Source organism: Roseiconus nitratireducens (assembly GCF_008629675.1).
Classification (GTDB): Bacteria; Planctomycetota; Planctomycetia; order Pirellulales; family Pirellulaceae; genus Stieleria; species Stieleria nitratireducens.
This window is the reverse complement of sequence record NZ_VWOX01000018.1, coordinates 1-57,671: the sequence shown is the minus strand read 5'-3', so window position 1 is coordinate 57,671 and position 57,671 is coordinate 1. Positions and strand designations below refer to the sequence as shown.

30 protein-coding genes are annotated in these 57,671 nt (G+C 58.8%); 22 read left to right on the top strand and 8 right to left on the bottom strand.

The window, feature by feature from the left end; genetic code table 11:
* Positions 1-224: 224 nt before the first annotated feature.
* The 7 genes from FYK55_RS23760 (at position 225) to FYK55_RS23730 (ending at position 10,922) form a co-directional block, all read left to right on the top strand.
* Positions 225-824, top strand: coding sequence for a hypothetical protein (locus FYK55_RS23760; protein ID WP_235908936.1), 600 nt, complete (start codon positions 225-227; stop codon positions 822-824).
* A 420-nt stretch (positions 825-1,244) separates the two neighbouring features.
* On the top strand, positions 1,245-3,377 hold the full coding sequence (locus FYK55_RS23755; RefSeq protein WP_150079123.1) for a multiheme c-type cytochrome: 2,133 nt from the start codon (positions 1,245-1,247) through the stop codon (positions 3,375-3,377).
* A gap of 326 nt (positions 3,378-3,703) precedes the next feature.
* Positions 3,704-4,951, top strand: a complete 1,248-nt coding sequence (locus FYK55_RS23750; protein WP_150079122.1) for a DUF1559 domain-containing protein — start codon at positions 3,704-3,706, stop codon at positions 4,949-4,951.
* A gap of 256 nt (positions 4,952-5,207) precedes the next feature.
* Positions 5,208-5,393, top strand: a complete 186-nt coding sequence (locus FYK55_RS23745) for a hypothetical protein (protein ID WP_150079121.1) — start codon at positions 5,208-5,210, stop codon at positions 5,391-5,393.
* 202 nt (positions 5,394-5,595) lie between these two features.
* The gene (locus FYK55_RS23740) at positions 5,596-8,454 is read left to right on the top strand and encodes a CRTAC1 family protein (protein ID WP_161604711.1); all 2,859 of its coding nucleotides are present in this window, start codon (positions 5,596-5,598) and stop codon (positions 8,452-8,454) included.
* Between the two features lie 696 nt (positions 8,455-9,150).
* Positions 9,151-10,446, top strand: a complete 1,296-nt coding sequence (locus FYK55_RS23735) for a DUF1559 domain-containing protein (RefSeq protein ID WP_150079119.1) — start codon at positions 9,151-9,153, stop codon at positions 10,444-10,446.
* A gap of 293 nt (positions 10,447-10,739) precedes the next feature.
* Positions 10,740-10,922, top strand: a complete 183-nt coding sequence (locus FYK55_RS23730) for a hypothetical protein (protein ID WP_150079118.1) — start codon at positions 10,740-10,742, stop codon at positions 10,920-10,922.
* A gap of 120 nt (positions 10,923-11,042) precedes the next feature.
* Here FYK55_RS23730 and FYK55_RS23725 read toward each other — a convergent pair whose 3' ends face one another.
* Positions 11,043-11,330: a hypothetical protein gene (locus tag FYK55_RS23725; RefSeq protein ID WP_150079117.1), complete on the bottom strand. Its 288-nt coding sequence runs from the start codon at positions 11,328-11,330 to the stop codon at positions 11,043-11,045.
* Between the two features lie 1,567 nt (positions 11,331-12,897).
* Between FYK55_RS23725 and FYK55_RS23720 the strand changes: the two genes are divergently transcribed.
* The 10 genes from FYK55_RS23720 (at position 12,898) to FYK55_RS29250 (ending at position 29,842) form a co-directional block, all read left to right on the top strand.
* Positions 12,898-13,161, top strand: coding sequence for a hypothetical protein (locus FYK55_RS23720; protein ID WP_150079116.1), 264 nt, complete (start codon positions 12,898-12,900; stop codon positions 13,159-13,161).
* Positions 13,162-13,291: 130 nt separating this feature from the next.
* Complete coding sequence (locus tag FYK55_RS23715) at positions 13,292-15,808, top strand: DUF1592 domain-containing protein (protein WP_150079115.1); 2,517 nt, start codon at positions 13,292-13,294, stop codon at positions 15,806-15,808.
* A gap of 2 nt (positions 15,809-15,810) precedes the next feature.
* Positions 15,811-17,151 carry a DUF1552 domain-containing protein gene (locus FYK55_RS23710; protein WP_150079114.1) on the top strand — a complete coding sequence of 447 codons (1,341 nt, stop codon included), beginning with the start codon at positions 15,811-15,813 and terminating at the stop codon, positions 17,149-17,151.
* A 254-nt stretch (positions 17,152-17,405) separates the two neighbouring features.
* Complete coding sequence (locus FYK55_RS23705; protein WP_235908935.1) at positions 17,406-18,860, top strand: hypothetical protein; 1,455 nt, start codon at positions 17,406-17,408, stop codon at positions 18,858-18,860.
* Between the two features lie 100 nt (positions 18,861-18,960).
* On the top strand, positions 18,961-20,538 hold the full coding sequence (locus tag FYK55_RS23700; RefSeq protein WP_390621770.1) for a TolC family protein: 1,578 nt from the start codon (positions 18,961-18,963) through the stop codon (positions 20,536-20,538).
* Complete coding sequence (locus FYK55_RS23695; RefSeq protein ID WP_150079112.1) at positions 20,531-21,979, top strand: efflux RND transporter periplasmic adaptor subunit; 1,449 nt, start codon at positions 20,531-20,533, stop codon at positions 21,977-21,979. The genes FYK55_RS23700 and FYK55_RS23695 overlap by 8 nt, the downstream gene beginning before the upstream one ends.
* Positions 21,976-25,140: an efflux RND transporter permease subunit gene (locus FYK55_RS23690; protein ID WP_150079111.1), complete on the top strand. Its 3,165-nt coding sequence runs from the start codon at positions 21,976-21,978 to the stop codon at positions 25,138-25,140. The genes FYK55_RS23695 and FYK55_RS23690 overlap by 4 nt, the downstream gene beginning before the upstream one ends.
* A gap of 273 nt (positions 25,141-25,413) precedes the next feature.
* A complete protein-coding gene (locus FYK55_RS23685) occupies positions 25,414-28,647 on the top strand; it encodes a dockerin type I domain-containing protein (RefSeq protein ID WP_150079110.1) in 3,234 nt (1,077 codons plus the stop codon).
* Positions 28,648-28,795: 148 nt separating this feature from the next.
* Positions 28,796-29,437, top strand: a complete 642-nt coding sequence (locus FYK55_RS23680; RefSeq protein WP_150079109.1) for a 3-keto-disaccharide hydrolase — start codon at positions 28,796-28,798, stop codon at positions 29,435-29,437.
* Positions 29,438-29,671: 234 nt separating this feature from the next.
* Complete coding sequence (locus FYK55_RS29250; protein ID WP_161604710.1) at positions 29,672-29,842, top strand: hypothetical protein; 171 nt, start codon at positions 29,672-29,674, stop codon at positions 29,840-29,842.
* Positions 29,843-29,922: 80 nt separating this feature from the next.
* Here the strand turns inward: FYK55_RS29250 and FYK55_RS23675 are convergent, their stop codons facing one another.
* Both FYK55_RS23675 and FYK55_RS23670 read right to left on the bottom strand, forming a co-directional pair.
* Complete coding sequence (locus FYK55_RS23675) at positions 29,923-31,377, bottom strand: sulfatase family protein (protein ID WP_161604709.1); 1,455 nt, start codon at positions 31,375-31,377, stop codon at positions 29,923-29,925.
* Between the two features lie 62 nt (positions 31,378-31,439).
* Entirely contained in the window at positions 31,440-32,924 is a 1,485-nt protein-coding gene (locus tag FYK55_RS23670; RefSeq protein WP_150079107.1) for a sulfatase, read from the bottom strand.
* Positions 32,925-33,278: 354 nt separating this feature from the next.
* On the opposite strand from FYK55_RS23670, the gene FYK55_RS23665 reads away from it, so the two are divergent.
* The 5 genes from FYK55_RS23665 to FYK55_RS23650 all read left to right on the top strand — a co-directional run bounded on the left by FYK55_RS23665 (position 33,279) and on the right by FYK55_RS23650 (position 53,152).
* On the top strand, positions 33,279-40,583 hold the full coding sequence (locus FYK55_RS23665) for an FG-GAP-like repeat-containing protein (RefSeq protein WP_161604708.1): 7,305 nt from the start codon (positions 33,279-33,281) through the stop codon (positions 40,581-40,583).
* A 95-nt stretch (positions 40,584-40,678) separates the two neighbouring features.
* The gene (locus tag FYK55_RS29245; protein WP_161604707.1) at positions 40,679-40,849 is read left to right on the top strand and encodes a hypothetical protein; all 171 of its coding nucleotides are present in this window, start codon (positions 40,679-40,681) and stop codon (positions 40,847-40,849) included.
* Between the two features lie 112 nt (positions 40,850-40,961).
* Positions 40,962-41,267 (top strand): hypothetical protein, encoded by a 306-nt coding sequence (locus FYK55_RS23660; RefSeq protein ID WP_161604706.1) that lies wholly within the window; start codon positions 40,962-40,964, stop codon positions 41,265-41,267.
* Positions 41,268-41,676: 409 nt separating this feature from the next.
* Complete coding sequence (locus tag FYK55_RS23655; RefSeq protein WP_150079104.1) at positions 41,677-42,345, top strand: ester cyclase; 669 nt, start codon at positions 41,677-41,679, stop codon at positions 42,343-42,345.
* A 514-nt stretch (positions 42,346-42,859) separates the two neighbouring features.
* Positions 42,860-53,152, top strand: a complete 10,293-nt coding sequence (locus FYK55_RS23650) for a PKD domain-containing protein (protein ID WP_150079103.1) — start codon at positions 42,860-42,862, stop codon at positions 53,150-53,152.
* A gap of 1,086 nt (positions 53,153-54,238) precedes the next feature.
* On the opposite strand, the gene FYK55_RS23645 is transcribed toward FYK55_RS23650, so the two are convergent.
* From FYK55_RS23645 to FYK55_RS23625, 5 genes are all read right to left on the bottom strand, one after another.
* On the bottom strand, positions 54,239-54,817 hold the full coding sequence (locus tag FYK55_RS23645) for a hypothetical protein (protein ID WP_150079102.1): 579 nt from the start codon (positions 54,815-54,817) through the stop codon (positions 54,239-54,241).
* Between the two features lie 122 nt (positions 54,818-54,939).
* Complete coding sequence (locus FYK55_RS23640; protein ID WP_150079101.1) at positions 54,940-55,380, bottom strand: hypothetical protein; 441 nt, start codon at positions 55,378-55,380, stop codon at positions 54,940-54,942.
* 578 nt (positions 55,381-55,958) lie between these two features.
* A complete protein-coding gene (locus FYK55_RS23635; RefSeq protein WP_150079100.1) occupies positions 55,959-56,453 on the bottom strand; it encodes a hypothetical protein in 495 nt (164 codons plus the stop codon).
* A 116-nt stretch (positions 56,454-56,569) separates the two neighbouring features.
* Positions 56,570-57,055 (bottom strand): SMI1/KNR4 family protein, encoded by a 486-nt coding sequence (locus tag FYK55_RS23630; RefSeq protein ID WP_150079099.1) that lies wholly within the window; start codon positions 57,053-57,055, stop codon positions 56,570-56,572.
* Between the two features lie 128 nt (positions 57,056-57,183).
* Entirely contained in the window at positions 57,184-57,639 is a 456-nt protein-coding gene (locus FYK55_RS23625) for a hypothetical protein (RefSeq protein ID WP_150079098.1), read from the bottom strand.
* Positions 57,640-57,671: the final 32 nt, after the last annotated feature.

Below are 57,671 nucleotides of genomic sequence, written 5' to 3'. Positions count from 1 at the left end.
TCCGCCGGCCCACCCACAACTCGCCCAGAGCCGCGGCTGGCAGAGCCAGCCCAGCAGGGCGTTCCCGGGCGGAGCCCGGGAACGAGTGAGTGCCCCCTGGCCCCCTCAAAAACTTTTTTCAAAAAGCGTTCAGGGATTGGACAGCACTTCTCGCAGGTCTCTGGTGAAGGCCGAAGTCATCGGCCGCCCACGACCCCAGAAACAACTGTTCGAGGAACCTGACCATGTCCCGCCTGCACACCCTGCTTGCCGCTGTTGCCGTTTTGACCACCACCGCGATCTGCACCGACGCTCAAGCCCAAGTCTCCGCCTCAAGCTACTCGACCGGCGGCACGGCCATCTCAACGGCTCACGGACGTGGCAACACTCGGCTGAACTCCTCGGCCGTGGCGACCGGCGGCGGCTACGCCCGATCCAACATCACCGGACAGGGGATCAACGGCGGATTCGCCAGCGGCAACAGCCGAGCGGTCTCGCACGGCGGGGTCGCGATCAGCGATGCAAATTCCACCGCCAACGGCTGGGGCGCCCGATCGCGATCGAATTCGTACGCCCGCACCGTCGGTGGCTTCGCCCGCAGCGACAGCAACGCCATCGCCCGCGGAAACTGGGCCGATGCGTCGGCCGACGCGACGACCCGGACCTGGGGCACCTACGGCAGCTCGTCCTCGGAAGCAATCGACAATCGAGTCCCGAGCTACGGCAACCAACCGGTGTACCCGGCCGTCCAACCGACCTACTACAGCAACGGTGCGGGCACCACGTACAACAACGCCCCGAAGTCCAGCGGATTCAGCCGGCGAGTTTTCCGCCGCGGGTGGTAAGGTCCGACCTCGCACGACTGATCCGTTCGCCTCGCACCGAGATTTCGGTGCGAGGTTTTTTTGTTGCTTCGCCCTGGTTCCAAGGCTCCCGCCTTGGAACCCACTGCAACGCCGGCTCTGCCGGCCCACAGCCAACTCGCCGGCCACCGCGGCTGGCGGAGCCAGCCCGCAGGGCGTTCCCGGGCGGAGCCTGGGAACGAGTGATTGACCCTGGTGCCAAGGCTCCCGCCTTGGAACCCACTGCAACGCCGGCTCTGCCGGCCCACGGCCAACTCGCCGGCCACCGCGGCTGGCGGAGCCAGCCCGCAGGGCGTTCCCGGGCGGAGCCCGGGAACGAGTCAATGGTTGCACGACAAGTGCTATAACGGAAGCTTTCGCGATCCGCCGCCAAACCCGCGCCCGCCCCGGAAACCTTTCGTCTTGCCCACCACGAAGCCACCGTATTCGATCGTTGCCCGTGGTCGCGTGATCCGTCGCGTCATGCATCGCGCCGTCGCCTGCTGGACGGTCGCCATGTTGATCTTCGTTACCGCGTGTTCCCCAAACGAAACGGAACCGCCTGCCAACGATTCTCCGCCGCAAGAGATGTCGCACGGACGGCAATCGGATTCACCGGAGCCGACTCCCAAAAGTTCTCCCGCCACCCAGACAGCCTCCCGTCCCACTTGGTTACGCGATGCCGAACCGCCGTTCGTCGGTTCGCAAGCTTGTGGCGAATGCCACCGCGAGCGGGCTGACAACTTCAACAGGACCGCGCACGCGGAATCCTTGCGGCTGGCCAGTACCGCTGATGAAGTCACCGGAAAAGCCTTCTTCCACGAACCCAGCCGACAACAGTTTCAAGTCGCCCGCGAGGGTAAGCAGCTGCGACATCAAGGCTGGCAGTTGCTGCCCCCGGACGGCCAGCCGTTGCCGATCGGCGACGTGGCCATCGAATGTGTGATGGGCAGTGGCAACTTTGCGAAGTCGTATCTGTTCCGCGATCATGAAACCTGGTTGCAGGCGCCCCTGACCTATTACATGGAATCGTCCAACTATGAAATGTCCCCGGGTTACGACCGGCCTTTTCACAAAGGCTTCACCCGTGCCATTTCCGACCAGTGCATGTTCTGCCATGCGGGCCTGGTCAGCCGCGAAGGAGAGAATCAGCAACGATTCCAGATCCATGAATTGGCCATCGGTTGCGAGCGTTGCCACGGCGCCGGCGCGGAACACGTCCGCCAAGCGGAACGGAGCGGGCAGACGACCGGTGACAAACAGCAAGCGGACGAACAGCAACCGTGGCACATCCTCCGTCCTTCGGCCCTGAACCGCAGCCAACTGGAATCGCTGTGTGCCCAATGCCACCTGCAAGGCGACGTCACGCTGTTCACCGACCACAACGACTACTGGTCCTTCCGTCCCGGCGAAGACCTTGGTGAGCGGTTCATCATCTATCGGTTCAAGCCGCAACGTGACGCGAATGCCGGCGAAGACGACGAAGAGATCGCGTTCGTCGGACACTTCGACCAATTGCACCGCAGCGACTGTTACCTGGGAAGTGAAACGCTGACCTGCGTGACGTGTCACAACCCGCACGAGCCCGAACGCGCCGAAAGCGTGGAGCAAACGCGTCGCGACCATTGCCAGGCGTGTCATTCCGAACAGCAACCGCACCAGGAATGCACGCTTGACATTGCCGAACGAATTCAGCGGAACGACAACCAATGTTGGCGGTGTCACATGCCGCAACATTCGACCGAGGTTCCGCACGTGGCGATCACCAATCACCGCATCGCGATCCATCCGGAGCGGTCCACCGTTGCATCCGGGAAGCCATCGAATCAGGACGTGACGGCACCCGCGACGGCAACGAAACTTCCCGAAGCGATCGCCTTGTTGGATCAATCACCCGCCGGAAGTTGGCAACGCAAGCTGAACGCCAGCGCGGCCATGGCCGCTTGGTTGCAGGAGAAGGCTGACGCGTCGTACCGCACTCCAACGCTGTTGAATTCGGCAATCGACAACCTTCGCAACGCGATGAACGCCATTCCGGATGACGCGAACCCAAAGAACGATGCGTCCGATCGCGTGCCGGTGGTCTCAAAGAACCTCGCCGACGCCTACCTGATGGGCCTTTTGGACCTGCGTGTCTACAGCCAGGACATGCTTGCGGATTCCCAACAGGCATCCGAACTTCGATCCGAAATCCAAACCATCGCCACACGACTGCAAGCCAGCGAACCCGGCGCGACACCGGCCTACCAGAGCGCGGTGCAACAACTGGCCGCCGGTGCCAGCCGACGCGGCGACCACGAGGAAGCCTATCGTTGGTACAGCGAACTGGTGCAACTGCGCCGGTTTTCGGCGGACCACTACAACCTGGGCCTGGCCTGCATCCGGCTGAAGAAACTCGGCGAGGCGGAACAGCGGTTCTATGAGGCGATTCGAATTCAAGGCGACTACGCCAAGGCCTACGACTTGTTGGGGCGGATGTACCAGACGGTCGATCCGGCACAAGCGTCGCGATTCGGCCGGTTGGCGGAACAACTTCGCGCGGCACGGTCGCCCTGAAGGTGGACTCAAGTCACGAAGTGACGACAGCTTCCTGCCGTCGGCGTGAGCCGACGGAAACGGCTAGCTAACCAAACGTCCCCAGCCGCGAAGCGGCGACAGCAATTCGCTGCCGCAATACCTGCCGGGACCACACCACCCGACAGAGAGGGGTGGGTGGGGTTTTTTGTCTTCGAATTGTGTTTTTTTACTGCAAAACGATACCAATCCACGGTCCCGCTGGATAGATTCGTAGTGTGCCCAGTGGCGCGCAGCGCTACTCTTCTAGCTTGGTGCGGGGACGATTTGCCCTTTACCACCACCGTTCTTTTTCTAGGAGTTTCTGTATGAGTCTTAGATCATCGCGTAGGCAGGGCTTCACCCTTGTCGAGCTGCTGGTCGTCATTGCAATCATTGGAATTTTGGTTGGCTTGTTGCTTCCCGCCGTTCAGGCAGCTCGCGAAGCTGCTCGCCGGATGAGTTGCAGCAACAATTTCAAACAGCTCGGCTTGGCAATCCACAACTACCATTCGGCCTACAAACAAATCCCCACCCAGGGTACCGGGACAAAGATCTATGCCGCCAGCAACAACTGGTGGAGCCAACGAACCGACGAGAATGGGTGGCGATTGAGCGCCCACGTCGGCATGCTTCCCTTCATGGAGCAGCAGGGACTTTGGGAGGTCATCGCCAACCCGTTTGATGGTGACGGCGATGCAGTCTTCACGTACGCACCGACTGGTGCCGTCGATTACCCGCCGATGGGGCCGACGCCTGATGTGGCTGCCTACACCCCCTGGGCGACCGAACTCCCGATCTTCCGATGCCCCAGCGACCCCGGCCAAGGTCTTCCGGCTCTCGGACGGACCAACTATGCCGTCTGCATGGGTGACACCTACGATTACATGATCGAAGGCACCAAGCAGCAAGAGAATACGGACTCGGCAGGGAAAGGCACCGCGGAAGCTTGGGTGGGCCGTGCTTACGACTGTCAACGAGGGATGTTCATGGGCCGCACCCAAATGCGATTCCGGGACACCATCGACGGCCTGTCCAACACGATCATGATGGGTGAAATCATGACCGCCTTGGGTGACGACGACGTCCGGACCCAAACGATTTCGCCAAGTCAGTGGGGAGACGCCAGCGCCGTACGGAACAATCCCAAGTCTTACTGTGACCAATGGATCAACCCCGAAGAGCCGCGAAAGTGGCTGGAAACTGCGCCGGGTGTCAATTCGCGCACCTCGCGTCGCGGATACCGCTGGGCAGATGCTTATCCGTGGTCCACGGCAATCAATTGCATCTTGCCGCCCAACGGCGAGATGTGTACCGAGCGAAACGCTGGCAACAACTACATTGCCCCGCCGTCCAGCTATCACCAAGGCGGTTGCCACGTCTTGATGGGCGATGGTGCGGTGACCTTCGTGACCGATTCGATTGACGCCGGTGGCGACGTCGGAATGGTTTGGTCCAACTACTGGTCCAAGGGCGCGGGCCCGCAGCGTCCGGGCAAGAAAAGCCCGTTCGGTGTTTGGGGCGCTCTCGGCACCCGGGCAAGCAAAGAAGTGATCGAGGATTTCGATACCAACTAGTTGTCGCATTCCTTTTGCCGACAAATCTGTTGAAGAGCTCGGCCTGGTACACACCGGGCCGGGCTCTTTGCCTTCCGCTCAATCGTCCATCGTGGCTCTGCTGACCGCAGCAACCTATTTCGTCAACACGCACGTTCGCGAAACATGCGGCAAGCGACGAACCTGTCCGGTCCGACACGCTACAATGCGGCACTGAGGCCTTTTACTTTCATATCGCGAAACCGAACTTCGTTCAAATTTGGAGCATTGAAGAAACATGCGAAGCTTTCTACTGACCTGCGTTGCGTTGTTCTGTTGTGGCATTGTTGCCGGGTGTGGTGAACCACAAAACGAAGTGGTTACTGAGGGTGGTGAAATGTCCATCGAGGAATACAACGAACTCGTGAAGCAAGAGGCGGGCGGCATGGCCCCAGCGGAAGAACCGAACGCCAACAAGCAGTAGCCGTACCGGGCGATTCGCCTTACCCATGCATTGGTTTCGGGTAGATTCCGTCGACTCTTCTTCAAAGAAGACAAATCTCCATTGGGCCGCGCCTGTCATCGCAGTCGCGGCCCTTGTCGTGGGTGGCTGCAGCGATCCGAATCGATCGTCCAGCCAAAGCCCGAACGAACCCGAATCAGTTTCCATCGATCCACTCTCCGCGATGCGTGCGGCGCAAGCTCGCGGCGACTGGAATGCGGCTTGGGCTCATAGCTCTTCCGTCCTGTTGGAACACTCCGACGACGCGGAGGTGGTCGCCAGCGTGGCCCGCGTCGCCCATTCGGTGGGCAAGCCTGGGTTGGCGGCCGATCTGCTCGCGGATGCTTGCCGCGCCGAAAACTTTGCCAGTCCGCAACGCGTCGAACAGACCGTCATCGCGATGGTCGCCGTCGGGCGTTTCTACGACGCCCTGGCGTGGATGGAGGAGGTGCTGCAGGCGAAACCGGACCAGCACCACACCCGCCGCCTACTCTACGACTACTACGTCGGATCAGAAAACCGGCAAGCCGCTTTGCCACATGGCCGCTATCTGGTCCGACACCGACAGTTCGACCTGGATCTGCTGACCTCCTTTGGCTACATCGAAACGCGTCGTCTGGACCCCAAACCGCTGGAGCAGATGACGGAACGTTATCCGGCCGATCGCCGGCCCCTGCTGGCACTGGCCCGCAACCGATACGACTCCGGCAAGTTCGACCAGGCGATCGAGGTCCTCCGGTCGATCATCGACCAGCATCCCGAATGGGCCCCGGCCCATGTTTTACTGGGCAGAGCGTTGATCGCCGCCGGAAGCTTCGACGAACTTGCGGACTGGCATGCCCATCTGCCAGCGGACGCCCTCGACGACGCGCGTTACTGGATGACGTTGGGCGACTGGGCGGAATTCAACGGGCAGCCCTCGCAGGCCCTGCGCAGCTACTTTCAAGCTGCTCAACAGGATCCGGATTCCGTCGCCATCTGGTCTCGACTTGCCAGCGTCTTGACGAAGAACCCCTCCAGCGAAATCTCCGACGCGACTCGGCAGGCGGTGCGACGCCGCGTCGACCTGCTCAGCCAGCTGGGGCAGCATCGCAAACGGCTGGAAAAGTTGAAACAACCTTCGCGGGCGGTTGCCGCCGACATCGCCCGGACGCTGATGCAATTGGGCCGACTGTGGGAGGCGGAAGCTTGGGCGGCGGTGGCAATGACGTTTCCACAACAACAGAACGCGGCCCCAAACGTGGACGTCCAGCAGGTGCGGCAAACCATTCTGGCCAAATTGCGGCGCGACCTGCCTTGGCAACAGACCGAGGGTCATCCGGAGCTTGAATCCGGTGACGCAGTGGCTCCAAACGTTGCCGCCATCACCTCCGGCGACCATTCCCCCGCAACGGAAGGCTCACCGTCACGCGCCAGATCCTCCGGGCGGCTGCACCTGGTGGAGGAAGCCCAGCAGCGTGAATTGGACTTCTTCGGCTTCACCGCCGATGACCTGCACGAGCCGGGCATCATGCTGCACGAAACGCTGGGCTGCGGCGGTGCCGCGGTGGACTTTGACTTGGACGGATGGTGCGACCTGTACCTGGTCGCTGCCGGCGGAATGCCCGGACAACGTGATTCTGCCGCCAACGCTTTGCTGCGGAATTTGGACGGAACGTTCCGGCAATCCACCGAGCCATCGGGGACCGGGGATCGGGGGTTTGGCCAGGGCGTCGCTGTCGGCGACATCAACGAAGACGGTTTCCCCGATTTGCTGGTTTTGAACTACGGCCCCAATGCCGTGCTGATCAATCGCGGCGATGGAACCTTTCGTGACGCCAGCCGGGAATTCCTCCCGCAGCCGGATGCCATCCAGTGGTCGACCAGCGCGGCGGTCGCCGATATCGATCGTGATGGAATCAACGATGCCGTGGTGCTGAACTACTGCGCGGGAATGGAGCCGGTGACGGAGAAGTGCTTGATGACCGATTCGACCGTCTACCGATCCTGTTCCCCGATGGTGTTCCCGGCGGAGAACGACGTTTTCTACCAAGGAACGGGTGACGGCAAATTTGTCGATCGAACGCAACAGTGGAACGCGACTCCGGCGATCCCCGGTCGCGGGCTGGGCATCGTGATCGGATCGCTAACCGGAAACGGCGCTGCCGACATCTTTGTCGCCAATGACATGACCAACAATCACCTCTGGTCCGCGCGCGGCGAGGGCAAGGACTTTCAATTGTCCGAAGCCGGCGTTCTGGCGGGGCTTTCCGGTGACGGGCGTTCCATTGCGCAGGGATCGATGGGAATCGCTACCGGGGACCTGGACCGCGACGGCGACATCGACATGTACGTAACCAATTTCGAGAAGGAGTACAACACCCTTCACGAACAAACCGCACCGGGTCTGTGGACCGACGCGACCGCCGCACGCGACTTGCTGAATCCGACGATGCCGATGGTCGGCTTCGGGACCGAAGCCATCGACTTCGATAACAACGGCGACCTGGAACTGATCGTCACCAACGGTCATGTCGATCTGTTCGCCCGTGGCGATGAACGTTCGGTGTACCTGCAACCGCTGCAGATCTTTCGTCGCGATGGTGCCCCGCGGTACACGGTGGTAAATGATTCGGACTCAAAGTATCTGGCGGAACCGCACGTGGGTCGCGCGCTGTGGACCCTGGACGTCAATCGTGACGGATTGACCGATGTCGGCATCACGCATCAAACCGAAGCGGTGGCATTGCTGGTCAATCATTCTCAGTCGATCGGCCGGTGGATCGAGTTGGAATTGCGGGGGACCTCCAGCAGTCGCGATGCGATCGGCGCCGTCGTCTCGGTATCCGCGGGCGACCAGACCTGGACGGCCTCGCTGAATTCCGGAGACGGGTACCTGTGCAGCAATGAACGCGTGCTGCATTTCGGGCTTGGTGAGGTGGATTCGGACGTCGAGGTGTCCGTTCGCTGGCCTACCGGGCAGGTTCAACCATTCCCTGGGTTGGAAACGGGGAAGCGTTGGTTGTTGATCGAAGATCAACCGTCATTCGCGCTGGAACCTTGAACTGGGTCGGGCGGCCTGTGAGTGGAGGCGCTGGTTTGTCGCCCCTCCGGGGCTTGGGGAAGACGGGGCCAGAACCCGGCGGCCAAGGCCGCCGGCAAATGGCTATCGCCGCTTCGCGGCTTGTAGAGAGCCGGCCCCTACCGGAGGCAAATCTGATCGCGCCCAGCCGCAAAGCGGCGGCAGCTACCTAGTCAGTTCCCCAGCCGCGAAGCGGCGACAGCTCCCTGGTCAGTTCCCCAGCCGCGAAGCGGCGACAACTCCCTGGTCAGTTCACGCAGCCGCGAAGCGGCGACAGCTCCCTGCCGGCGGCGTGAGCCGCCGGACCGCGACGCCCCAATCAACCCAGCCCCGGAGGGGCGACAGCGGTCCCAACCGGCGCGCCGCCGCCGACGTTCCCATCCAACCACTCTTGGTTGTTCACCCCAACCGGCAACCAACTTCCATCTCCCTCAAAACGCCGCCGACCGGATGTGCTTCGTTCACCGGTCGTGACGCTATTAGGATGCATTCAAGTCCACAACTCGATCGCTTGGCGGCGGATCCCGCCCGTCGCCGACAAACGAGCTCAATGGATTAACCAGGATCTTCATTGGGGCCCTCTGAACGGCAACCTATTCTTCTCCGACTTCTGCGCCGCATCCGATCTTTAGGCGGTTTGCTTGCGGCGTCATCGTTCATTTTTTGTAAGGTCCTCGAATGAAACTTTCGCAGAGATCAACCAACGGTCGGCCCCGTGCCGGACAACGCGGATTTACGCTGGTCGAGCTGTTGGTTGTCATCGCCATCATTGGCATCCTGGTCGGCCTGCTGTTGCCGGCCGTGCAGGCGGCACGCGAAGCGGCGCGCCGGATGAGTTGCAGCAACAACTTCAAACAGATCGGACTGGCGGTTCATAATTACCACTCTGCCTTCAAACAGTTGCCCATCCAGGGCACCGGCACCGCACCGCCACCCGGCAACGGATCAGGGGTCAGTGTCGGAAGCCCGACGGCTGGCGGCGGAACCAATCACCGGGCCATCAGCTGGCTTGTCGGGTTGATGCCGTTCATGGAACAGCAAGGGCTGTGGGAACAGATCTCCAATCCCAGTGTGAAAGTCACCGCCTCGCCGGACCTCGTACCGCCCAACCGATGGAACCCGATGGGGCCGGTACCGTGGCAAGTGTTTTACCCGCCGTGGATGACCGAAATCCCCACGCTGCGTTGCCCCAGCGATCCGGGCTATGGTCTGCCCTCGCAAGGCCGCACCAACTACGCCGCCTGCATCGGAGACTCGATCCGTCGTCAGGACGTCGGACGCTACGACGGTGACTTTGCTTTCACCGGCAACCAGGAAGTCAACTGGGCGGTCATCGTGAACACCGAACACCGCGGCGTGTTCGTGATGCGTGAGAGCATGAAGTTCCGCGACATTCTGGATGGCTTGGCCAACACTGTGATGGCCGGTGAAATCGCGACCGACTTGGGCGACCGGTCGATCACGACCGGCGGCTCCATTGGCAACCCGTCCGGGCAATTGCACGCCAACCCCAGCTACTGCCAGGACAACAATCAGATCGATCCGGACCGGCCCCAATTCTGGTGCCCGCCCGGTGGAAACTGCACGACGCCCAATTTGCAGGATCCCTCGGTCAATCCGACCTTTGGCGGACGATTCCGAGGCTACCGTTGGAGCGACGCGCGGGCGATGTGGAGCGGTTTCACCACGATCCTTCCGCCGAACCGCGAGATCTGCCAGCAAGGCGGCGCGACGGCCCCGGCAAACGTCCCGGGCGTCTTCCCGCCCAGCAGCCGCCACCAGGGCGGTGTTCACGTGCTGATGTCCGACGGTGCGGTGACCTTCATCACCGACTCCATCGAAGCGGGGAACTCGCACGCACCGATGGTCCGTGGCGGAGCCGCCTACACACCGGTGGGAAGCAAAAGCCCGTACGGACTGTGGGGCGCCCTGGGCACGCGTGCTTCCAGCGAAGTCATCGACCAGTCGCTGTAGTCTGATCTCGAAGGCCCAGCCTGCTGGGAACGCGACTCATTCGGGATAATCTTCCTTGACTGCAGTCACGAAGTGACGACAGCTCCCTGCCGTCGGCGTGAGCCGACGGAAACGGCTGCCAAACACTCCCCAGCCGCGAAGCGGCGACAGCAATCCGCCGCAGCGAGAGGCGAGGCAATCCTCGCCTCGCTGACGCTCGCCCCCTCCTGAATAAGGAGGCTGAAATAGAACTTCACGACCTCCAAAGCGGGAGGGTGAAGCGATTCGTCAACACCCTCTCAATCTTCCATTCCATGAAACCTTTCTTAAAACTTGCTTTGCTGTGCGCTCTGGCAACCCCGTCCTTGCTCGGATGCAGCGATCCGGAACCCACGGTGGTCGAACCGACCGACGAGGAGCAACTGCAGTTGATGCGTGACATGGTCGCCGGCGAAACGCAGGCGGTCGATCAAGCCGACGAGCAGCGTCAACAATAGTCTCACTCGAAGGCGACTTGCGTCGGCGCGCGACTTGACGATCTCTCGACGCAGCTCCCACAGGTCACGGGTTCGCCCGCGACGAAACGGCGGGCTGCGTGGCGGTGAACGGTTCTCGCTTCAGCGGTCGAAGTTTCCCCGCGCGACGTCTCGGTCGGGCCGGTCGTCCGGCCGCGACCGATAGATGGCGATCGCCATGCAGATGACCGCTGCAAAGAGGGCGCTCGAGCGGATCACTTTTCCCGTCCCATCGGGAAACCAATCCGCCAGAAACAGCCCGGTCAGAAAGGTGACGGCACCGGCAGCGAACCAGGCACCGCCAAGCGACGGTTGGTCCGGCGACAATTTGGAAACGGCACCGTCCGGATCGTCGATCCGCGGTGGCTGGTAGGGATTCGGGTCGTTCATCTGACGGAACACATGCGCTCGGGGCCGGTCTGGCAACGCGTCATTGCCAACCGACAGTGGCCACACAAACAAACGCCAAGGCGTCTCGCCCCGGACGTGGCCTTTCCTGACATCATAACAGCGCTGCCGGCTTTGTCTGAGAACGAGTAGCTACGCTCGCCAGAGCGTGGTTTTCCGCCGCAATCGCGACGGCAGCTACCGGGCTTTGCGAGTTTTCGGACAGGGCCCAGGCGCCCCTTATGTTGGGAACTCTCCCCGCTGGTCCGCGCACGCCGGACAGTCCTCGGTGTGCTCCCAAAACCCCGGTGTCAGCGGATTCTGGCTGGGCGCCAGCTTGTGGGGATACCAGGAAAACTTTGCCGGAATGTATTTCACTTCGGACGACTCACAGCTGGGCACCGTTGCGATCGCGACGATCACCCCCACGCACGAGACCGAGGCAACCAGACGATCCAGCCCCCTGGCTCGCCGCCGTCGCCGGTTCGCTGGAGGATCGTCAATCACATCGATCGCCCGACTCTCTCCGCGGAACCACCGGCCCTTCGGTGTCGCCGGGCCCGCTGGAATTGGAGATCCCAACGGCTCCGCCCCGTCGCTTCGTTGCGCAACAACTCCCTTCCGAATCACATGCATCATTCGGCTCCATTGTCGACGGCCCGAATGTGAAAAGAGACAGACACCGCGCCCAGGCCGTGCGACGGGTGACTGAGACCGAACGGAAGGTTGGCCGATCGTTCCGGCGGCCGATTGACCAAGTCCATGGAGGACACTCTCGAACCGCACCGTTCAAGAGCCTCCTTCCCATCCAGACTCAGCAATCTCATTGAAAAGTTTTCCGCGATCCGCTTGTTCGGCGTTGGAGCGCAGAGACCAATCCCCGGGGTAAACGCGATGGCTCAGCCGGGGGTCGGCAACCCGGTTCTAACGGATCCGGTGGGCGGAAAGCAAATTTATCCGGCGGATTTCCCAGATTTCTCCGCCAAAGCTGTCGGGTTTTGGAAGTTGATGTCGCCTTAGGGCAGCTGGCGGAGCCAGCAAGGGCAGGGCGTTCCCAGGCGGGAGCCTGGGAACGAGGGGGCGATCAAAACTCAAAGTAGCCGCCGTCGCCAGACGGTGGACGCGCCCTTGCTCCCACACACTGGCGAGCAAGGCGACGGCCGGGAAAGGGTGTCCCGCCGGCTGCAAAGAAGAGCTGGCGGAGCCAGCAAACAGGGCGTTCCCAGGCGGGAGCCTGGGAACGAGGGAGGGCGATCAAATCTCACTTTCGCCACCGTCGCCAGACGGACACGTCCATTTCCCACGCTCCGTCGCGCAAGGACTCAGCAGAAAAGAAGATGCACCGGCGAGGCGGACCGCATTGGGGCAGAATGCGTATCCGCCACCGCCGGCACGCAGCATGGTAATCCCCCGTCAAGCTTCGCCCCGCGCCCGACTCCAGCCGGTCCCGGCGACGCGTTGATTCCCGCGTCCGAATCCCTTCGCCAACTCCCACCGGACGCGGTGACTGTGGCACAATGAACGGGTGCCGAATCCGCTTCGTTTCCCGCACCGAATGGCGGTTTGCCCGATGGATGACATCCAAGTCGAGACCGAACTTTCACCACTGATGCGACGGCTGGGGATCAACCCGACGATCGCCGGCAAAGCCACCAGCGACGGCAATCCGGAAAACCGGATCGACGTGCTGGAAATCTGTTTCGAGGGGATGGTCGCCAGCGGAAAGACGCAACCGATGCTGAACGTGTTCTCCAACGCTTCCGATCGTGACGAACTGGTACGCATGTTGACGGACCACCCCGAGATCCGTTTTGAACGCGAACGCCGTTCCTAGCCGGTTGATCTTCGATCGTCGCCTTTCACTCCGTGAAAGTTGCGTTCATTTTCGCGGCTGTTACCGAGCAAACCATGCGATCGCGACACAAAAACCGATCGCTGCTTTCGCTTCCCACCTGTGATCCGCCATGCCCACCCCAACTCCGCTGCGTCGATGCACGTTGATGCTCGCCGGATGTCTGATGCTTGCCGGCGACAAGTCCCCCTGCGCCCCGGCGGCTCCGCCACAGGCCGATGCGAGACAAGCCGATGCGAGACAAGCCACGGACGCTGAATCCCCGGCAACCCCCGTGGCCAATATCTACCGGCAAAAGTGCGAACGTTGCCACGGCGCCGACGGCGGAGGCACTCCGGACGGTTATTCCAAACCGTTCCAACCAGACCAATCGCTGGAAGAGCTCACGACGATCATCGTCGAGACGATGCCGGAAGAGGATCCGCAACTTTGTGTCGGGGAGGAAGCGCGCCAGCTGGCCCGGTACATTCGCCGGCAACTGATCTCCCGATCCGAGCCGGCTCCCGAGCCAAGGATCAGCCGGCTGACCGTCTCGCAGTACCGCAATGCGGTGGCGGATGTGATCGGACACTTTGCTCCTTCGGCGCGTCAGCGGAACGAAACATCGAACGGGTCGGCCCGGCGTGGAGGCGGGGCGGGTGGGGACAGCGAGGTCCCGGGACTTCGCGGCGACTACTACCAATCCGCCGGCATGAACAAGGCTCACCGCCTGGGCCATTATCGCAGTGACAACCGGATGGAATTCGACTTCGGCAGCGAGGCTCCGGTGCCAAGTCTGACGGCCGACCAATTCGCGATCATCTGGCAGGGAGCTCTGTCGGCCGATCACACCGGGAATTACGAATTCCGCTTGTCGACCGAAAACGGTGCACGGCTGTACCTGAACTTCGACCCCACGCCCGACCGCCGGGCGCTGCGTGACGACAGTTCGGTGGCCGGGCAGCAGGCCCTGATTGATGCCTGGGTCGGATCGGGTGAACATCGCCAACGGACCGCTCGCGTCTTCCTGCTCGGAGGCCGTTCCTATCCGATTCGCCTGGAGTTTTTCAAGTACTTGGAAGACGACGCATCGATCAAGTTGGAATGGAAGCCGCCCCACGGGACCTGGCAGGTATTGGATTACAACCACACCTCCACGTCACAGCCCGATCGAGTCTTTGTTTCTCAGGCCCCCTTTCCAGCCGACGACCGCAGCTTGGGATTTGAGCGCGGCGTCTCCGCATCGCCGCAGTGGCAAACCGCCACGATGCATGGTGCGGTCCAAGCCGCCTCGGAAGTCGTCGACCGCTTGCCCCTGCTGGCGGAACTGAACGAACTTCAGGGGCAGCAGCGCGTCGCCCGGACGCATCAATTCGTGCGTGACTTTGCAACGGTCGCCTTTCGAAGACCGCTCCGCGAGGACGAACAGCAACTCTTGCCGACCTTGGTGGGTGACGACGTGGCAAGTCTTGAAAGCGGTGTCCGTCGGGCGGTGATTCTGGTCTTGATGTCGCCCTCCTTTCTATACCCCGATCTGACGCCGGACGGCGAAGCTCCCACGCCTTGGACGGTCGCCTCCCGACTATCGTTCGCGCTCTGGGATTCAATCCCCGACGCCCAACTGACCCGTACGGCCGCCGATGGCAAGCTCCAGACACGCGATCAAATTCAATCGCAGGCTTCGCGAATGCTCCGCGACCCGAGGGCCAAAGCGAAGATGCAAGGCTTCTTTCGTCATTGGTTGGAGTTGGAACAACGGGATCTGGCCAAGGACGAAGAACTGTATCCGACATTTGACGAAGCCGTCGTCGCGGACCTGCGACGGTCGTTGGAGTTGTTCATTGATCGCGTCGTTTGGGACCAGGATTCTGACTACCGCGAGCTGTTGCGAGCAGACTATCTGATGCTGAACGACCGGCTGGCCGCGTTGTACGCCCCGGACGCGTCGGCGGACAACGCGAAGTTGGACGGTGAAGAAATCAAACGGCGTGCCCGCCGCCGCCAGTTCGCGTCCGAGTTCCAACCGGTCGATTTCCCGCCGGAGAAACGCTCGGGAATCCTGACCCACCCCTACCTGTTGAGCGCCTTCGCCTATCACAACAACACGTCGCCGATCCACCGCGGCGTGTTTTTGACGCGAAACATTGTCGGCCGCGCCCTGAGCCCACCACCGATGGCAATCGCGTTCAAGGATGACGAGTTTCCCAAAGAATTAACGATGCGGGAAAAGGTGACGCACCTGACACGCGATGCCGCCTGCATGTCGTGTCACAGCATCATCAACCCGCTCGGATTCACGCTGGAAAACTTTGACGCCGTCGGACGTTGGCGTGATTCAGACAACCAGCGCCCGGTTGATCCAACCAGCCAGTACACCACCGCGGCGGGAGCGACCTTGCAACTTGCCAGCGCCCGGGACGTGGCCAACTTCGCCGTCGAAAGTCCGTCGGCACACCGCGCCTTCGTGACGCACTTCTTTGAACATGTTGTCAAACGACGGCCCAGCGAATTCCGGCCCGGACTTGTCGATGAGCTGAGCGATCGGTTCGTCACGGAAGACTTCAACATCCAGAAACTGTGGACGCAGATTGCCGCCCTGGTTGCGGCGCAGGATTTCGATCCGCCCCCCAAACTGCCGAGTGAGAATTGACCATGAGCACTGCATTTGAAAGCCGCCGACGTTTCCTGCGAGACCTGGGCGTGGGCGCCGCCACCATGCCGTTCCTGGCCGGACTGACCAGCCTGCGGGCGGAGGAATCGATCGCCCCGCAACGACGCAAACGGTTGGTGGTCATGTTCTCGCCCAACGGCACCTTGCCCGATGAGTTCTGGCCGGACGAATTTGGCGATCAAACGCCATTAAAACTCAAGCCGATGCTGCAGGCGTTGGAACCGTTTCGCGAGCAAACGTTGATCCTGAAGGGGATCGACAACAAAGTTCGCGGTGACGGGGACAATCACATGCGTGGCATGTCCTGCCTGTTGACCGCAACGGAGCTGAACCCCGGCAACATTCAAGGCGGCGGCCACACGCCGGCGGGCTGGGCCGGCGGCATCTCGATCGATCAGGAAGTGCGGCGATTCTTTCAGTCGGACGATCGAACCAAGACCCGCTTCGGATCGTTGGAATTTGGCGTGGCGGTGCCCAACCGTGCCGACCCCTGGACCCGGATGTGCTACGCCGGCAGCGATCGTCCCATCGCACCGATCGATGACCCCGGTCAAATGTTTGAAAAGTTGTACGGTGGGGCGCAAGACCGACAAACGGTCGCCAGCGTGCTGGACCGGATCGGAGACGACCTGGCGCGCGTCTCCAGCAAGCTGAGTTCGGCCGATCGTTCGTTGCTGCAGGAACATCTGGAAAGCGTCCGCAAATTGGAAATCGATATCGCTGCGGCATCCGGTGAAACACAATTGCTGCATCCCGAACCGGAAATCGATCCCAACATCGAACTGGTCAACGACAACACGCCGGAAATCAGTCGCATGCAGATTGAGCTGCTGGTCAATGCGTTGGCAAATGACATGACACGCGTCGCCAGTCTGCAGTTCATGCGTTCGGTCGGCCAGGCTCGGATGCGCTGGCTGGACATCCAAGACGGCCACCATTCGCTCTCGCACGAACCGGACGGGAACGAACAGGCCCACGCAAAACTGATGCGAATCAACCAGTGGTTCGCCGGCGAACTGGCGTTCCTGGCCAAACGACTGGCGGAAACCCCCGAGCCAGGCCGTCCGGGCGAAAGCTTGCTGGACAACACCCAGATCGTGTGGCTCAATGAACTGGGCAAAGGCAATTCCCACACCTTGGACAACATCCCGTTCCTGTTGGTCGGTGGAGGCGCGGACTTCCGAACCGGCCGGGCGCTCGACTTCGACGGCGCCGCCCACAACCGCTTGTGGTTAGCACTTGCCCACGGATTGGGGCACCGGGACTTGCAAACGTTCGGGTCGGCAGCCTACTGCGAAGGCGGGGCAATTGATCTCGGCTGATCTTGCTCTTCGCGTAGCATCGGTGTGCACCGCGGGACCATCCAGATTCAGTCATGCACAGCATGACCTACCGGAGCTGATGCAATGCGTGTCCGTCAAACGTTGGTCACGTATTATCAAAACTAAGTTCACGCGCAAACAATCTTCACCCTCACGCTCGCGGGAGGGTGAATTGCCAAGCTGACACTCTCCATTTGCCGAACCGATAGATCACCCGCGTGCACCGCCTGCCTTCCCTTCTACTGGCTTCAGAAATGCGATCGATCCTACCCAGCGTTCTGCTTCTCGCCGGCACCTTTTGGATCACGACACCGGTTGTGGGAAAAGACCTCTTCCTGGCGATCGGGGGCGGATACGACCGCAGCGGCAACCAGGCGTCACTGGAAAAAAACACCCTGCTGTTTCAACGTCTGCTCAGTGAACGCGGTGAGTCCTGTGACATTTTTTTTGCCGACGGGCAGGACGAAGCAGCCGACCTGCAGGTGATCGATCGACAGACCGTTCCCCTGGCCAACCGGCTGATGGCGGAGTTCTTCGGAAGCGATGACGAGCTGGGTCTGTTCTATCGCAATCACTTGATCCCGAATGTTCGCGGTTCGGCCAGCCCCAAGAATCTTCAGCAGTGGTTCGACAGTCACGGCAAGACGATGCAGCCGGGTGATCGTTTGCTGATCTACGTCACCGCCCACGGCAACCCCAGTTCCGACCGCCGACGGCCCCATGAAACGTCGATCGCTCTGTGGGACAGAGAGTCCATCAAAATGACCGAGTTCGTCGCGATGCTGGACCAACTGCCCCAGGACATCGATGTGATTGCGGTGATGGTGCAATGTTACACGGGAGGTTTTGCGCGATCGATCTTTACCGGTGGCGATCCCGACAAGGGCTTGTCGCCACAGCGACGAATCGGATTCTTTGCGACCGTTCACGATCGGCCGGCCGCCGGTTGCACGCCCGAGGTCGATGAAACCAATTACGTCGAATACAGCACCTACTTCTGGGCGGCGCTCAGTGGGACCGACCGCTCAGGGCAACCGATCGAGCGTCCGGATTACGACGGCGACGGCAAGACGTCGTTTGCCGAAGCGCACGCCTACACGATTCTTTCGGCCGACACGATCGACCTTCCGCTGCGAAGCTCCGACGAGTTCCTGGCGGTCAACAGCCGATTCGGACGCGGCGAATCGGATTTGCTGACTGATGAAGAACCCTACGAGGTCGTCCTGGAGATCGCGGACCCGATCGCCAAGGCGTTGCTGGAAGGTTTGTCGCGCCAACTGGATTTGGACGGCCCCGACCGGTTGTCCGTCGCCCGCCGCGAAACGCAACGTCGCGGTCGCCGCGGCAGTTGGCGGGGACGTCAGGGCGGCAACGAGTCCGGGCGGCTCCGCCGTCGCATCGCCCGTGACGTGGAGCAGCGCTGGCCGGAACTGGCCAACACGCTCAATCCCACTGCGATCGATCTGTTGACCCACCGGAGCGACGAGTTCATTGACGCGATCGTCAAACATCCCGACTACGGACGCTATCGCCAGCAAGTCGATCAGGCCGACAAGGAACTCACCACCGAGCAGCGAAAGGTCAAGTACGAACGACTGCTGCAAGCGGCCGACGGCGTGGTCTTGCGAGAAAACCTCCGTCGGCTCAACGATCCGACGCTGGCGGAACAACTCGAATCCCTGCTGCGGGCCGAATCTCAATCCCTGTAGCAAGGATTTCCTCGCAAAAGTTGGCCGGGTCCGGGACTCCACGTCGAATCCACCTTGTCTTCGGCTCGACTTGATCCCTAGATCTGGGGACATGCTTACGATCCCCCGATTCCGCGCCCGCCCCCTGGGGTGGCTCACCGCCACACTGCTGCTCGCGGCGGTCGGCTGCGCTGGGGGCGACGTCGCCGGGACCTTTCGGACCACGACCCCGCCGCCGTTCTCCGCCAGTGGCGAAGCCTGGGTCCCGGATCGTTGGTGGATGACGTTTGAGGATCCACGGCTGGATGGCCACATCAACCGGGCGTTGGACGACAGTTTCACGTTGGCGGCCGCCCTGCAGCGGGTCGTCGCGGCTCGGGCGCTGGCGCGTCGCGAGGCGTCGGATTTGTTTCCCGATGTCAACGGCGTCGCCGATATCGCCGGCGACTACGGCCCCGGCCCGGACCTGACTCGCTACACGCTGGGGTTGGATGCGTCCTACCAGGTCGACCTGTGGGGGCAGATCGAATCCCGAGTCGATGCGGAACGTTTGCGTGCGTCCGCCACCGATGCGGACTACCACGTGGTCGCGTTGACATTGGCCGCCGAGATCACCCGCACGTATTTCTCGATGATCGAAGCCAACGCCCAATTGGCACTGTTGTCCGAACAGATCGAAACCAACCGGACCGGGCTGGCAGCCCAGGACGCCAGGTTTCGGGTGGGCCTGATTCGTTACGCCGACGTATTGCGACAGCAGCAGCTGGTCGAATCGACGCTGGAACAAGCCGCGGTGGTTGGATCTCGGATCGACGTCCTGGAGCACCAGATGGCCGTGCTGTTGGGACAGCTGCCGCAAGACGCTGAATACGACCCCGGGGATCAGTTGCCCGCGCTGCCCCCCCTGCCCGACACCGGGGTGCCATCGGAACTGCTGCGACGTCGCCCCGACGTCCGCCGCGACTACCTGGCATTCATGGCCGCCGATCGCGACCTGGCTTCCGCAATCACGGCCCAATACCCGCGGATCAGCCTGACCGGTTCGGTCCTGAACGTCGCCGATCGCCCGGAAAACCTGTTCCGCGACTGGTTCGTCGGAATCGGAGGCCAATTGATCGCTCCGCTGATTGACGGGGGCCAACGTCGCGCCCAGGTGGACCTGACCGCTGCCCTCGTTCGCCAGCGGTTCAACGAGTATGGTCAGACCATGTTGAATGCGTTCCGCGAGGTCGAGGACGCTTTAGCCCGCGAACGCTACCAGCTGGAGCGTCTGGAACACTTGGAGGCGCAATCCGAGCTGGCTCGTCAAGCCTCCGAACAATTGCGTGAACAATACTTGATCGGGGACGCCGACTACCTGGATGTCCTCAGCACGATCACGGCGGAACAGCGTCTGCAGCGCGAGACCCTGGCCGCTCGACTAGAATTACTGTTGATCCGCGTCTCGCTGTACCTGGCGTTGGCCGGTGATTTCGACCCCCGCCCTCAAGAGTTGTTGGAGATTTCAGGGATTTCGGTCCCCGAGCCGCTTCCCGCCGAGGCTGAAAGTGGCCTGCTGGAAATCGAGGAACTTCCGGCCCCCGAAGCGATCCCTGAAGCGGAATCCGACGAACTTCCTGTACCCGATGACGCAGCCACGGAGCTTGAGCAACTGCTCAAATCGGTGGAGCGTCTGCCCACAACCGATATTGATGACTGACGCCCCGCAATCACGATCGAGCCGCCGCTGGTTGCGTGTGATCGGTAATCTCGCTGCTTGCCTGGCCATTCTCGCCGCATCGGCCGGTGCGATCGTGTGGATCAATCGGACGGAACCCACCGCCCAGCAAATCAAAGCGACCCGACAGTCCTCCGCCCTGGTCGAAACGGTGACGGTGCGGCGGGGAACCTACTCGCCCCGTCTGGTGGTTCTGGGAACGGTGCAGGCCGCCCAGGACATCACGCTCAGCCCCCGGGTCAGCGGCCAGGTGATCGAGATGTCTCCCAAGCTGGTCCCCGGTGGCATGGTCAGTAAAGGGGACGTGCTGTTGCGGATCGATCCGGCCGATTTCGAGAACGCCCTTTCAATCAGCGAAAGTGAGTTGGAACAGGCCGAGGCATCGCTGAAGATCGAGCAGGGCCGTCAAAGCCTGGCGAAGAAAGAGTTGGCGCTGCTGGAAGGCGCCATCGATGAAACCAACCGGGCGTTGGTGTTGCGTCAGCCCCAGATCACTTCGATTCGGGCGGAGGTCAGTGCGGCCAAGGCGGCCGTCGAGCGCGCCAAACTGGACCTGGCACGGACCACCGTCGTCGCTCCGTTTGACGCCCAGATCCTGAGCCGATCCGTCAATGTCGGGTCCCAAGTTTCACCCGGCGACGACCTGGCTCAACTGGTCGGGATCGATGAGTATTGGATCTCGGCGGCGATTCCGGTCCGCAACCTGCAATGGCTGCAATTTGGGGAATCGGAAGACCAGCCGGGATCGACCGTGCGGCTGCGAAACCCCGACTCCTGGCCGCCGGGTGCGGTGCGGGAAGGACGCGTTGCCCGGATGATCGGCGCACTGGATCAGCAAACACGTCTGGCCCGCGTGCTGGTCACCGTGCCCGATCCTCTGGGCAGAACGTCCGACGCGCCGCCGCTGATCCTGGATACCCTGATCCAAACGGAAATCGAAGCCCGTCCGCTTAGAGACGTTGCCCGCATCGACCGGGACTTGGTGCGTGACTCCGACACGGTCTGGGTGATGAAAGATGACAAGCTGGAAATCCGTCAAGCCGACATCGTCTTTCGCGATGCCCAGCACGCTTACATCCGCGACGGTTTGCAGGACGGCGATGAGGTCGTGATCACCACCCTGGCAACGGTCACCGAAGGCGTTGGACTGCGGAAGGTCGATCCATCCTCCGACAAGGACTCGGCCGATTCCGGTGAAACGCTTCCGTCGAACACCCCGGCGGTGCCGGCCGGGATGGAGATCGATGATGTCGAGCAAGCCGATACCGGCGACGCGGATGTCGCCGACGCTGGCGAGGAGAACTCCGTTTCTGCTCAGTCCGACGCAGCTCAGTCCGATGGCGATGAACCGTCGGAAGCGGACGCATCGTCGGAGAGTCTGCGGAATGCCGACGACGCCGCGGAGCTGGAGCCGACCGAATGAGCGAAACCTCCGAACCCGAGTCCTTGTCGCAGGGACCCATCGCTTGGATGGCCCGCAACAGCATCGCGGCGAACTTGCTGATGTTCATTCTGCTCGGTGGCGGGCTGTGGTCGGCCGTCGCGATTCAGAAGGAAGTTTTTCCACAATTCGAATTGGACGTGGTGGAAGTCAGCGTCGATTACCCCGGCGCCGCACCGGCGGAAGTCGAACAGGGCATCCTGAGACCGATCGAAGGCGCCGTCCGAGGTGTGGAGGGGATTCGGGAGATCACCAGTGAGGCGCGGGAAGGACGTGGCCAGGTCTTGATCGAACTGGTCGCCGGTCAGCAGCGGATGAAGGCGTTTCAAGACATTGACCAGGCCGTCAGCCGAATCCGCACCTTCCCCGACCAGATCGAACAACCGGAAGTCCGCCTGCAGTCGGAACAACGCGAAGCCATGCAGGTTGCGATCTACGGACCGGTCGATATCTGGTCCCTGCGTCAACTGGCCGAGCAACTGCGGGATCAACTGCAGGCCAACGAGAATATCACTCAGGTCGAACTGCGACGCGTTCCCGGATACGTCACGCACATAGAAATCCCCCGCCAACGCTTGCGGGAATACGGGCTGACGCTGCCCGATGTGGCGGACATCATCCGCACGTCCAGCCAAGACGTCGCCGCGGGATCGGTTCAATCCAGCGCGGGGGAAGTCCTGTTGCGGGTCAAGGCTCGAAAGCAATGGGCCGATGACTTCGCGGCGATGGAAATCGTCAGCGGGCGTGGCGGTCCTTCGGTCACACTGGGCGACATCGCGACCATCCGCGACGGATTCGAAGAAGTCGGCTTCCACTCGCAGTTCAGCCAGACGCCTTCGGTCGAACTGGACATCTTTCGCATCGGATCTCAGTCCCCCACCGACATCGCCGAGGCGGTGGAGCAGACGATGCGGGACTTTGAAACGGCGTTGCCACCCGGGGTGAAGTGGCGCATCGACCGCAACAATGCCGAGGAGTTTCGCCGACGACTGAATCTGGTGTTGGAAAACGCCTTGATGGCGGTCGGGATCGTCCTGTTGATCTTGGCGCTTTTCCTGGAGTTTCGTCTGGCGTTCTGGGTGATGATGGGCATGGCCGTTTCGTTCATCGGCGGCCTTCTGTTGCTACCGATCGCCGGCGTCAGCGTGAACATGATTTCGCTGTTCGGCTTTCTGGTCGTGCTCGGAATCGTGGTCGATGACGCCGTTGTTGTCGGTGAAAACGTGTACGAGAAACGTCAGGAGATCAACGACCACGAGGAGGCCGCGATCGAGGGAACGCGCGAGGTCGCCGGACCGGTCACGTTCAGCGTGCTGACCAACATCGTGGCCTTCGTGCCGTTGATGTTCATTCCCGGCGAGACGGGTAAATTCTGGGGCCCGCTGCCGGTCGTGGTGATCCTGGTGCTCGCCCTCTCACTGGTCGAATCCCTGTTCATCCTGCCGGCCCACCTGGCCCACGCCCGCACCGCCGGCCGGCACCGTCGCGGCCTGGGAGCCACCCTGCACCGGGGACAACAGGCCTTCGGCAGGACGTTCAACCGCCTGGTGGAGATCCTGTTCCGCCCGGTTCTGATCTTGTGCTTGCGTTACCGTTACATCACCGCGTGCACGGCGCTGGCGATCTTTTTGGTCATCGCCGGCTACGCCACCAGTGCCCACATGGGCATGATCTTGATGCCGGAAGTTTCCGCCGACGAAATCGAAGCCGGCGTCCGCATGCCCGTCGGCACCACCCAGGCGCAGGCGGCCGAAATCGCCGAGGCCGTCACCGAAGCCAGCCTGCGGATGTTCGAAGAACACAATCTGTACGAAGTCGCCGAGGGGATCAAAACCAACGTCCGCGGGCAAAGCTTCATCGACGTCGAAATTGTGATGAAGCCGCCGGATGAACGAGACATGACCGCCAACGAGGTCATTGAACTGTGGCGAGACTCGATCGGGGATCTGCCCGGCGTCAATCAGGTGACCTTCGAAGCTGAAAGCGGACCGGGAGGATACCGCCGCGACATCAGCATCGATTTAAGCCACAGCGACATCGACGTCCTGGAGAAGGCTTCGCAAGCTTTGGTCCAACAGTGCGAACAATTTGCAACCGCCCGTGACGTCAGCGACAGCTACAACAAGGGCAAGGTGCAGTACGATTTCAAGCTTCGTCCCGAGGGCCGCGCACTGGGACTGACCGACGAAGAACTGGGCGAACAACTTCGCGGGGCCTTCTTCGGTTCGCTCGCCCTGCGTCTGCTGCGCGGGACCAACGAAATCGAAGTCCGTGTGAAGTTGCCCGAGGACCAGCGGGAAGACATGCACAGTCTGGAAGACCTGATCATTCGCACGCCGTCCGGCACCGAGGTGCCGTTGTTGGATGTTGCCGACGTCGAACAGACATTGGCGTTCCGCTCCATCGATCGGCGGGACGGCCGAAGAGTGATCAACGTCTCCATGGACGTCGAACCCAAGCGTGCGGTGACCCAGGTGATCCAAGCCCTGCGGGGCGAAACGCTTCCGAACTTGCGCAGCGACTACCCGGGCATCACGTGGACCTTTGAAGGAAGTGATGCCGAGATGCGGCAAGCCACCGCGTCCCTGTGGGGATCATTTGGCTTGGCCTTGGCCGTGATCTACTCGCTGTTGGCAATTGCGTTTCGCGGCTACGTCCAGCCCCTGATCGTGTTGGTCGCCATTCCTTTCGGAATCGTCGGTGCCGTGATCGGCCACATGCTGCTGGGCTATGACTTGTCCCTGGTCAGCCTGATGGGCGTGATCGCCCTGTCGGGTGTCGTGATCAACGATTCGCTGATCATGATCGACTACGCAAACCGGCGTCGTCGCGATCACTCCGCCTTCGACGCGATTTCCCAGGCAGGCACCCGACGATTCCGCCCGATCCTGCTGACCACGTTGACGACGTTCGGCGGGCTGATGCCCCTGATTTTCGAGACCTCGCTGCAAGCCCAGTACATCATCCCCATGGCGATCTCGTTGGGCTTCGGGATCTTGTTCGCCACGGCCATCATCCTGGTCCTGGTTCCCTGCCTGTACCTGATCCTGGATGACATCCAAGGCCTACTCTCGGCCCGAAATCACGGATCAGTGAGAATCGGGCAGTCACGAAGTGACGACAGCCCCCTGCCGTCGGCGTGAGCCGACGGAAACGGCTTTGCCAACCACCACCAGACGCGAAGCGGCGACAGCAATCCGCTGCAGCGAGAGACGGGACAATCCTCCCCTCGCTGACGCTCGGCCCTGCTTTGGAAAGGAGGGTAAATTGAAAAGTCATGACCTCTGGCGAGCGTGACGACGGCTCACACGCTCTGGCGAGCGTGGCTACGGCATGGTCGCCCACACGAGACTTGGTGTAGCGATTATCCTATCGGGTCCTCACCTTCTCCGCTCCGCTATCTTGTCTGAGATTCAATGTCCTTCCGATTCCGCCCGCAAGTCGAACGCCTGGAGGCGCGGCGGTTGCTGGCAACCCTGACGGTCACCGGCGCCGAAGATGTGGTCGCCGACGACGGCGTGTTGACCCTCCGCGAGGCCTTGCTGGCCGCGAATTCGAACACCAGCATCGACGACAGTCCCGCAGGCGACCCGGGAACCGACGAAATCCGCTTTGACGCCGCTCTGGCTGGCACCACAATCAAGCTCACTTCCGGGGAACTGCGCGTCAACGAGTCGGTCGAAATCCGAGGCCTGGGCGCCGACAAGCTCGTGATTGATGCGGAGCAAAACTCTCGCGTCTTTCGCTTCGGCGACGCCTTGGCGGCGCAATGGTTCATCGTCGCCGGACTGACGTTGCAAAACGGGGTCGCTCCACAAGAATCTGGTACCGACACCAACACGTTCGGCGGCGCCGTTCATTTCAACTCACTCAATCGTTCCCGGCTGCAGATCATCGACTGCGTGATCCAAGGCAGCCAGGCGACGGTGGGCGGAGGCATGCATTTGCGCAACACCGTCGCGCACATCGACGGCACCACGTTCACGGGGAATTCGGCAAGCTTTGGCGGAGGCATTTCGGTCCAGGAATCGAATCTCGCAATCACCAACTCGACCATCACCAACAATGTCGCCAGCACGGCGGGCGGCGGCATCGACCATTTCAAGCATGAGCCGGTGCAGGACTCGACGGTCGATTTGGTGCACGTGACTTTGATGGATAATGAAGCGCCGATGGGACGCAACGCGCGCAACGGTGCCAAAGCCGGGAAAGCCGTTTTCCGGTTTGCCAATTCCATCATCTTTGGCGGGCCTGGATCGGGGTCAGAAATGCTTCGAGACTCGGTCGGGGGAACCGCAGTGGCGACCTCGTTGGGAGGAAACCTGACCGACCACGGCGTTTCGACCGACGTGCTGACCACCGAAGACCGACGTGTCCTGAGCTTCGAAGGCAACGTGGCAACGCTGCAAGACAATGGCGGCCCCGTTCCCACGCGTGCTTTGCACCCGTTGGACTTTGCGGTGGATCTGGGTCGGCAAGAGGTGTCGATCGGCCCCGGAGAAGACTTGCTGATCGGCACGGCCGATGACCAAATCCTTCCGCATGACCAACGCGGCGCGGGTTTTGATCGACAGATCGACGGCGGTAGCGGCGAATCCACGCCGGATGCGGGGGCGTTTGAGATCCAAGACGGATTGGATATCCCCGAAACACTGGTGGTATCCAACACGGCCGACATTCTTTTCCGCGGCGATGGCCCCGACGTCAATGACTTGACGTTGCGCGAAGCGATCCACCTGAGCAATCTGAAGCTGGGTGCGAACACCATTGAGTTTGACGAATCATTGACCGGCCAGACGATCGTGTTGACCACCGGCCGAACGCTGTTCGTTTACGACGAATTGGATTTGATCGGCCCGGGTGCCGACAAGTTGACCATCGACGGGGACCAACAGAATCGCCAATTTGTTTTCCAAGCGAACGAAGACGTGGGGCTGACCTTCACAATCGATGGCCTGACGTTGACCGGCGGCAAAGCACCCTCCGGTGGCGGTGCCATCTTCGCGTGGCGCAATCATCTGGTCATCAAGAACACGCACTTCGAAAACAACGAATCGACGTTTGCAGGCGGAGCCATCTTCGCCCGCAACATGGTCCTCGATGTGGTGAACTCTTCGTTCGTCGGCAACGCCTCGCCAGGCAACGGTGGCGTCCTCAACAACCTGAATTCGGACGTGACCTTGACCGGCGTCACCGCGATCGGGAATTCGGCCGCCGAGTCGGCGGGCGCTGTGCACATGCGTGTCAGCAATCCCGACGTGGTTCGCACGACCCGGATCCAGAATTCCACGTTCTTCGATAATCAAGCCCCCGTCGGCGCCGACCTTCTGATCCGGCCGGATGCCGGCCTGGAAGGCAAGATCCAGTTTGTCAATTCGATCTTCGCTTCACAAATCAGTGGCGTGCAGACGATCGACAACGTGCTTCCCGATCCGACCATCACGCGTTTGGAATCGCTGGGATCCAATATCATCATCGATGACTCCGCGGCCGGACTTGACCGCTCCGACCTGAACAGCACGGACCCGCGATTCGGCGGAACCATTGTGGGAACCGGGGGCGTCGTGTCGATCGCGACCCTTGCCGACAGCCCCGCGTTGGATGCGGCCGATGAATCGGCCCTGCCGCTGGACACCTTTGACGTCGACGCCGACGGTGACATAGCCGAGAGACTGCCGCTGGACGGAATCGGTGGGCTTCGGAGCGTGGACCTTCCCGAAGTCGACTCATCCGCGGGCCCGTCAGACATCGGCGCATTTGAAATGCAACGGGACATCGTGCTCAGTTCTGCAAACGGCAAGCTGGGATTGCTGCTGGACCAAGACAACGTGGTGATCACCGCGGACAATGAAATCTTGCTGTCCTCCAACTCCGCGGACGTCGATAGCATCACGGTCCTGGGCACGCACGCTGACGAGGATCTGGTTGTCGCGGACTTCTCCGGATTCGATCCCTCGGGGACGCGCGATTCAATTCCCGTCACGGTCGACGGTGGTCCGGGAATCGATTCACTCACCTTTTCCAGCACCTACACGGACTTCCTCAGCTCACGGATTGTCACGGCAAACCTTAACGCCGCCAGCCTGGATACGGAGTTCGCCCATGGCACCCGATTGACGTCGGCGGTCGTGGCCGCTGCCTTAAATGCCCAGCCCCCGGTAATGGATTGGCATGTCGAACATCCGAACGGCCTTTCCGAATCGGATCCCTGGCTTTACGTCGGACACGTCTTGGAAGGCCAAACGCTGTATCGGAAAATCGAAGCCGATGGCGTGGAAGTGCGCATCGACCAGCCCGAATCATGGACCAACCCCCTCAACCCCGTCGACGTGAATCCGGACGGAATCGTAGGCGCGTTGGATGCATTGATCGTGATCAATGCCATCGCCCGGGGCGTCTATTATGATTCAGACACTCTAGAACTCGGCGACCCCGCCAGCTTTGGCTCAATCCCCGATCATTTTTACGACGTGAACCGGGACGGGCGTTTGACCCCGATCGACGCACTCAACGTGATCAATTACTTGGCTCGTCAGCCTTTGGAGAGTGAGGGCGAACCTGGAAACAATCTCGGAGCGATCCTTCACCGGGTCACGCCGGATGACGTGGATCACGTGTTTGCCGAATATGATCCGCCGTTGCTGTTTTAGTTTTGTCCCGGATACCATCCTGATTCAAGCCGATGTATCCCGCCCGCGCCGCTTGCCCGATCACTGCGGATCCGCACCGGTATCGACGCTTGACCGATCACTCCTATGGACCGAACCCCATCCCTTTCCCACGACGAGTTTTTGAGCAATGAATCGATTTGCCAACCCGCTGGCCCCCAGACTGCTGACCTTTGGACTGTTTCTGCTCGGCTTGATCGCTCTGTCCAACTCGTCCACGCGAGCCGAAGAATCTGACTGGACCCCGTTGTTCGACGGCAAGTCATTGGACAATTGGGAAGTACGGCCCAGTGCCTGCCGCGACGACTGGAAAGTGGAGCAAGGAGAAATCATTGCGGAGAATCCGCAGAAAGAAGGCTCGAATCTGTGGACGAAAAAGGAGTATCGCGATTACGAATTGGAACTCGAATACAAGACGACGTCCGAATACTACGACACCGGCGTGATGCTGCGTGGAGACGGACACCAGGTGCAAATCGGCATTTCTGGCAGCCTGCAAAAAGACATGACCGGATGCATCTACGCTCCGAAGGACAAGCGAGGAAGCTATCCGGGAGCGACGGACAAAATCGCCGAGTTCCACAAGGTGGGAGATTGGAACCATCTGCGGATCATCTTGACCGACAAGCGAATCCAAACGTTCCTCAACGGTGAACCCTTTGTGGACTACACCGGCATCGCGATCAATGAAAAGGGCCCGATCGGACTGCAACTTCACGGCGGACACCACATGAAGGTTCAATTTCGCAACGTCCGAATCAAAGCACAGTAGGCTCTTCCCTCACGACGCTCGCCCTTCTTGGAAGGGTGAAACAAAGGTGCACGGCCTTCGCGCTGGAGCTTGAAGGCGAGAACGTATGACATCGATCGATGGTCTACTCACTACCGCGCAAATAACATCTGTCGACCGACGCTCTCGCGAGCGTGTCGACAGAGTCTCGGACCAGGCCACGACGCGCCGCCGGTTTCATTTCAGGTTGCCGATCTTGACCGCGGAGCGTCGCCAATGAACCCTTACCAGCCGCCCCGTCCGCTGCAGTTCCAGAAGCATTCGAAGGGCGCTCTGCTGTTGATTACGGTTCTGTGCCTGATCCTGGCGTTCGCGGCGACGTACGCGTTATTCAAATCCTTTAAGCCCCCATCGCCGTCCGTCAGCGGAATCAGCCGGGCAACCTGACCTGATCCAACATCGCGGCGCCCTGCACCAGTTGGTGCCCCAACTGGCGATCAGACGAACACATCGCGAGCGTTCGCCATTCAAGGTTGTTTCGAAAAGAAATAGTCCGGATAGTTCAATTTCAGTCGGTCCTTGGCGGCGGCACCGTCAACGAAGCAGGCGTCGATTTCCGATTTCAATCGCTCCAGGTTGTTGGCGATCAGCAACGGATCGTTCGTCCGAGTTCGCCACTGAATCAGGTTTGTCTTCAATCTCTCCAGCGTCGCCGCGTGGTCTGCATCCCGGGCCAGGTTTTGAAACTCATGCGGGTCTGACTGCAGGTCATAAAGCTCAAACTCCGGCGGTGCCCTCATCCGCTCGTAGGCGTTCCGAACCGGATCGGGTGCTGAGTCGATCGTCGTTGGCAATCCGGCGAAGAACCGATTGGTCGTGAAGTCGTATCCGGGATTTACTTTCCCTGGCATCAGGTTTTGAATCAATTTGAATCGCTCATCGCGAATCGTGCGTTGCGGGTAGAAATTGTGCGCCGAATGCAGATGGTACTCGGTGAACAGATACTCGCGCCACGGCGTCTCTTCCCCCCGCAACAGCGGCAGCAACGACATTCCCGGCAAATTGACAACGGGTTCCGCGTTGGCCACCGAGAGCAACGTCGGCATCAAATCAAGTGTTGAAACGAGTTCGTTTCGGACTTGGTTCCTCTTGGCAATCTTCGGCCAACGTAGGATGAGCGGAATGCGAACGCCACCTTCGTACGAAGTGCGTTTGCTTCGCAACAGATCGGCCCCGTGATCTCCCAGGTAGACGACCAGCGTGTTGTCGGCTTTTCCCGACCGGCGGAGTGAATCGAGCAAGTCGCCGACCAGCGAGTCCAGTCGGTTGATGCAATTGTAGTAACCCGCCGTTTCCGAACGCAGCTGCGGTGTATCCAGTCCGAAGTAACCCAGCGGCTTGACGTCGTTGCCGGTCAACGGTTTTGGCGGAAGTTCCTGAACTTGCCGGATGAACGGACGATGCGCGTCTGGATAATTGACGCTCAGAAAAAACGGCTTGTCGCCAGCGTCGAAGAATGATTTGGCGTGCTTCGCGTAGGCCTCCAAATTCTTTCGACCAAAATTCGAGGACGAGAGCTCCTTCATGTCAAATGGAAAGGCGGAAGCCGGATTGACATGCAACTTGCCAAGGATGCCGGTGCGGTACCCGCTCTCTTGTAAGCTGCGGACCAGATTCGCGGTGTCTTCGCGGTACATTCGAAACTTCCACGTCGCCAAGCCAATCTGGCCGTTCTGATGCGGCCACAACCCCGTCAACAACGCCGCACGCGATTGGCTGCAACCGGCTTGGGGGACGTAAGCGTTTTGGAACCGAACACCGTCGGCGGCAAGCTGGTCCAGCACCGGAGTGTCAACGAATGGATCGCCGTAACAACCGAGCTCCGGTCCGTTGTCTTCCGAAACGATCAGCAAAATGTTGGGGCGATCGGCGGCGGCGGCGGCGCCGACGCAGATCCAACAAGCGGCCAGGAGTGTGATCATCCGAGATTTCATCGGGGGCTGATTCTCTTGGTTGGAGAAGGTGGGGATCTCGAGGGCTCCGGTCAACTTCCGTGCCCCGCGGCGGGCACGGCGGATCGCCAACCGCCTTCCAATACGCCGGCTAGTTCTTCCATCGCTTTTGAATATGTCGCCTGGCCGGCGACGTTCTTCGATTCGTGTGGATCGGCATCGTGGTCGTAAAGTTCGCGAGCCAGGACATCATCGGTTCCCCACCGACGCCACTCCACATACCGGTACCGGTCCGTTCGAACGGCATATCCCATGATGGCGCCGTGGCCTCGATGCCGGCTGCCGCTAACGGCGCGAGGAAACTGGCTGAACGCGGCACGCTTCCAGCGTCGGTCGGGATCGTTCAACAGAGCTTTGAAGCTGAGCCCTTCGACTCCGGACGGTGCTTCCAAGCCGCACACGTCTGCCAACGTCGGAAAGACATCGACGAACTCGACCAGAGCACCGGTCCGAGTGCCGACCCGAGCCTGCCCCGGAAGGGAGACGATCAACGGAACACGCGTGGAAAGTTCGTAATTATTCGCTTTCGTCCACAGACCCTGTTCCCCAAGATGATACCCATGATCTCCCCACAAGACGATGACCGTATCCTCCTCCAGTTCCAACTCAGTCAATTGGTTCAACAACTTTCCGACCAAGGCATCCACGTAGCTCACGCAGGCGTAGTATCCGTGTCGGAGTTCCCGAATCTTGTCGATTGAAAGCTTGCCGTCATCGGGAACGTCGGTGTAGCCTTCCAACTCCTGCCAGCTGCGTGTAGCCAGTTCGGGGGCATTGCGAGGATGCTTCTCGACAATCGGCAACGGGATGCGTTCGCGGTCGTACAGATCCCAATACTTTTTCGGCGCACAGAAAGGAAGATGCGGCTTCCGAAAACCCACGGCCAAGAAAAACGGCTGGTGTTGCTGTCCCAGCTTTTGCAGCGTTTCAACGGCTTCGTCGCAAACCATTCCGTCCAGATACGTCGCATCGGAAACCTCTGCGGCTTCGACCGCTGACCGTTTCAGTCCTTTCCCTTTCAAATTGCGGGGCAGTGCGTACCTGGTTTCCGGATCGCGAACGCGATCGAATCGGGCGGGGACGGACCATGACGGCGGGTCAAGTGAGGGCTTTCCGCTACCGTGATAGATCTTGCCCAAACTTTGCGTCCAATAGCCTTGGTTTTTGAAGTGCTGGGGCAGGGTCACAACATCGGGCAAAGATTCGCGAAAATGGGTGCTCAAGTCCCAAACGCGAATCGTGTCGGGGCGACGCCCGGTCAGGAGCGACAACCGCGATGGACTACAAACGGCCTGCTGGCAATACGCACGATCGAAGACCGTGCCGCGAGCAGCCAATCGATCGATGTTCGGTGTCACCGCGATGGAATCGCCGTAGCACCCCAGTGCCGGCCGCAAATCATCGAAGGCAATGAACAGCACGTTGGGTCGTTTGGACTCTTCGGCACGAACATTCGCGGCGAAGCCACAAAGGAGCGTCAACAGCGACGTGACGACGAGTACAAACGATTCTTTCATGACCTGCCTCTCCAAGCAATCTGCCGTCCGGATTGGAAATCCTTTTGCGGGAATGAAACCCCTAACCATACCGCGAAAAGCCGTACCTCGCGGCGACGTGAAGTGCGAACCGGCTTGCTGAACCGCACAGCATCCCGGGTGGGCTACAATCAGTAGCCCGGGAGGGATTCTTCTCGTGACCACCAGCAGACCGGCGACAAAGAGCATCGACCTTCGATGAAGACATCCTTCCATTGCGGTCGACGAATCGGTCGACCTTGGCATCGGCCTTTTTCGCTGTTTGCAGAGCGACCCAGCCCACTCGTAGATCGCCCCACCGCGAAGCGTCCCCAACGTCGCGGGCGGAAAGTGCGCATGGAGAAACTCGAAGCCCGACTGGTGCTCGCTCAACTGATCGATCTTGGTGGACTGAGATTCTCGGCGGATTCTTTCTCCACGACTCAAGACGGATACGAGACCAGCGGAGGGCAAGTGCTGATTGGGTTCACGCCATCCAGCCAAGCGGAAGACTTTCGCGGTTTGATGGTGGTCGACTTGGACGCGGTGGGAGGCGACGGTGAGTTGCAGCTTCACACCAGCGACCTGACCTTTTCGATTGACGGTGGCGCGATCGACCTGATTTCACAAAGGAACAACCGGCGGGTCTGGGAAAGCGCACTCTTTGAGAGCTTTCCCATCCTCAGCCTGACGACCACGGACGGCGTGCCGCTCGCCGACGGTGATGCCCAACCGATCAACGTCGCCAGCTTTGACTTTACTGCCAACAACCTGCAACTCATCAACCCGGATGGCGGTGATACGAACGATTCGGAGTCCCACCTCCGCGGCGTATTTGACTTCAACGCCGTGTTGGGAGATCTCACCACGGAACTCCCGAAGGTCACTGTAGCCGGGAAGGATTATGTCTCCATCAGTCCGGATATTTCGCCCACGCTTAGCGGGGCGGAGTTCGATGTGTCTCTTTACAGCGGAAATGTGAAAAGCCTGCCTGTGAACGGATCCCTCATCGTTACCTACGAGACGGATGCACAGCAAAACGACCTTTGGAAGTTCGAGGGCAGTATTAGCGTTTCCAGCCAGCCTCAAGACAACAGCAACCAACGGGGCCTCGCATCAGTAGCCGCCGACGTGGGCATCGCACTGAAGAACACCGACTTTGACGGAATCACGTTCGGCATTTCTGGATCATTCAATCTGTTCGCCGCAACGCTAAAAACGTCGGACACCAATCCCCTGACGTTTGAATACAACTTTTCCGAAGAGAGGTACGAGTTGACCGGTGGGTTAACGCTGTTGGTTGATGGAAACACCGTTGATATGAATTTGGGCTACGAGACCGAGCCCGACTTACCCGGGATCGTGATCGAGCAGGGCGTCGTCCAAACAATCAACGCCATCGTCACGACAGATTTCGAATTTTTTGGAGTGGAATTCACGACAACGCCGGGGGGCATCACCTTTCAATACGACCGCGATTCAGAACAGTATGTGATGTTTGGCGGGATGCAACTGGTCGATCATTCCACCAAGAACCCGGTCTTTGCACTTCAGATGGGTACCAGTTCGTCTGACGCCGGACTGCGGATTCAAGACGGCAGCCTGAAACAAATCGAGGCAGCGATCACCAGCAATGCGTTCAAGGCGGGACCGCTGACCTGGCGAGTCGCCGACGCGGGATTCAAATGGACCAAAGACACGGACAATAGCGATGTCTTCATCGTGTCCGGGTCCTTGTTTCTGCAAGAGATTTGGCAGGTCGCGGTAACGCTTGGCGATGGCGTCACCGGCGACAATTCTGGATTGAAGTACTCGTCCGGGGGCTTCGAACTGGATGGTTTTGAAGTGGTTCTCAAAAATGTCAACGTCGGCTTTCTGACGTTTGAAGAATTGCTGGTCGGCTATCAGAAGGACATCAATACGGGCGATTTTGATGTCGACCTTGCCGGCGACCTGTTCTTTCCGGAAACCGGCAAATCATTTGCTGCGGCGATGGTTTTTGACACCGACAAAGAAGCGATCACGTCCGTTTCCATCGGAATGGACTTTGGAAACCAGCCGGTCGCTTTGGGATCCAGCGGGATGTTTTTGACCGCATTCGATGTCGCCGTACAGAATCCGAATTCGCCCTCTTCGTTTCAGATCACCGGTGATGTCGCCGTCATCTACGGAGAACAGCTGAAACTTGCGGGTCAGGACGTCACGATCATTGCCGGGGTTGGCACCGTCACGGTGACCCGAGACGAATTCGTCCTGGGCGCCGATATCTATTGGGGCGCTCAGCAAGATGGAACGACCTCCGATCAGTTCCCGGAGTACAAGGGCGTGCTCGGCTCAGGCAGCGGCACGCTGACACTTGACTGGGGAAACAAAGACTACGAATTGGACGTCAACGTCAAAATGTACAAGGGGGCGTTCGATGTCTCCGGCTCGTTCCAGTTCGACGGAACCGGTTCGAATTACTTCATCTACTTTCGCGCCGATGCGAAGGTGAGTGTACCGAGCGGGATCCCGTTCATCGGCGGAAAAGAACTCGCGGATTTTCATTTTGTCTTTGACTACCACAGCAAGGATCAGGTCACCGGAGAACCGGTGGGATATGTTGCCGCCTGGACAAAACTGAATTTCCTCGTGACCAAGAAGGATGTCGGATTCCTGTTCGACATCAACGATTCCGGCGCTTCGAATCCCAAGTCGATTGGCAAACACGCCATCAAAGAAATCAAGGATGGCGATTACGGACCGGACACGAAGCTCTACACCTATTCCAAATCATTCCAGGTACCCACGGGCGCCTCGGTCACGGAATTTCAAGTCCAATGGCCAGAAGCCAAAGGAACACAGTATGTCGCCTACGAGTTTGTGGCGACGGGTGACGGGCATGACGACAAGAACATCGTCCAGCAATCCGACTTTGGCAAAGGCAATAACGCAACCTTGGTCACAAACAGCACCGACGCACCAACCTCAACGCTGCTGACACAAATCACTGACCCCCAATTGGAAAGTGCTGGGACCTATTACTACTACCTGTACAGCACTGAAAAGTTCAGCGACCCAGACACTCAGCTCGATTGGCAGTTCACTTATTCCATTCCCAGCCCCGTCGCCAGCCTTGCCAGCGAGCTTCCGTCCGGCTACTTCACCGACCCCAGCATCGGCGTCGACATCTACCATGAAGTTGGTCCGGGATTGGCCAGCCAAACGACCGTGACGCTGTACGCCGACACGGACAACCAGGGCTACGACGGGTTCAAGGTCAACTCGTTTATCCCCAGCAGTGACAAGGCAACCTACGATGGACTGCCGTGGAACCTGACGAATTTGCCGCTTGGAAAATACTACCTGTACGTCAGCATCCATGACGGCGAGAACCCGACAACCTATTCGGACTATTCCACCCAGGCCAGTTTCCAGCCCACGGGGCCGATCAGCGGGTTTGTACAAGATGCGATCAACGGCAACGTCGGCGTCCCGGGTGTCAAGCTGTACTTGGATGTCGACTCTGACGGTTCCTTCGATCCATCCACCGAGGCTTCCTGGACCACCAACGGTGATGGCTATTACCGCTTCGACTACGCCGATGCCGCTCGTTCGGTGGCGTTGCAAAACGGCGACGAATATCCGATCGGACTGGTCACCAGCGAAGGCATTGCACTGAAAGATGCGAGCCAGTCCAACCCCAGATCGATCCTGTCACCCGACTTGTTCGGGGATGACACCACTTTCGGATTGCAAATCAACTCCTCGATCGCCGGAACGGTGTTCAACGACGCGAACCAGAATGGAGTCCTCGATCCGGAAGAAAAAGGAGCTCAAGGCTGGACGGTTTACGTCGACCTGAACCAAAACGGAGAGCTGGACGTCACGGATCCTTCGGCGGTCAGTGCCAGCGATGGCGCCTATCGAATCTTTGACCTCGAACCGAACACAACCTATTCGCTCCGGCTTTTTCAGGATTCCGACAGCCAAGCTGACTTTCTGACAACTTCTCCCACCTCCCAAACTCTGATGACACCGGCGGGGAATTTCAAACTCGTTTCGGATCAAGATTTTGGTGTACTTCAATTCGCCAGCGTCAGTGGGACGGTCGACAACTACGATTTGAAGTCGGACGGAAGCCTGAACACGGATACATCACCGCCGCCAGCCAACTGGGAAGTTCGATTGCTAGCCGCCGACGGGTCCCAAGTGGCGACCACGTACGCCAGTACCGACGACGGCAGTTTTCATTTCGACAATGTCACGCCTGGAACTTACTCCATCAATCAAGCGGGCCAGGCCGATTGGCTTCAGGTCTCGCCCGTCACGGCAAATACCCCCGCATTCACACACACTTTCTACGCCGCCGGCGACTCGCCCACCACAATCGCTCAGGCCGACTTTGACCAGGACGGCGATCTGGATCTCGCGACGGTCGCTCCCGAAAAAGAGGCGGGAACGGTCAGTTTTTTCTTGAATGACGGTGCAGGCAAATTCACCAAGTCAAGCCAAACCGCGAGTGTCAAATTCAATGACGGCCAAGCCTGGAACCTGCAGGTGATCCATGGTCTACCCGGTGCCACCGGGCCGAGTCTGGCGGTCATCAGCGGCAAGGGATGGGTCAGCCTTCTGAAGAACACGACGGCGAAAGGAGGGGGATTGAGCTTTGCCGCGACGAACAGTTACGTGCACTTCATCCATGCCGACACGATGCACGGCGTCACGGCGGGCGACTTTGACGAAGACGGCATCACCGATCTCGCGGGGTCTCATTCGGGAACCAGCGGAAACCCCAATCGTTTCGATGTGTTGCTCCTCAAGGACGGCACCCGCGTGGACGGCAAGCACTACGACGTTCCTGGCCAGCTTGTCGCCGCCGACATGAATGGCGACGGGCATCAGGATTTGGTCCTCAATTCCGATAACAGCGAGCACAATTTCAATGTCGCCTATGGCGACGGAACCGGAGCCTTTTCCAACATCACCACCTGGGCGCTCAACGGCGGGGCCAACAATTTCAGCCTCTCAAGCGATCACGGACCCGTGGCGGTATCCGATTTCAATGCCGACGGACTGCTGGACATTGCCTTCGGCACCGGGGGAGATTTTGGAATGGCCTTCTTCACCCAGACACCCGAAGCCGGCTTCTTCTTTTTGGAAGCGATTGCGATTGAGACTGTCGGCCTATCGGTTGATCGGATCCAGGGCCAACTGTATCCCAATCCGGTGGTGCTGACCGGTGATCCAGATCTGGAAATATTCGAATTCGTGGATGATGCAACCGAGGTCCCGGCACCGATCTCGACGTTCGCGGATGCTGAGTCGCCCGCTGCATTGAACGTGGTTGACGTCAACAACGACGGACTACCCGACTTGCTGGTCGTCGACCAATCGAAGGGAGGCGTTTGGGTCTATCTCAACACGACCCCGCGGACCGAAGCCATCTCCCTGACAGCCGGCGCCGGCCAGAACCTTGGCAATCTGACCTTCACCAATTACCAGACGGCGCAGGTTACCGGTGTCACTTACGACGACACGGACTTCAGTGGTACCCGCCAAGGCTTCGAGTCAGGCTTGAAAGACATCCGGGTCTACGTGGACGACAACGGCAACGGAACATTCGACACTGGCGAACCATTCACCTGGTCAAATGCAACCGGCGCGTATGCGTTCAACAATCTGCCCGATGGTCGACACCAAATCCGCGTCGAACGTCCCGATGGATTCCTGGTCACCTCGCCTTCGAGCAGCAGCCACGAGATTGTGATCGAGAATGGAGTCGTCGTGGATGTTGCCGATGCGACATTCGACTTCGGAATGACCGCCGGCATTCATTTGTCCCGATACACCGATTCGGTTGACGAGGGAAACGAATGGACGTTGCGGCGGAACGGTGCGTACTTGGAATTGATCGACAATCAGACGGGGGGCCTGCTCTCCCAGCACCGACTTGAACGCATGCATCAGGCCACCATCTACACGTCGAATTTCGCCCCTGATTCTCTGACGATTGACTTTCAATTCGGCGGCGAGTTTGCGTTGCCACGGGGAATCCTGGTCGACGGGGGGCGTGACGGTCTGGCCGGCCAGAGCGTCCTGCGATTCCTCGGATCCGACGAAGATGACATCGTTCAGATCTCCGAGACGCAAGCGACGATCAATGATGATTTAGTCATCAGCTGGACGGACAACCTTGGCAGCGTGATCTTCAAAACGGGGGGAGGGAACGACGTCTTCAACGTTTCGGGGACGCCGCTGTCGGTGAATCACATCGAGTTGGACGGCGGCTCAGGGGATGACGTTTACCATCTGGCCGTCGAGAACGTGCTCCTGCGGATCACCGATCAATCCGGTGACAACCTTCTGGACTTTAGCGAAGCGATTGCACCGGTGTCGATCGATCTGGCTTTGCAGACTGGGCAGGTTCAGGCGGTCGGCGCTGGGAACAATCAACTCAGCTTTTATGGCAAAGTTTCCTCGCTGATCGGAACCCCTTTCGCGGACACCCTTCGCGGCAGTGATTTGGACGATTACATCCAGGGCCTGGCGGGCAACGATTTCGTCAATGGTCGTGAAGGAGACGACCTGCTCTTCGGCGGGACCGGTCGCGACATCCTTTTGGGCGGAGAGGGACACGACGGCTTGCAAGGTGACGACGACGCAGACGTGCTGGTCGGCGGCGAGGGGCAAGATTCGCTCAATGGAGGCAGCGACCAGGATGTCTTGATGGGTGGAGACGGCGACGATCAACTTCGCGGCGGCAGCGGCGACGACTGGCTTGACGGCGGCCGGGGTAATGACCAGCTAACGGGCGTCGATCCCGATTCACTTCACCCCGGACGCGGTGAACGCGATTCCTTCCTTGGCGGTCCTGGAATGGACCTGTTCGTGCTTGGCGATGCTCAGGGAGCGTACTACGTCAGCTCCCAGGAAGGCTTTTTGCAAGGCGCGACGGATTTCGCACGATTGCTGGATTTCCATGCCCCCGATGCGATCCAACTTGTTGGTGATCAAAGCCAGTACGACTTGGAACCCCTGCTTCGATTCAGTTGGGAAACCGGACTGTATTTCCAGGCATCGAACGATTGGGAATTGATCGCCACCGTCCTCGGTGTGCGCTGGCAGGATCCCCAGTTGCGATCCAATCGGTTTCGATATGTCCCGTCCGAACTTCCCCCGTTAAGCACGCGTCACCTGGATACCAATGATGACGGAGTGGTATCGACTCGCGATGCGTTGGTAGTCATCAATGCGATCGCCCGCAGCGATGGTTCGTTGGCCGATTTTCCTCAAGGCGACTCAACACGCAACGATGTCAATGGCGACGGCACGACCACCCCGCGAGACGCGTTGATCATTTTGAATCATCTTGCCAAATCTCAGCTCGGCATCGGACTCCTGTCCCTGCCGCTGCTACCGGCAGGTTTGACGCCAATGGCCAGCCAGTCGATGGCGACCAAAGAGGTCCTCCTGGAAAGCGTTGAATTGCTAGAGGAAGTGATCGACGAGTTCGACTTCGCCCCCCAGCCAAATCGTCTGGCAGTGCACGGCGAATTTGCCGATGGCGAACCACCGGGTCACGAATTGGTTTTCCGGTTGTGGGAGTTGGGTCGGCCCGCCCCGCACGCTCCCTTGCTCGCCGATGAATTGCTGGGACTACTCGCTGAAGAGCGAGGCTAACTCCTCGCCGCAAGACACGGCGACAGATCAAAGGACCGGCGAGTTCAACGAGCCGCATGGCCGCACGAGAAACTCATCCATCAAGGCGAAGACGCATGAATCCCTACACGCCGCCAAGCTCCAGCAATCTGGATCGCGAAGACGTCGGCAGCGCTGACCGACGTCATCGTCTGAAGCCGACGCCAATGGAATGGATCGTGGTCCTGGTGATTGCAGGCATGGTTGCGGGAGCGACGAATCAGCTCCTCAGCGGCATCCGATTCTGACGAAACATTCGCCGGTGCGGATGGAGCAGCCGTTGCAAGCTTTCATCGCGATGAATTGTTCGAGCAGCGTGCCAAGAAATCCACCGATCCGGCGACAATCGGGCCGCAGTTCATGGCAGTCGCCTTGGCAACGTATTTCAGCAGCAGCCAACTTGCCGGAACGGTCGCGACCAGTAGCGGATTCAACGTGAGCACCACCGGTATCGGAACGCGAGTGGTGAATGCTGGCTCATGCGGAGCCGCGTTTGATGTGGAGGACGACGCGGAGCTGAGCGTTGTGCAATTGGTGCAAGCCACAAACGCGATGACGGATGAAATGGACGCAACCGATGGCTTCGCCTATATTTATAATTTCGACGGAAATAGTGGCTTGAAAGACATTGCGATTGAGTTGCGTTTCCTGGCCGACAAGTTGTAGAGTCTGATCCATGGAGAAGGGGCGCTCCAGTTCGGGATTGGTCGTTCCGTGGAACCGCAAGGTGAGATGTCAATGGAGAAAGGCCGGGCCTTGGCGGGACACAATCGCGTTCGCCAATGCGATTACAGTTATTGTTTTCGACGCAACAGGGGAGATGCGGCTATGCAGGAAAAACAGAGCGTCGCGTCGTGTTCGTTGGGGATACGTACTCCACATCGCGACGGACGTTGGTTCGCGTACACGGGAGCAAGTTCGATGCCTAGTGCCCGGTCCATCGCCCGGCAGGAATCTTTTGGGAAACGAACGCAGGACTGATTTAGAAGCGATTTGCGCATCCGCCCTCGTTGTGTTGGTGTTTGGGAAAGATCATTGGCAGGATATTGCAGCACACGTTAGATAGAGCCACGCCATGGATATGAAAGCGTCTGATAGTAGCCGAGGATTACCGGTAGACGGTAAGGCTTTGAAGAACCGCAGGATGCGACTGGGGCTTACACAGGAAGCGGCTGCGAAACTTGCCGGATACAGTGACCGGGTGATCCGAAAGCTGGAGCGGGGAGGGCCGGTCCTGATGGAAACGCTTGACAACGTGGTCGAAGCCTATAACGGCAAAGATCCGGTGGTCGCTCTTCCGGCTTCGGCTTACCTGTTCGTTCAACCTGACACCGATCTCGAGGCGTTTTGCCGTCGCTGGTTTGACGGTGTCTACAATCAGCGCGACCTGGCGATCATTGACGAGATGATGGCCGAGGATGTTCAGATCGATTCCGAAGGCGAGGTTCGCCACGGTCGTGACACCATTCGCAACCGCGTGTCCCATGTGCTCTCGGCGTTCAATCCACTGACAATCACGGTGGAGAGCATAATCACTCAGGGGAATACGTTTGCGGTGAATTGGAGTGTCCGCAAAAAGCACGTCGGTGAGTTTTTGGGGCTGGCCGCGACGGGGCGCTGGATAGAGGTCAAGGGAACCTCTCAGGCGACGGTGCAAAACGGTCAAATTGTTTCGGTTCGAGATCACTGGGACATTGATAACTGCCTTCGGCAAATCAGCGGCGACAGTTCGCGGCCCGTCTAGCCAACTGGATCGACGGAAAGCCCCAATCGAGTGAACTCGCATCATCGCGGACCTTCCTTTTCACTCCCGGCCGTCTTTCTCTTTCTACCGTCTGAACGTTTCAGCTAACGACCGGAAGCGCCCCGGGGGAAAGTGCGGCGAGCGTCTTGCGTGTCGTTAGGCATCTGCGGCGATCTCCTGGCGAAAACCAGTGACTTTAGCCATTGCGTCATCGCAGAGTGCCATGCGTTCGGAGGGTTGCCACGCCAATATTTGTGCGGCGGGCACGACTCCAAAATCCGGCGGGAGCGGCAAGGAGCCAAGTGGGTTCGGCCGTGATCTGGAGGACGGAATCAACTCGCTTTTCTCATCTGCGTTCCGGTTGCGTTCCTGGACAACCGAATGCCATCTGGATAGGGTTGCCAGATGTCCCTCTATGGAAGGGTGCCGATTTTGGCATTCACTCAAAGTTGGGGGGCCTGAGGAGTGGAATTCTCCTGCCTGTATCGCAGTTCCCAACATCTAAAGCCGATTCATGTCCAGATTTCGCCGCAAGAAGCGTCCCGCCAAGCCCACCGCCCGCCGCCAAACCCCTAACCGCCGCCGAGCCCTACGAACGGAACTGCTGGAAGATCGACGTTTGTTGGCTGGAAATATCTATGCCTATATGGTGGGCGGTAATGGCGGACCAAAGCCGTTGGGCGATTACGGTGGGGCCGTTACCGACTTTCTATATCAGAAAGCGGTCGAGTTAGGCGTTGGATACAAGCGAGAGATAAGCGACTGGAATGACTTCGACAGAGTGGGAAATAAACCCGGACCTGGTTGGGGTATCGGCAATACCTTTGAGACTGCGCTTGGCGTGCCTGATACAGACTTTTATCTGCGCCATGACCTCCTTGCGGACATGCAAGACAAACGGATCAAAGATGAAGATTTTGTCGTTCTTTTTGGTTATAGCCTCGGCGGCGAAGCCGTCTTGAAGGCTGCCAGGCAGGCACACGGACTCGGTATCGAAATCGACGTGCTTGGAACGATTGATCCGGTGTCGGGAGGGGCGGGATACGATCAAAGCATACGAGCTACGGAAGTTGGACGCCGCTGGCCGATCCGATCGTACAATCCACTCGACAACGTGCTGTACTTCTTCAATCGCTGGCAAACGGTTTATCCCTATCCGTTAGATGTTGCAAATGGGCAGGTCGACGTTGCTGATCCCAGTGCGACGATCAGCGATCAGGGTGAACGCAACCGACTGATGAATGGCGATCTCTCTGGTCGCAAGCGGAGTTGTCAAGGCTTTGATTATTTGGCAAACAACTGCACCACCTACCTGCTCGAGCAAGACACCACTCGGGCGATGACGCATCTCGAGATCCGAACCGATCCCGGGATCAACACAGAAGCGCTGAACGCGGTGCGTGCCATGTTTGAATCGCAAACGGCGGTCCCCGAACTGGACGTGCGCCTGGACGGGCAAAGTGTTTCTGGGCACGTGATACAGTCTGACGGTCAGTCACAGGTGATTTCATGGTCGGCTCAGGGATCTGGACTCAAAAATGTCACGTACTCCTTGCGGAAAGTCGGCGTCGCAACACCCATCGCCAGCAATTCCTCCTCCGGAAGCGGTTCCATATCGTTCGATGATCTGGGCGTGGGAACTTATCAATTCGAAATCACTGGCCATGCATTCAACTCCGTAACGCGGTCGCTGACCGTGCAAGTGCAAGACGATGACGTTGCCAACCCAACCGTAACTCTTGGTGGATCGAGAGGGACGATCGATGACCAAACCGTTCGCGAGTTCACCTGGTCGGTTTCTGATTCATCCGGCGTCATTAACTCGGCAACGACTGTTTCGGGGCCTTCAGGTAACTTATTGAACTCATCTGATCTCGCCGGCGAATTCTCGCTCAATCAATACGGTCCCGGGTATTATCAAATTCGTGTGACGGCTACCGACGCGGATTCGGACTGGAATGGCGACCGGCGCACCACGGCGCTGACGACGCGTTCCGTGCGAGTGATCGATGACGATGTCGTCCCTCCCCGGATTACATTTTTCGATCGCTTGGGCGAGCCACTGCTGGGGACCTCCACCAGCGAAAGCCACGGATTGGACAACACCATTGCCTGGTCCGTCACCGATGCGTCTGGACTTAGTTCCGTTCATGCAACCTTACGGCGAGACGGTGACATCGTGAAGTCACTTGCGGTTGCCGGCGCCGGTTCGATCAGCCTCGACGAGTTCGGCATCGGTCAATTCGAGCTCACCCTCTCAGCCGCCGACGGCGATGCCGATGGCTGGCTGGGAGACACTCTGACGGCAAGTTCTCAAGCGTATCTGTCCGTCACCAACGAAGCTCCCGAGGTCTTTGTTGGTGGACCTTACGCGATTGACGAAGGTGGGTTACTTGGCCTGAACGCCGTCGGGACGGATGCGGATCTGGGCGACACCGAAACGTTAACTTACAGTTGGGACCTGGATAACGACGGCTTATTCGGGGAAGCCGTCGCTGCGGCTCCGGTGTTGACCTGGGAATCACTCAAGCAGTTTGGCATGACGGATGACGGCAGCTATCCGGTCGTCGTTCGAGTGGAGGATACATTCGGCGAACAGGCATACTCATCGACATTGGTGACAGTCAACAACTCGCCGCCGTCGATCGTTAATATCCATGCTCCGCCGACAACGACTGAAAATTCGCTCATAACCTTGACCGGATCTTTCACGGACCCAGGGCCCGACGACACGCACACGGTCACGGTGGATTGGGGCGACGGATCGACCAGCGAAGCCGTCGTGGATTCCACAAGCCGCACCTTCACGGCACAACACTCCTACAGCGATGATCAACCCACCGCGACCGCAGCTGACGACTACATCGTCGAGGTCACCGTCGTCGACGATGACGGGGACGCCAACCGCAAGGAATCTCGCGAATGGACGGTGGAGACCACGGGCAATGGCGGAATCGATCTGCCCTCGTTTCCTCTCAGCCTGCCCGAAGGTGTCAGCGGCCGACTCGAAGCAGCGCGTGTGGTGGCGGATCCTCTTCCGGTGGACACAGATTCGGCTCCAGGCCAAGCATTCAATCATCGGCACCTCATCGACTATCCGGTGAGTGGACCGTTTGATCTGGATTCCGCTTGGACTGACGACGCATCTGCAGCGGGAAACCACAGTCATACCTTCAACCTTCCATCTCAGTCGAAGACATTCAATGGCACCGCGCTGACAACCTATTTCCAGCAGTCGACTGATCAAAGATTTTCCATGTCAAGCCGTTCGACGGAACCGAACACGAGCGGCCTGCCGACGGCGCATAACCATTCGACCGGCGACGTGAACTTCACGACGACGACAGCATTCACCTATCGGCCAACCGCCAGCGCAGCCACTGTGTTGACCAGCAATCTGGTCCGCAATCCAGGCGGTGAGAATCATTTGGCTGACTGGAAGATTTGGAGGGGAAATCCAACTTGGGGGCACTACGGCGACCCCGGAGGATTCCCCACCCAATCGGAAAGTTGCGGCAGTTCCTGTGGAACCCATTTCTTCTACGGAGGCGACTCAGACTTTTCCTGGCTCTATCAGGAGTTTTCAATACCGAGCAGCCTTCATGCGAAAGTAGACCGCGGAGACATCATCATTGACCTGTCGGCATACCTCGGAGGATTTAGCAATCAAGACGATTTTGCCGAAGTTCAACTTGCCTATCGCAAAAGCTCCGGCGGTTTGACACCGTTTACGACCATGCAAGGTCCGATCGCAGCTCAGCGAAGTAATCGAACTCGCCTTCTGTTCCGTCAACGCTACGTAACCGTACCAGCAGGGGCCAGATCCATTGAGGTCAACCTGCGTTTCCATCGCAATGGAGGCACAACAAATGATGGATATGCGGACAACGTGAGTTTGCGATTGCGAGACGCAAGCCCCAGGACAACGATTGTCCAGAGAACCGGAACAAACGAATACATCCTCCCACGATTCAACGGTTCCCTCGGTACATTGCTAGAAGCCGCCGTTACTCTCGACGCCGGCAACGAGACCACGGCATTGGCCGATGGCGGTCAGTTCATGCATGATCACCAGGTATCGTTGACGGCCGGTCCGTTCGACTTTGCGGCGGTCACGACAAGTCTTGGAGCGGCAACGCAAAGTCACACGCACGAGACCGTTTTCTCCCCCGTGGAGGTCGAGTTCATTGAGGAAGCGGATCTCTATGACTTCTTCTTGCAGGAGCAAAACGTTCTCCTTCCTCATGATGCGGTCACCTCCTCCCCAACCTTTAGCCATTCCCACAATCTTGAACTCGGCGCGGTGCCCATCCACGCGTCGACCACCTTTACCTACGACGTCAGCAGCACGATCGTCCGTGTACGCAACAGCAACCCGGAGATCGCGAGCCTGGAAGTTCAGGGATCATCGATCGAGAACCAAATCGTACAGCTGAGCGGTCAATTCACAGACCTGGGGTCGGAGGACACCCATCGCGTTCAGATCGACTGGGGAAATGGTTTGACAGACGAAATCGCGATTGCACCGGGCAACCGCAGCTTCACGGCCAGCCACCGTTACGCAGACGATGATCCGACCGGCACCGATGGCGACACGTACACCATCACTGTTCGCCTGGAGGACGACGATACAGGGGTGGTTGTCACGACGCGTGATTTGCGGGTCGATAATTTGCCGGCAAATGTTTCTCCGCTTGCATCGTTCACGGTAAACGAGGGAGAGATGTTCACTCTGCCCCCGGTACGATTTGAAGACGACGGACACAGAGACACACACGTGGCCACGGTTGATTGGGGTAACGGGACAACCGCGAATGCAACGGTAACGGAACAGGCTGGATCGGGATTGGTTTCCACCAACTATGCCTATCCCGACGACGGTGTTTTTGACGTTACCGTCATCGTGACCGACGATGATGGCGCCAGCAGTCAAACCACCGCCACCGTGACGGTTGAGAATGTCCCACCAATCATTCAGACGCTTCACGGTCAGCTTTCGGGTGCCGAGGGAGCGAGCCTAACGTTCACCGCCGCCGCGATCGATCCGGGCAACGACACGCTGACATATACCTGGGACTTCGGTGATGGTACCGCTCCTGTGAACGGTGTCGACCTGACCTCCGTCGATCACCTCTACGTTGGTGATGGAGTCTACACGGTCAAACTGACTGTGACCGATGGTGATGATGGCGTGGCAGAGGGCGCATTAACCGTCAGCGTCACTGACGTCGCCGCACGCATGCTGGTCTCCGGTTCGGACACCGTCGATGAGGGGGCCGCTTACTCGTTGACTTTGGGAGAAATCGTGGATCCGGGCAATGATCCAATTCAAGGGATCCGGGTCGATTGGGGCGACGGGCAAAGCGACACATATCCCGGCTCCGGTGTCGTCGAGCACCTTTACGGCGACGGAGATCAATCATTTGAAATCGCGGTCACATTGATCGAACTCGACGGCAATGAGCTGGCAATCGCCAGTCTGCCGGTGATCATCACCAACGCAGATCCGGAAATCACGTCACTCGTCGGTCCCGCATCTGCCTCGGAGGGCGATAACATCACGATGTCAGCGGCGGCTACGGATCCGGGCCAGGACCCGCTGACCTATCTTTGGGACTTTGGCGATGGCACTCCCCCCGTGTCGGACGTCGACCTGACCGATCCAATTCACACGTTCGCCGATAACGGAACCTACGTCGTCATGCTGACCGTCACCGACGGAGACGGTGGAAGCTCAACGAGCAGCACGATCATCGCAGTGGACAACGTTGCGCCGTCCGCCTTCATCGCCGGGCCGGCGGATACGAATGAAGGTGCCGTCTATGAACTGCAACTCAACGGAATGTCCGACCCCGGCAATGACACCGTATCGCAAGTGATGATCAACTGGGGAGACGGCACCACGGAGTTGTACGATGCCTCGGTTAACTTGAGCCATCGTTACGCTGAAGGACCAGCGACGCACACGATTAGCGCAACGCTGGTCGATGAAGATGGCCGACACATGCTACAGAGTACCGTCGATGTTGACGTGTTTAATGTAACGCCGGAAATTGTCGAGATCATTGTTGACCCGAACGGTGTCGAATCTGAACCACTGTCGTTTGCTGCCGAGACGGTCGACCCCGCTGGACCGTTCGATGTCGTGACCTACACATGGGATTTTGGTGATGGCAGCGCTCCGATCTCGGGGATCAATCTGAGCAACGTCTCCCACACTTTCACCGATGACGGACTATACACCGGCACCTTGACGGTCATCGACGAGGACGGAGGCCAGTCATCACAGACTTTCAATATCGACGTTGCCAATCAGCAACCACAGGTCGAGATCGCAGGCGTTCCGCAGGTTAGAGAGGGTGATGGATACACCCTCGTGCTTGGGCCCATTACGGACGCCGGAAATGACATGGTCACAGACTTCGTCGTTGACTGGGGAGACGGTTCGGAGAGCACTTATGCCATTGGCGAAGTGCCTGTTCATACCTACGGTGATGGCCCGGCCGATCTGATGGTGAGCGTAAGCCTAATCGATGAGGATGGGTTGCATGCGGCGGTTGCGCAGAGACCGGTCACCGTGACCAATCAGTCGCCTACAGTGAGCAGTCTTTCAGGGGACCAGTCCGGTTACGAAGGAGAGACTTTCAGCTTCATTGCCGCGGCGGCTGATCCTGGTGCGGCAGATGTTCCGCTCATGTTTATCTGGGACTTCGGCGACGGCACTGCCCCGGTATCCGGTTCCGGCCTGACAAGCGTGGAGCATGATTTCACGGATGATGGTAACTTCCTTGTCACGCTTACGGTTGCGGACGATGACGGCGGCAGCGCGACAAGTCAGCTATTGGTGAGCGTGGCCAACGTCGCGCCAGTCGTCAACATTCAAGGTGTGAGCAGGTCCGATGAAGGTGAGCGGGTCGTTCTGGACCTTGGCAACGTTACGGATCAAGGGGCGGATTCCATCACGGAATGGATCGTGGAGTGGGGCGATGGTGAAGTCCGCACGTACGCCGTGAACGATGAAGTCTCGTACATTTACGCCGATGGTGATGCCACCCAATCCATCGTTGTTCACGCCGAGGACGAAGATGGTTTCCACTTTTCTGTCGGTTCGCATTCCATTGACATTCTGAACGCGGCGCCACAAGTGACACTCGTCACCAACGCCCCGCAAATCATCGGGCAGGGCAGTCAGGCCGAGCTGGCTGGATCGTTAACCGATGCGGGCTCGCTCGACACCCATCAAGCAGTCATCAATTGGGGAGATGGACGCACCACACTGCTGCCCAATCTTACCGATCGTGCATTTTCGGCGAGTATCCCCTATGACACTCCAGGAATCTACAACGCCACCGTCACGATAACCGACAATGATGGAGACGGTGCGACCGCTGCCATCGAAATTGACGTTCGCCCCGAGATTCAGCTTTTGCCTATCCGTAGCGGCAGCGAAACCTCCGGTCATGCATCCATCTTTGAAGTATCGATTGCTCGGCCCGTCGAAGAAGATATCGAAGTCTCCTACTTACTCGGCGGCACTGCGACGCCTGGTGAGGACTATGTTTCACCGACTGCATCATCAATCGTGATCCCCGCCGGTGAGACCAAGACATTGTTTGAACTTCCAACTGTCGACGATACAGATGTCGAAGGCTTGGAAAGCATCCTGCTGGAACTCGTTTCAGTCTTGCGAGCACCGGCGGCGGTAAGACTCTCAACAAACCGAACGGAAATTCTGACGTTGCGGGATAATGATCCAGACAATGATTTGGATGGCATCTCTGAGTTAGAGGAGTCGGAAGCGCCGAACAGCGGCGATGGGAACTTCGATGGAGTTCCGGATAGCCAACAAAACCATGTTGCGAGTCTCCGCAATTCGGTCGATGCTCGGTACGTGACCTTGGTCGCCGAACCAGGGACTCAGCTGAGTGGGGTAATCCCCACTGGTGACTTCCCAGCCAACGCACCGAACGAGGCCGAGTTCCCGTTCGGCATGGTGGAGTTTACCGTTACAGGGATTAGTGCCGGGGCGGCTACGACGGTCGAACTCTTGCTCCCGCCCGGGACAAAACCAACGAGTTTCTTCAAGTACGGCCCGACAGCCGATAATCCGACAGCCCACTGGTACGATTTCGCTTACGATTCGGCAACGGAGATCGGGGCAGTCTTCGACAACGATCGCGTGACCTTACACTTTGTCGATGGCCAGCGTGGAGACGCGGACTTGATTGCCAATGGCGCAATCACGGATCCGGGAGCGGTTGCGGTTGCGATCGGTACGAGCCCCGTGATTTCTGCGGGAGGTCCGTACGTCGTCCAACAGGGTGATACGATCCAACTTCGAGCGGAGCAACTCTCGGGCCTGCCCGAGAGTTTTGCCGAGCGTCAGTGGGATTGGGACCTAAGCTACGACGGCCTCGTTTTCCAACCTGAGTTGATCGGCCAGAGCATTTCCTACTCAAGCCAAAATGCAACCAATACGACCGTTGCGGTTCGACTGACCGCCCTTGGTGGAGAGAGCTTCCTGGCGACGGGCTCACTGTCGGTGTTGAATCTGGCTCCCAATGCAGTGAATGACTTTACTTCGACGACCGAAAACGAAATTGTGGACGTCGATTTGCTTGCCAATGATACGGATCCTGGAGACGACCTGGTATCCGTCCAGTCCGATTCCCTAACGTTCATCTCCGCCAGCGTGCGAGACGAACCGATCACGCTGGACAACTCTAGCTGGAATCTAGATGGTGGCACGCTCACATTTGATCCCGGTACTGATTTTGATTTCTTGTCTGCCGCGGAAGTCGCGGAAGTGATTTTCGAGTATCAAATCCAAGACGCGTCGGCCGTGCCGTTGACAGATTCAGGGACGATTCAGATCACCGTCCAAGGTGAAAACGACGCGCCGCTGTTGGTTGAAGGAAACCCGATCATTGTGGGTGACGCGGAAAGTTTTCGGTTCTTTACGGTAAGCGATTTTGTCGGCAGCAAAGCTGCTGTGGGTGAACCTGCCACGATCGTTGACGCGGACGCGAATGCGATTGAAGCAATCATGTTGGCTGGTGCCGTCGGCTTACAGAGCGTTTCGTACTCACTCGATGGCGGAGAGACCTTCGTGCCGGTCGATTTGTCCCTCTTGTCTCTCGAATCCGCTCTCCCGCTGCTGCCTGACACAGTGATTTCGGTGCAGCCCGCTGATGGATCGCACGAACTGGGATCTTTGCAGTACTTACCGTGGGATGCTTCATTCGGATCGCCTGGCCAACCCCTAGATGGGGCCCTTTTACAAGCCGTCGGTTTACTCGGCCCGGAAGTCGGTAAAGTGACGCTGGCCTTTGCTGACGCCTGGACACCTGCGGACGTTCTGGAAGGTCACCCATTCAGTGGAACTATCGTCCTACCAGAAACCGCTTGGTCAAGTGTCGCAGCTCAAATAGGAATTGAATGGACGTCGGACGAACAGTCGATTTCAGTGTCGCCGCAACCGTTGCCGCACACGTATCCCGATGGCCCTCACACCTATCAGGTAAATCCCTTTGTGATCGACTCAACAGGGGTCAGGTGGGACTTGGGCTCGAGGACCATCAGTGTCAGCAACGTCGATCCGACGGCCGATGATAACCTGTTTCGTGTGGTGGAAAATTCTGCGGTGGGTACGTCGGTGGGATTTGTTTCGGCGACGGATCCGGGCGAGGATACGTTGACATTCACGATCACCGGTGGCCGCGGGGCGTCTGCGTTTGCGGTCGATCCGGACTCCGGCGAAATCACGGTGGCGAACACCTCCCAGCTGGACTTCGAAACGACCACCACGTTTGACTTGGAAGTGACGGTCAGCGACGACGATGGCGGCTCGGACACCGCGGACATTCAGATCGACTTGATCAATCTGGCCAGCATCTCCGGCGTGGTCTTCGTGGACGCGGATCAAAGCGGAACGTTTGATGCCAATGAACCTGGCATTGACGGTGTAACGGTTGAACTGCGTGACGCATACGGGAATGCCATCTTGGATCCGCATGGCAATGCAATTAGCGAGCTGACAAGCGATGGCGGTTTGTATCTGTTCGAGGACCTGGAGCCCGGCACCTATCAGTTGCATCAGATTCAGCCCACGGGCGTCGCCGATGGCGCGGAGATGCTTGGTTCGCTTGGCGGCGTAGATTTGGGGAATGACACCCTGCAGCTGACAGTCGCGGATGTTGATGCGTTCGATTACACCTTTTCTGAGATCGGTTCGGAGGTGACATCCGGCGATACCGCGGGAATCGGATTCTGGCAAAGCCGGCACGGCCAGGAGCTGATCGCCAGCGGCGGGGAGCAACTGGCGGTCTGGTTGACAGAGAACTTTGGCAATGTCTTTGGCGATTCGTTGGCCGGTGCGGATGGAGCGGCCGTTGCAAGCTTCTATCGCGATGAATTGTTCAAGCAGCGTGCCAAGAAGTCCACTGGTCCGGCAAAAGTCGAGGCGCAGTTCATGGCGGTCGCCTTGGCAACGTATTTCACCAGCAGCCAACTTGCTGGCACGCTCGCGACCAGCTACGGATTTAACGTGAGCACCACCGGCATCGGAACCCGAGTGGTGAATGTCGGCTCAAGCGGAGCCGCATTTGATGTGGAGAACGACACGGAGCTGACCGTACTGCAATTGCTGCAAGCCACAAACGCAATGACGGATGAAATGGATGCAACCGCTGGATTTGCTTACATCTACGATTCCGATGGCGATGGTGACTTGGAGGACCTTGAGGTGGAATTGCGGCTTCTGGCCAATGAGTTATTCGGTCTGATCAATGGTGCGGATGACAACTAGGAACACGTGGTGCAAAACCAGAGACGTCCCGACGGGCCTGTCCCGTGTGGCCGGTGGGCGATATTTCACGCCACCGCGGGAGTTTTTTTCTCGGCGAGCCTATCTCGAGTTCGAGCAAGCCTTCTGGCGAAATCGCGGAAGCAATGGAATCACCGGTTTTGCCGTGTTCGCGCATCCGTTGGCGAGGTCCTACACATTTGGTCCGGCTACTCTTAGAGTTGCGATGGATCGTCCACTACTAAATCGCTGCACGCTTCAATTTGGTATCCAATGAGTGACCCGGGAAGTGGGAGTTTCGACCAACCAATTCCTGGCAATGGCGTTGGCGGACTAGGTCGCCAGCAGGACGTAATACTTGGCGAAGCTCGGCGGCGAATCATGCTGGCCGAGATAGAAAAAGCGTCCATCGAGCTAGACGCGGGCCTGCCCCGAGACGTGGTACTGATACCAGGGGGACGAAGACTTTTTGCGCGGCATTTGCCACCTCCAAGTTCAATTTCTGGTAGTTAGTACCAGAAACGGTCTGGAAGGGGGCCGCACAGCCTTTGGCTGGCAACGCTCACAAGAGCGATCCGACCGCTAATTTGCGGGACGAAACGAGTTACCGTTTCAATGGGCGATACAGAATTCGAATCTGTGACCTCTACGATGTCAACGCGGAGCGTGCAGGCTGTAGGACATGCGAAGACGCAGGATTCTCAGTCAAAAACGCACTTCACGGCTCCATTCATCACATCTGTTCTACACGCATCTTTGTCAAAAGGGTACAGAAAAAGGGTACGCCACAAACCCTAGCAGATACTGGACAGTTTGCATTTTTAAACTGTCCCACCACAATGCTACCTTTGACTAGTGTGACGAGGCGTCCATTAGTGGCCCCTCTTTTGAGCCACCTCGCGACAACTGGCTATGCTTTAAGGCCGGCGTTTCAGCGAATACATCGAATTCACCGCCCCAGCTCCGTTTCAGCCAAACCCTTACAGCCTGCCATCCGGATAACGCTACAAATCACCGAGTCGCCGCGGACGACCTGACCACAGAAACAAACCCAACTCGGCGACTTCGGTGCATTTGATTGTTACCCCATCAATCTTCTCTGGCGTCGGCGCCGGGCTCCGTCACAGTGACGACAAGGTAGAACTCATCCTCTCCGCTTAACCCAGCAATCAACTTAGGCTTTCCGAGTTCATAGAAGTTCGTAGTCTGAACAACTCTCGATTCTCCGGTGGAGACGCCGGCTGAATTGTTGACGAAGCCCGAAGCGTGATAGTCTAAATCCATCACTGCTCCACTGGATTGTCGCTCCGCTCGAAAATCGACGATTAGCTTGGGCGGCGAAGTGCGCGTATCGGTCTTTCCCCGCTCTCCCGACGTGATTGAATTGGAGTTCACGTCTCCGGTAATGAGCAGGTGCGTTTGAGCGGAATTGCACGTAGACAGTCGGATCGTCCGGCTTGGCTCCCAATCGCCACTGAGCAGTTCCTTCAATACAGAATCTGGCGTCGCCTCTGGTGACGGATCAAGCTCCACGTGGTACTCGGACACTGTCACAGACAGTATCGAGACGGGGCTTTCGGCTGGTGATTCGCCCTGGAGCTTCGATGCCGCGGAACAGAGGATCGCGAGCGAAAACGCAATCGCAGGAAACATAGAGCTTGCGGACATCGCAAACCTCGTTGGGGTAATGACAGGGTTCAGCGGGGCCGCGCAAACGACTCTCCACTTCAAAAACGTCAATTCGCGGCCTCCGTTGCACCCCATGGTTATGGCATTTATCCATCGGCTGCCTACGGGGCGGCATCTAGCAATGTATCTTTAACAGCGGTCAGTCGCTCGATTGAGTCTGGCGAATCAACAAGCGTCAATCCGCTTTGATCCAAATCTCTAATTTGAAATTCGTATTCCGGTACACTCGTTAGCTTTCCAAAGAACCGCTTCACAGTTCCTTGGGATAGGTAGATAAATTTAACTGTTTGGCCGTCCGATTCCCACTCAAAGTAGCGAATGGGCGAATTCTTCTTGCCCGCGTTTCGTGAACGCGCGGTTCCATCACTACGAAACTGAAAGTGCTTACCATCTTCCGTAGCCCAGGTGCCAACCAGCTGGTTCGCCGGAGAAGCTCCGGTTCCTTTCCTACCACTGGAGTTAAAAGCAATTAGTGAGGCAAATCCTGCAACGACCAAGCATATCAAAGCGACTGCTAGCGTTCTGCGTTTTGAGGTAAACATGAACGGGCGAAGAAAGCGGAAAATGTGCCATGACGTTGCCGATCACCCGGTCCGCGCGGTTGATCTTCCATTTTCGAAACGCCCCGACTCGCGGACTCGGGTGCATCGGATGGTTCGTCGACGGTCTCGCTTGGTTTCGGCCAGTGCTGATTTCGGCGGCGGGTGTTCCGTCGACGTCATCGTACCGGCTAGCGACGGTCATGTGGGGCGAACCATTCGTCGGCGTTGGCTACGGTGCTGAATGCCTGCAGTTGCGTTCAACGGTCATCATCGAGCCGGCTAGTGATAGCACCGTGGGACGATACATCCGTCGGCGTTGGTTACGCGAGTCGGAACCTGTCATGGCCAGCAGATGTGACTTCTGGTTTGAGCCGCATCGCGCCAGTCCGCTTCCACTCAATTCCGCGTTGGACGGCAGAACTGATTTGGCGGCTCGCTTTGGTCGTCACCGTCTACAGTTCGAGGCCGCATGCAATACTCTGCTCTGATTATCCGACGAACGCTACGCGTCACCGGGTACGCGGAGTGTGGCTAGTGTTCAAATCGGGCTGGTTCGCGTACTCCGGTGCACGCGATTGTTACCCGCCGATTGGACGCGCAATCAGGAGTTGTAGCGTGGGTCGGCCATCTGCACGCATGATGACGACGGTTTCTGGGTTAAGTGCCGCAGCAAGTTGAGGGTGAATCGAAGCACCTGAGGGCAGAAGCAGGACAACCGGGTTTTTCTTCAGCCGAGATCTCACGGTATCGAGATCAATTGATTCTCCGTCGACAGATTGGAACCGAAGTTGATGTGTACCGAAGCGTACAAGTTTTGACTGAAGCAACGCGACGTCTTGGGTGCGATTGGCTAAGTCTGGTCGTGAGCGTTGTGATTCAACATGATAGCTCGCTTCAACGGTCGTAAAGTAGAGCTTTGCGCCAGTAAGGATTGTCTCGCGACCATTATCAGCTGGTTCGATGGTTACATTCACAATCGTCTCCGGAGATGTGAACGCATCTTCCGCAGATGCTAATCCTGTTGCAATGCTGCACAGCGTGGCCATCGCGACTAGCAGAGTGTTGCGAATCATCTAAGTCTCCATTTCAATGCGGGTAACGGTGGCGATCACGGGGCCGCCGGATTGGACCTGAAGTTATCGAAACACTCAACTCGGCGGCTCCCGTGCATCGCGTGGTTCCCCGCCCTCTATGGCTCCAAGAATTCGGCGATTGAACACTCAAACGATCGAAAGAAATCGTCCGGTTCTTGATCAGCTTTGTAGCGGTACAGTTCGTGCATAAACATGTGGAGACCGTCAGCTAGCTTGCCGTCCACGTCATAAAGGTAACCAATCGAGTCGCCATTGACCAAATCGATAAAGGGAAGAAACCGTTCCGATAGGCTTTTGTGTGTACCGGCGATACCACTGCGTTGTGCGTGGACAAACTCAGGCAGTTCGGATGTCGGCACGATGAACCACGGGGAAAGCAAGCAATCTTCATCCATCTTCAGCCCATACCCATCCACGCTCCGATAAAGATCCTTGAGTTCGGCTGGCAACGGGATTCCAATTTTGTCCTGAACATCATCGAGGCGGTCAATTGTTGCTGAGCCGCCGAAGATCGGTTCGTAACCGGAATCCGCTTGGGCGACGGCGTGATGTCGCGACAATAAACTCAGCCAGTCTGTCATCGTGGGAAAAATGGTACTTATCGGGGAACGTTACGGATCACGTGGTCGCCGCGAACGATCAACCACTTCAATAGACTTAACTCGGCGACTCACGTGCATCCGATGGTTCCCCGAATCGCCGCGGCCCGTTAACCATCAAATGGATCACGATCAGTGGAAAGGCTGGTCAACCGGGCGTCAAACGCGGCAGGGTCGTGAGACCGCAAGTCGTCGGCAAACACCGTCGGTAGAATTGTGACCGCAACCTCACGATCTCCAAGTGTATCAGTCGCGACGTACACTTTCACCTCGTCGCCGATCACCGCGTCGACCGCGAGCAGAGCGTTAAAAACATCTTCCTGGCAAATCATCGTCTTGAACGTGCTACTGCGGCCGGCGCATTCGAAACGCGGTGTCGCCCATTCGTTTGGAGGTGCGGTATCAGTAACTGTGAGGGGGCTGCCGGAAAGAAACTCGTTTAACGCACGAACCAATTCGTCGAACTTTGCCTCGCCAAAGAGATAAAACATCTCTGCGTCGTCGATCGCGTCTTCAGCTTCGTCGTCGTCTGCGGCCACGAATTCGCGAAAAAGCTCGAGGTTCATAGTTGCGGCTTCAATGCTTCAGTCGGGGAACG

Excerpts from the sequence above, each read along its gene's own strand:
- FYK55_RS23740 (WP_161604711.1), top strand. The coding sequence starts at position 5,596 with ATGCGTGCGGCGCAAGCTCGCGGCGACTGGAATGCGGCTTGGGCTCAT.
- FYK55_RS29245 (WP_161604707.1), top strand. The coding sequence starts at position 40,679 with ATGAATCCCTACACGCCGCCAAGCTCCAGCAATCTGGATCGCGAAGAC.
- FYK55_RS23670 (WP_150079107.1), bottom strand. The coding sequence starts at position 32,924 with ATGAAAGAATCGTTTGTACTCGTCGTCACGTCGCTGTTGACGCTCCTT.
- FYK55_RS23690 (WP_150079111.1), top strand. The coding sequence starts at position 21,976 with ATGAGCGAAACCTCCGAACCCGAGTCCTTGTCGCAGGGACCCATCGCT.
- FYK55_RS23695 (WP_150079112.1), top strand. The coding sequence starts at position 20,531 with ATGACTGACGCCCCGCAATCACGATCGAGCCGCCGCTGGTTGCGTGTG.
- FYK55_RS23735 (WP_150079119.1), top strand. The coding sequence starts at position 9,151 with ATGAAACTTTCGCAGAGATCAACCAACGGTCGGCCCCGTGCCGGACAA.
- FYK55_RS23725 (WP_150079117.1), bottom strand. The coding sequence starts at position 11,330 with ATGAACGACCCGAATCCCTACCAGCCACCGCGGATCGACGATCCGGAC.
- FYK55_RS23760 (WP_235908936.1), top strand. The coding sequence starts at position 225 with ATGTCCCGCCTGCACACCCTGCTTGCCGCTGTTGCCGTTTTGACCACC.
- FYK55_RS29250 (WP_161604710.1), top strand. The coding sequence starts at position 29,672 with ATGAACCCTTACCAGCCGCCCCGTCCGCTGCAGTTCCAGAAGCATTCG.
- FYK55_RS23675 (WP_161604709.1), bottom strand. The coding sequence starts at position 31,377 with ATGATCACACTCCTGGCCGCTTGTTGGATCTGCGTCGGCGCCGCCGCC.
- FYK55_RS23705 (WP_235908935.1), top strand. The coding sequence starts at position 17,406 with ATGCGATCGATCCTACCCAGCGTTCTGCTTCTCGCCGGCACCTTTTGG.
- FYK55_RS23720 (WP_150079116.1), top strand. The coding sequence starts at position 12,898 with ATGGATGACATCCAAGTCGAGACCGAACTTTCACCACTGATGCGACGG.
- FYK55_RS23710 (WP_150079114.1), top strand. The coding sequence starts at position 15,811 with ATGAGCACTGCATTTGAAAGCCGCCGACGTTTCCTGCGAGACCTGGGC.
- FYK55_RS23650 (WP_150079103.1), top strand. The coding sequence starts at position 42,860 with ATGTCCAGATTTCGCCGCAAGAAGCGTCCCGCCAAGCCCACCGCCCGC.
- FYK55_RS23640 (WP_150079101.1), bottom strand. The coding sequence starts at position 55,380 with ATGTTTACCTCAAAACGCAGAACGCTAGCAGTCGCTTTGATATGCTTG.
- FYK55_RS23655 (WP_150079104.1), top strand. The coding sequence starts at position 41,677 with ATGGATATGAAAGCGTCTGATAGTAGCCGAGGATTACCGGTAGACGGT.
- FYK55_RS23645 (WP_150079102.1), bottom strand. The coding sequence starts at position 54,817 with ATGTCCGCAAGCTCTATGTTTCCTGCGATTGCGTTTTCGCTCGCGATC.
- FYK55_RS23685 (WP_150079110.1), top strand. The coding sequence starts at position 25,414 with ATGTCCTTCCGATTCCGCCCGCAAGTCGAACGCCTGGAGGCGCGGCGG.
- FYK55_RS23745 (WP_150079121.1), top strand. The coding sequence starts at position 5,208 with ATGCGAAGCTTTCTACTGACCTGCGTTGCGTTGTTCTGTTGTGGCATT.
- FYK55_RS23750 (WP_150079122.1), top strand. The coding sequence starts at position 3,704 with ATGAGTCTTAGATCATCGCGTAGGCAGGGCTTCACCCTTGTCGAGCTG.
- FYK55_RS23730 (WP_150079118.1), top strand. The coding sequence starts at position 10,740 with ATGAAACCTTTCTTAAAACTTGCTTTGCTGTGCGCTCTGGCAACCCCG.
- FYK55_RS23660 (WP_161604706.1), top strand. The coding sequence starts at position 40,962 with ATGGCAGTCGCCTTGGCAACGTATTTCAGCAGCAGCCAACTTGCCGGA.
- FYK55_RS23625 (WP_150079098.1), bottom strand. The coding sequence starts at position 57,639 with ATGAACCTCGAGCTTTTTCGCGAATTCGTGGCCGCAGACGACGACGAA.
- FYK55_RS23635 (WP_150079100.1), bottom strand. The coding sequence starts at position 56,453 with ATGATTCGCAACACTCTGCTAGTCGCGATGGCCACGCTGTGCAGCATT.
- FYK55_RS23630 (WP_150079099.1), bottom strand. The coding sequence starts at position 57,055 with ATGACAGACTGGCTGAGTTTATTGTCGCGACATCACGCCGTCGCCCAA.
- FYK55_RS23665 (WP_161604708.1), top strand. The coding sequence starts at position 33,279 with ATGGAGAAACTCGAAGCCCGACTGGTGCTCGCTCAACTGATCGATCTT.
- FYK55_RS23680 (WP_150079109.1), top strand. The coding sequence starts at position 28,796 with ATGAATCGATTTGCCAACCCGCTGGCCCCCAGACTGCTGACCTTTGGA.
- FYK55_RS23715 (WP_150079115.1), top strand. The coding sequence starts at position 13,292 with ATGCCCACCCCAACTCCGCTGCGTCGATGCACGTTGATGCTCGCCGGA.